Consider the following 56,981-nt stretch of genomic DNA (forward strand, 5'->3'; position numbering starts at 1 on the left):
ACCTGCCGGCGCAGGATGTGGAAGTAGTTCGCCGGCGTCGTGACGTTGGCGACCTGCATGTTGTCTTCCGCGCAAAGCTGCAGGAAACGCTCGAGGCGGGCCGAGGAATGTTCCGGACCCTGACCTTCATAGCCGTGCGGCAGCAGGCAGACGAGGCCCGACATGCGCAGCCACTTGCGTTCGCCCGACGAGATGAACTGGTCGAAAACCACCTGCGCGCCGTTGGCGAAATCACCGAACTGCGCTTCCCAGAGCGTCAGCGCATTCGGACGGGCGAGCGAATAGCCGTATTCGAAACCGAGCACGGCCTCTTCCGAAAGCATCGAATTGATGACTTCGTAGCGCCCTTGCGTCGGCGAAAGATTGGCGAGCGGGATGTAGCGCTCTTCAGTTTCCTGATCGTAGAGAACCGAGTGGCGCTGCGAGAAGGTACCGCGTTCGCAATCCTGGCCGGACAGGCGGATCTTGCTGCCTTCGACGCAGAGCGCACCGAAGGAGAGTGCTTCGGCCATCGCCCAGTCGATACCCTCGCCGGTGGCGATCATGTTGGCGCGGTTTTCCATGAAGCGCTGGATCGTCCGGTGCGCATTGAAGCCCGCCGGGATCTCCGAGAGCTTGCGGCCGATCTCCTTCAGCGTCTTCATCGGCACAGCGGTCTTGCCGCGGCGCTGCTCGTCGGCATTGTCGGCCGTACGCAGGCCCGACCACTCGCCGTCCAGCCAGTCGGCCTTGTTCGGCTTGTAGTGCTGGCCGGCCTCGAACTCCTGTTCGAGATGGGCGCGCCAATCGGCCTTCATCTTCTCGACTTCGCCGTCGGTGAGCAGGCCCTCGGCGACGAGCCGGGCCGCATAGAGCTGCAGCACCGTCTTGTGGGCGCGGATCACCTTGTACATCTTCGGCTGCGTGAAGGACGGTTCGTCGCCTTCATTGTGGCCGTAGCGGCGGTAGCAGAACAGGTCGAGCACCACAGGCTTGTGGAACTTCATGCGGAATTCGGTGGCGATCTTGGCGCCATAAACGACCGCTTCCGGATCGTCGCCGTTGACGTGCAGGATCGGCGCCTCGATCATCTTGGCGACGTCGGACGGATAGGGCGACGAGCGCGAGAAGGCCGGGTTCGTGGTGAAGCCGATCTGGTTATTGATGATCACATGCATGGTGCCGGCGACGCGGTGGCCGCGCAGACCGGAAAGGCCGAGGATTTCGGCAATGACACCCTGGCCGGCAAAAGCCGCGTCGCCATGGATCAGCAGCGGCAGAACCTTGGCACGTTCGGAAAGCGGGATTATGTCGCCGTCCCAGACGGTGGCGTTCATATCCTGCTTGGCGCGGGCCTTGCCCATGACGACGGGATCGACGATTTCGAGATGCGAGGGGTTCGCCGTCAGCGAAACGTGGATCTTGTTGCCGTCGAATTCGCGGTCGGAGGAGGCACCGAGATGGTACTTGACGTCACCCGAGCCCTCGACCTCGTCGGGAGCGGCCGAGCCGCCCTTGAACTCGTGGAAGATCGCCCGGTGCGGCTTGCCCATGACCTGGGAGAGCACGTTCAGGCGGCCGCGATGCGCCATGCCGAACACGGCTTCCTTGAGGCCGAGGTGGCCGCCACGCTTGAGGATCTGTTCCAGCGCCGGGATCAACGATTCGCCGCCGTCGAGGCCGAAACGCTTCGTGCCCTTGAACTTGACGTCGAGGAACTGCTCGTAGCCTTCGGCTTCGACGAGCTTGGCAAGGATCGCCTTCTTGCCTTCCGGCGTAAACGCCACACCCTTGTCCGGTCCCTCGATGCGCTCCTGGATCCAGGCCTTCTCTTCAGGGTTGGAGATATGCATGAATTCGACGCCGAGCGTCGAGCAATAGGTGCGCTCGAGGATTTCGATCATCTCGCGGATGGTCGCGTATTCCAGGCCGAGCACGTTGTCGATGAAGATCTTGCGGTCGTAATCGGCGGCCGTGAAGCCGTAATTCTCCGCCGACAGCTCGCGATAGTCGTCGACGGGAGCGGCAATGCCGAGCGGGTCGAGCTTGGCGTGCAGGTGGCCGCGCATGCGGTAGGCGCGGATCATCATGATGGCGCGCACGGAATCGCGCGTCGCCTGCAGGACCTCTGTGCTGTCGGCGGGCTTGCCCTGAGCTTCAGCCTTGGCTTTGACCTTGGTCTCGATGACCTTCTCGACGATGCCCCAGTCGCCATCGAGAGCCGACACCAGATCGCCGCTTGCCTGAAGCGGCCAGTTCTTCTTGCGCCAGGAAGCCCCCTTGGCCGCCCTCTTCACATCGCTGGGATCCTCCTCCAGCGCCTTGAAGAAGGCACGCCACTGGTCGTCGACCGATGCCGGATCCTCTTCGTACCGCGCGTAGAGCTGCTCGATATAGGCAGCGTTGGCGCCATCCAGAAACGAGGTGACCTGAAACTGCTCGTTGGCTTCTTGCCGTGCCATGGTGATATGCGGACGCTTCCGTCCGCCTCCTGACTTTGATGAATTTGCCGGCTTGATGGCCGGCTGCCGCATTTCGATTGCCGCCTGTCCGCGGCGCATCTGCTGTTCTCGTGCCGTCGAGGCCGGGCGGAAGGCGCAGATGCCGTTCCTCCGCCCGGTCTATATTTAGGTGGCTTAGCCCTTGAGGACTTCAACCAGCGTCTTGCCGAGGCGGGCCGGAGAGGGCGACACCTTGATGCCTGCCGATTCCATCGCCGCGATCTTTGATTCCGCATCGCCCTTGCCGCCGGAAACCACAGCGCCGGCATGGCCCATGGTGCGGCCCTTCGGCGCCGTACGGCCGGCAATGAAGCCAGCCATCGGCTTCTTGCGGCCCTTCTTGGCTTCGTCCTTGAGGAACTGCGCTGCGTCTTCTTCAGCCGCACCACCGATTTCGCCGATCATGATGATCGACTGGGTGGCTTCGTCGGCCAGGAACATTTCCAGGACGTCGATGAACTCGGTGCCCTTGACCGGGTCGCCGCCAATGCCGACGGCCGTCGTCTGACCCAGACCTTCGTTGGAGGTCTGGAAAACGGCTTCATAGGTCAGCGTGCCCGAGCGGGAAACGATACCGACCGAACCCTTGCGGAAGATCGAGCCCGGCATGATGCCGATCTTGCATTCTTCCGGCGTCAGGATACCCGGGCAGTTGGGGCCGAGCAGGCGCGACTTGGAGCGGTCGAGGCGAGCCTTAACCCGCACCATGTCCATGACCGGGATGCCTTCGGTGATGCAGGTGATGAACGGGATCTCGGCGTCGATCGCCTCGATGATGGCGTCGGCAGCGCCGGCCGGCGGAACATAGATGACGGTCGCGTTGGCGCCGGTCTTTTCCTTGCCTTCGGCAACGGTTGCGAAGATCGGCAGGCTTTCGCCCTTTGCGCCGGTCCAGGTTTCGCCGCCCTTCTTCGGATGGATGCCGCCGACCATCTGGGTGCCGTAGTAAGCGAGCGCCTGTTCGGTGTGGAACGTGCCGGTCTTGCCGGTTAGGCCCTGAACGAGAACCTTGGTGTCTTTGTTGACGAGAATGGACATGCGAGGCCTTTGTTTAGGAGAGGTTGGAAGACGTGGAGGACGCGCGACGATAGACGCCGCTGACGACCTCCTGCCAAGTATCGCTGCCTGCAGGCGAAAAGCTGACGCCCATCCGGTAGCAGTCTTCATTTTCAAACGTGAATACGGTGCGCTGGCTGCCGCGCGGCGAAGTCTTCATCAGCACAAGTTCACTGCCGTTCCACTCGCCGGACGCCGGTACGGGCGGCGCAAAACCTGCGGTGTCGAACTGGTAGAGTTTGTAGGTCTGGTCCGAAGCATCGAAGCCGAAAACATTTCGCGCCTCGAACGAAACAGCACCATCGCGAGTCTGGCGATAGCGCTGCTCGAGGAAGAAACCGCCGAACAATACCTCGCCGGAAAACTCAGCACTGGCGTTGCCTTCACTCGTCCACGCCGACGCCGCGACACGCTCGTCCCCTTCCCACACGCCGGCGAAGGCGTTGAGGCGGAAATGAGCAGCGGAGGGCGTGGACTGGAAGGCCATGATCGTTCTCAGCCGTTGATCGCCGCGACGATCTTCTTGGCCGCATCGTCCAAGTCGTCGGCCGCCGTGATCGCCAGACCCGACTCGTTCAGGATCTTCTTGCCGAGCTCGACATTGGTGCCTTCAAGGCGCACGACGAGCGGAACCTTGAGGCCGACTTCCTTGACCGCGGCAATCACGCCCTCGGCAATGACATCGCACTTCATGATGCCGCCGAAGATGTTGACGAGAATGCCTTCGACCTTGGGGTCTGCGGTAATGATCTTGAAAGCCGCAGCAACCTTCTCCTTGCCGGCGCCACCGCCAACGTCGCAGAAGTTGGCCGGCTCCTTGCCGTAAAGCTTGATGATGTCCATCGTCGCCATGGCGAGGCCTGCGCCGTTGACCATGCAGCCGATATTGCCGTCGAGCGCGACATAGGCGAGGTCCCACTTCGAAGCCTCGATTTCCTTGGCGTCTTCTTCGGTCTCGTCGCGCAGCGTCTTGACGTCGTCGTGACGGAAAAGGGCGTTGCCGTCGAAAGACATCTTGGCATCGAGGACGCGCAGGTGGCCATCCTTCATGACGATCAGCGGATTGACCTCCAGGAGGGCCATGTCCTTTTCGCCAAAGGCCTTGTAGAGCGCCGGGAAAAGCGACTTCGCATCCTCGGCGGCAGCGCCGTCGAGCTGAAGAGCCTTGGAGATCGCAGCAACGTCGGCAGCCGTCACGCCGGCTTCCGGATCGATGGCGATCGTCTGGATCTTCTCGGGCGTGTCGTGGGCGACGGCCTCGATGTCCATGCCGCCTTCGGTCGATACGACGAAGGCAACGCGGCCAACCGAGCGGTCGACAAGGATCGAGCAATAGAGTTCGCGGGCGATGTCGGCGCCGTCTTCGATGTAAAGGCGGTTGACCTGCTTGCCGGCTTCGCCGGTCTGGGCGGTCACCAGCGTGTTTCCGAGCATTTCCTTGGCGTGGGAAACGACTTCCTCGATCGACTTGGCGAGGCGAACGCCGCCCTTGGCATCAGGGCCGAGCTCCTTGAACTTGCCTTTGCCGCGACCACCGGCATGGATCTGGCTCTTGACCACGTAAAGCGGACCGGGAAGCGACTTGGCGGCGGCCTCGGCTTCTTCAACCTTGAGAATAGCCACACCTTCGGCAACCGGCGCGCCATAGCCCTTCAGCAGAGCCTTGGCCTGATATTCATGAATGTTCATGGGTGTATCCCTGTTTCGATTACTTCAGCCCGTCGACTACTTGAGGGCCGGCGCGATGTTGATGCAGGCTTCGCAGAGACCGGCGACGGCGCCGACGGACTTGTCGAAGGCTTCCTTCTCGGTCTTGTTGAGATCGATCTCGATGATGCGTTCGACGCCGCCGGCGCCGATGACGGTGGGAACGCCGACATACATGTCCTTGACGCCGTACTGACCGGTGAGGTGGGCAGCGCAGGGCAGAACACGCTTCTTGTCCTTGAGGTAGGATTCGGCCATCTCGATCGCCGAGGCAGCCGGCGCGTAATAGGCCGAGCCGGTCTTCAGCAGGCCGACGATTTCGGCGCCGCCGTCACGGGTGCGCTGGATGATCTCTTCGAGGCGCTCCTTGGTGACCCAGCCCATGGTGACGAGATCGGTGAGCGGAATGCCGCCGACCGTCGAGTAGCGGGCGAGCGGTACCATCGTGTCGCCGTGGCCGCCGAGAACGAAGGCCGTGACGTCCTGGACGGACACATTGAATTCCTTGGCGAGGAAGAGGCGGAAGCGCGAGGAGTCAAGAACGCCGGCCATGCCGACGACCTTGTTGGCGGGAAGGCCGGAAAACTTCTGCAGCGCCCAGACCATGGCGTCGAGCGGGTTGGTTATGCAGATCACGAAGGCGTTCGGCGCATACTTCTTGATGCCGGCGCCAACCTGCTCCATGACCTTGAGGTTGATGCCGAGAAGATCGTCGCGGCTCATGCCGGGCTTGCGGGCGACGCCTGCGGTGACGATGCACACGTCAGCGCCTTCGATCGCGGAATAGTCGCTGGCACCGGTCAGATTGACGTCGAAGCCTTCGACCGGCGACGACTGGGAAATATCGAGGCCTTTGCCCTGGGGAATGCCGTCCGCGATGTCGAAGAGAACGATGTCGCCCAGTTCCTTCAGGCCGGCGAGGTGCGCCAGCGTGCCACCAATCATGCCAGAACCAATGAGTGCGATCTTGTTACGCGCCATTTTCGCTGTTTCCTTTGCGATCAAATTCGTCGAACGGACGCGCAAGGCACCGCCCAATGACGCAATCGCATAGACCCAAAGCCAAAAAATGGCAATTCATTATTTTTGATGCAGCGTTTTCAATCGTTTAGATACAAAAATTCTTACGTAAACGTAAGGCATTCTGTCACCGAATTGTTACTCTGCGGCGCGTTTCTCATGGTGCAGTGCAAGATATTCCGCACTGCGCATCTCGAACAGGCGCGATGCCGTGCGGTCGAATTCGAAGCCCTCGGTGCCCCGGCGCTGCAATAGCAGTTCCTCCGGCATGGCCGCCGCGGAAATGTAAAGTCGCACGGCATGATCGTAGAACGTATCGACCAGAATGATGAACCGTTTGATCTGGTTCCGCTTTTCCGGCCCGAGCAACGGAATGTGATCGAGGAAGACCGTATCGAAGCGTTCGGCGATGGCCAGGAAGTCGACCGCCCCGAGCGGTTTGTCGCAAAGATCGGCGAAAGAGAACCGCGCCATGCGGTCGACGGCGAGCGGCACATGGATGTGGCGCCCCTTCATCGGAATATCCAGCGGCTGCGCCTTGCGCCCATGCAGCGCCTGTGTCCAGGACGCGTCCATCGCCATGTCGTTATGCTCGTTGATCGGCACCAGATAGACCGGCTGACTGCTCAGCTTCTCCATCCGGTAGTCGGTCGGCGAATCCAGGGTGACGACATCGACATGCTGCTTGAGCAAGGCGACGAAGGGCAGGAAGAGGCCGCGATTGAGACCATCCGTGTAGAGATTGTCGGGCTCGACGTTCGAGGTCGCGACCAGCACGCATCCGCGCGCGAAGAGCTCGGAGAACAGCCGCGACAGGATCATCGCATCGGCGATGTCGGTGACCGTGAACTCGTCGAAGCAGAGAAGCTCGGCTTCGTCGTAAAGCGCTGCGGCGACCGGCGGCATCGGATCGGCCTGCTTTGTCTCGCCGTTCTTGAGCTTCAGCCGGTGTGCCGCGATGCGGTTGTGCACATCCGCCATGAATTCGTGGAAATGCGCCCGCCGTTTCTTCCTGCACGGCGCCATTGCGAAGAACATGTCCATCAGCATGGTCTTGCCGCGCCCGACGCTGCCGTGGATGTAAAGCCCCTTGATGCCGTCGGCGGACTTCTTCTTGGCGGCAAACAGCCAGCCAAGCGCACTCGATTTTGCCGCCGGCCGCCGCTGCTTCAGCCCGGCAAGCACCCGATCGAGGCTCTTTGCCACGTCCAACTGGGCGGAATCAACCTGGAGCGCGCCCGATGCGGTCAGCGCTTTAAGCTGTTCGCAGACGCTGAGCGCATAATCCGGCATTGGTTGCATGAGGGCATGTCCGCCTGTCAGTCATCGCAGGAGACCTGCTGGAACATTTAGCGGCTGAGACTAATCGACTGGCCCGTGCTCGTCTGCCCCTCAAAGCGGTTGTCGGCCGTCTTGTAGACGCTGCCGAGCTGGTTGCCGGAGCGGTCCTTGAGCAGCACCTGCTTGCCGGCGACCTCCCAGGAACCCATCGCCGTCAGCTCGCCGACGCAACCACGTGTTCCGCCGCGCGAACCGCTGCCGAGATTGGTGAGCGTCAGGAACATGTCGCAACTGCCGTTGACACGCCAGCTTCCGACCATCGATTCCTTGGTGATATCGAGCGCATTTGCCGCCATTGCGCCAGGCTGAGCGCCCGGCATCGGCGCCGTCGTCGTCGGCGCGGCCGGAAACTGCGAACTGCCGGTCGGCGGTGGAAGCTGCCCACCCTGCACCGAGGGAACCGGCTGCGCCGTCAACGGCGCCGGCCCGGCACTGGCGTTGGAGCTGTAATCATATGCCGTACGCTGACAACCGGCTAGCGACAGAACCACCACCAGACCTGTCATCGCATATCGCAACTGCATCATCATACTCCTGAATTCGGCTATCGCCGTAGAGAAACGGGCGTGAGACAAGTCCGATTATCGTAATTCGATTTGGTTAATCAAGTCGTGCTGCATAAATTGCCCGTGACAACAACTAACCGAAAAACGATACAGTTCAACTGTCCCGCTGCAAAACTTCCTGCACATAGAATTTGTCAGCAAGGTGTTGCGCGCGTTCATCTCTGTCAGGATCGCTGTCGAACTCGCGCAATGTCTCGGAATAGCGCTCCGGTGCATCCTGCAGAAGGATTGCACCGAGCCGACCTGATATAGATGACGGCTTCGGGATCGAAGCCGTCGATTCCGCCATCGGCATGCACGCTGATCAAACCCGGCGCTCGACCATCATCTTCTTGATTTCGGCGATCGCCTTGGCCGGGTTGAGGCCCTTCGGGCAGGTCTGCGCGCAGTTCATGATCGTGTGGCAGCGATAGAGGCGGAATGGATCCTCGAGATTGTCGAGGCGCTCGCCGGTCGCCTCGTCTCTGGAATCGATCAGCCAGCGATAGGCCTGCAGCAGAACGGCCGGACCGAGATAGCGGTCGCCGTTCCACCAGTAGCTCGGACAGGAGGTCGAGCAGCAGGCGCAGAGGATGCACTCATAGAGGCCGTCCAGCTTCTGCCGGTCCTCATGGCTCTGCTTCCATTCCTTGGCCGGCGCCGGCGACACTGTCTTCAGCCATGGCTCGATCGAACGATGCTGGGCATAGAAGTTGGTGAGGTCCGGAACCAGATCCTTGACGACGGGCAGATGCGGCAGCGGATAGATCTTCACCGCACCTTTGATATCGTCGAGACCCTTGGTGCAGGCGAGCGTGTTGGTGCCGTCGATGTTCATCGCGCAGGAGCCGCAGATGCCCTCGCGACAGGAGCGGCGCAGCGTCAGCGTCGGGTCGATCTTGTTCTTGATGTAGAGAAGACCGTCGAGCACCATCGGCCCGCAATCGTCGACATCGATGTAGAAGGTGTCGATCGACGGGTTCTGACCGTCATCCGGGCTCCAGCGATAGACGCGGAATTCGCGGGTGTTCTTGGCACCCGCCGGCTTCGGCCAGACCTTGCCTTCGCGCATCTGAGAATTCTTGGGGAGAGCGAGTTCAACCATGTCCGGTTCCTCTTGAGATCAGTACACGCGAGCCTTCGGCTCGATCTTGTGCGGATCGATGCCTTCGGCGATCAGCTCGGTGTGGACCGGCCGGTAGTCGAGTTTCACGTCGCCTGCTTCGTTCACCCAGGCGAGTGTGTGCTTGCGCCAGTTGACATCGTCGCGGCCCGCGAATGCACCCTCGGTAAAGTCTTCGCGTGCATGCGAACCGCGGCTCTCCTTGCGGGCCTCGGCACCGTAGATCGTCGTGATGGCGTTGGCCATCAGGTTCTGCAGCTCAAGCGTTTCCACGAGGTCCGAGTTCCAGATCATCGAGCGGTCGGTGACCTTGATGTCCTTCATCTCGCCCCAGATTGCCGAGATGCGCTGGCAGCCCGATTCCAGCGATTCCTGCGTGCGGAAGACGGCGGCGTCTTCCTGCATGGCGCGCTGCATCTTCTCGCGCAGTTCCGCCGTCGGCGTGCCGCCGCTGGCATGACGCAAACCGTCGAAGCGGTCCATGATCTTGTCGCAGGCTGCGACATTGAGATGCGGGATCGGCGCTGCGCGGTCGATGACCTCGCCGGCACGGATCGCAGCAGCGCGGCCGAAGACCACGAGGTCGATCAGCGAGTTGGAGCCGAGACGGTTGGCGCCGTGCACCGAGGCGCAGCCGGCTTCACCCACAGCCATCAGGCCTGGGATGATCCGTTCCGGATTGGCACTGTCGGCGTTCAGCACTTCGCCCCAATAATTCGTCGGAATGCCGCCCATATTGTAGTGAACGGTCGGCAGAACCGGGATCGGTTCGCGCGTGACGTCGACGCCGGCGAAGATCTTGGCGCTCTCGGAAATCCCCGGCAGGCGTTCATGCAGAACGGCCGGATCGAGGTGGTCGAGATGCAGGAAGATGTGGTCCTTGTTCTTGCCGACACCGCGGCCTTCGCGGATCTCCAGCGTCATGCAGCGCGAAACGACGTCGCGCGAGGCAAGGTCCTTGGCCGAAGGCGCGTAGCGCTCCATGAAGCGCTCGCCCTCGGAGTTGACGAGGTAACCGCCTTCGCCGCGCGCGCCTTCGGTGATCAGACAGCCCGAACCGTAGATGCCGGTCGGGTGAAACTGGACGAATTCCATGTCCTGCAGCGGCAGGCCGGCACGCGCCACCATGCCGCCGCCGTCGCCGGTGCAGGTATGGGCTGACGTTGCCGAGAAATAGGCGCGGCCGTAGCCACCGGTCGCCAGCACCACCATCTTGGCGGCGAAGCGATGGATCGTGCCGTCATCGAGGCACCAGGCGACGACGCCGGTGCAGCGGCTGCCGTCTTCCGACATGATCAGGTCGAGCGCGAAGTACTCGATGAAGAATTCGGCATTGTTGCGCAGCGACTGGCCGTAGAGCGTATGCAGAATGGCGTGGCCGGTACGGTCGGCAACGGCGCAGGTGCGCTGTACCGGCGGGCCTTCACCGTAATTCTGCATGTGGCCGCCGAACGGGCGCTGATAGATCTTGCCTTCCTCGTTGCGCGAGAACGGCACGCCGTAATGCTCGAGCTCATAGACCGCCTTCGGCGCTTCCATGGTGAGATACTGCATGGCGTCGACGTCGCCGAGCCAGTCGGAACCCTTGACGGTGTCGTAGAGGTGCCACTGCCAGCTATCCGGCGTCATGTTGCGCAGCGAGGCGGCGATACCGCCCTGGGCCGCGACCGTATGCGAGCGGGTCGGGAAGACCTTGGTGATACAGGCCGTGCGGAAACCCTGCTCGGCCATGCCGAGCGTGGCGCGCAGCCCGGCACCACCGGCGCCGACGACGATCACGTCGTAGGAGTGGTCGACATACTTGTAGGCCTTGCCATTCTGGGCGGGTGAAGTCGGTGCCATGTCAGCTTATCCTACGAATGCGATTTTCAGAATGGCGAAGAGACAGAGGCCGGCGATCAGGATCGCAAAGAACGTGTTCAGCATCAGGAGAACGATCTTGCCGAACTCGCCATGCACGTAATCCTCGATGATGACCTGCATGCCGAGCTTCATGTGGATGACGCCCGAGATCACCATCAGCCCCATGACGACCGCGACGAACGGGTTCGACAAGGCGCGAACCACATCCGCATAGGGCGCGCCAGCATAGGCGAGCATGAAGATGACGAAGAACAGGATGAGCGGAACATTGGCGACGGCCGTCAGCCGCTGACGCCAGAAATGGTCCGTGCCGTCCTTGGCGGAGCCGAGCCCGCGAACCTTGCCGAGGGGGGTGCGCATATCCATGAGAGGACCTTCAGAAGCGAATGAGGAAGCCGATCACCCAGACCAGCACGGTCAGACAGAGCGACCCGATGATGTTGGCGATGGCGAGCTTGGTCGAGAACTCTTTCCCGAAGCCATAGCCGAGATCCCACATGAAGTGGCGGAAGCCGCCGAGCATGTGGTGTAGCAGCGCCCATGTATAGCCGAGAAGCACGAGCTTGCCGAGAAGGCTGCCGAGCACCCAATTGGCCCAGTCATAGGAGCCCTGGCCGCTTGCCGCCGCGATCAGCCACCAGGCGACGAGCAGCGTGCCGACATAGAGCGCGCCACCGGTAATGCGGTGAACGATGGACATGACCATGGTGGGAATAGGCTTGTAGATTTGCAGATGCGGCGATAGGGGCCGGTTATTTGTCACGTTCGCCATCAGAACCTCGCGGCGGCTTCTCTGCGCTCCCGGATTTCGGAGCATGCTCAGTCAACCACACGAATGACAAAATTCTCTGTGTGCGTTGCATCAATTGCGACGTTTAATCACCGGGAACGCCGACGACAAGCACAATCGCTGTCTGCTTTTAATTTAATCGATTCGCGTTACCGGGAAGTTCGCAGGCTAAAGAAACTGGTCTTTTCCGCTCAAATTTTGTGCCGGTTGGCCGACCTGAATGGACAAGCTTCGGCTTTTGGCGCAATCTGGCGTTAACGATTTGTTAGGGATCGGAATTCCGGAGGCCGGCCACCCATGTTTCGCAGTCTGTCCGCAGTCGCCCTGATTGCCCTGTCCGCGCTTGCTGCACTTCCCGCCGAAGCCGGCGACCGCCGCAACGATCATCGTTTTCCCGGCCATCGTCACGCTTTCCACGGCGGATTGCTCCTCGGCGAACGTATCGGCTGGCGCGATCGCGGCATCCGTTTCGACAACGCCTATCGATACCGGAACCGCAAAGAACGGATGCCGTTCCTGAAACAGTTTTCATCGCCGGCGACCAATCGCGTCGCCCGCAACAATCTCATCGTCGTCGTACCCCAGGCGCAGGGCGGCGGCGACACTTATGCGGGCACTTCTTACGTCTATCAGGCCGATGGCGGAACCTATGTCGGCGGCGACGGCTATGGGTTCTATCCCCCCGCGCGGCCTGAGCAACTGGCGCCGAAGGCGAAGGTCATCGATATCGCCGTGCAGGACGATCCCTGCGCCTACGAGGCCAATGTCTGCGTCATCCGGCCTTAGAGCATGATGCCGAAAGTGCGGAATTCTGTAGGAAATTCCGAGGCCGCTCTTCGCCTACCTTACCGGTTACATCGTTGATCACAATAGGTCGCAAAGCATCCGCCACCTTTACCCTTGGCAAGGCATAGCCCTCTTCGACGAAATGTAGACCGTCCTGCTTCAAGCACTTCCGGGTCCGGCTTCGCTGACAAGAGTATGAAGGTGACGAATACAGGCGGCTCAAATTTGCCCGGCCTCACCCTTTCGCGACGCGGCTACGTCAATACGGATGGCGCACATCGGCGGAAGAGTCTTGTCCTCAAACGTTGCCCGCCGTGGCGTTCCGCTATCAGGCATCCACGCATCCCAGGCTCTGTTCATTTCCTCGAATGAGGCAAGGTCCCTGAGCCAAATGTTGACGAGAATGATCTCTGACTTGTCGGTACCTTCGCGTAGCAGCATGTCATTGATGCGCTCCAGTATTTCGTTGGTTTGCGCCGTCACGCTCGCTCCCCTCGTGAGGTTTGCGACCTGGCCGGGCAGATAGGCGGCATCTGCGAGGAGAGTTTCGTCAACTTTGGCTTGCCCCATCATCGTATTCGCAGACTTCCATGAATGCTTGAGATTGGGTCGTCGACCCTTCATCCGATCACTGTGGGGCTTCGCTCGCCACTTCGGTAGGGGGAATTAAATTGACCCGATATAATGGAAGCTGAACGCTCCCAGAGCCTTTCCCGGTCAGAATGCTGCAAGCTGAGCAGGAAAGGCTCTAGCTCGACAATATGGCCGTATGCCGCGAAATGAAGTCTACAAGATAGCGCGCACCTTCGGCCGTCTCGGATTGAGCATACAGACCGATTTCGATGCGCACCGGACCGGGCAGGTCCGCCGATCTGTCAAGTGTCCGGCAGCCCTCCGGTTTCGTGTTGAGCATCATTGGCGCGATACCGATACCGACGCGAACCGCGGTCGCCATGGCCACCAGCGTCGATGCGACGCACGCCGTCTTCCACTTGACGTTCCGCTGGGACAGGGCGGCAAGCGTCGGGAGCGTCCAGGGACACTCCTCCTCGAACATAATGATGGGAAGCGGCTTTTCCGCATCCGCCACGAAGTCGGATCTGACCGTCCACATCAAATATTCGGTCCAGATCAGGGTCGGTTTTCGCGCGAGGCAGGTGATGTCGCAAACCACGAGATCCAGCTTCCCGTCTTCAAACAGGCTGGCGAGGCGGCGATTCGGCTCGACAATGATGTCGATATCGACCTTCGGGTTCTGCGCCCTAAAGTCACTAAGAATGTCGATCAGGTGGCCGGCTGCGAAGTCCTCAACGACGCCGAGGCGAATGCGGTCCTCGATCATCTTGCCTGTCAGCCTTTTCTCGACCTCGTCGCTGAGGGCGACCATTTCGCGGGCATAAGCCAGCATGATCTGCCCATGGCTCGTGAGCTCAAGGCCTTTTGACGAACGCGAAAACAGCGTAACGCCGACAAGCTCCTCCAGCTTGCGGATCTGCATGCTCACAGCCGCCTGCGTTCTGTTCAGCTTGACGGCTGCTCCATTGACGGTGCCGATCTCCGCGACGGTCAGAAATGCACGAAGCAGATAGGAATCAAGATCAAGCATCAGAAGCCGCATTCCAAAGTTTGGGGCGCTCGAGTGCTGAGAGCCTCTCTGCCTATAAGCGGATATTGGACGAACCATGTTCTTCCGGCAACTGGCGATCCTTAGCCGGGGCGAAGTGCAAGCTGCGCCCCGTCAATGCCGGCTTATCGCGCGAAGAGAACGCATGCCTCGGGCGGAATGGAAACGCTGATCTCCTGCCCGCGAGCAAAGGCTATGTCTGGACGGTTCGGGCAAGCCGAGATTATGCGGTCGCCACTGACGAGATCCAGAACGATATGCCTGAAGGCGCCGAGTGTCACAACGTCGGCAACGCGTCCCGGCATGGCCCCGGCACCCGGAGCGCCGGACGATATCTCGACGCTTTCCGGCCTCACGCAAATCTCGGCGGCACCTGAAAGGCTTCCCGTGGACGCGACCGGAAACTCCCAGCCGGATTCGGAGCGAAATTTGCCGGCCGTTCCGCCCGCGGCCGAAATCGAGCCATGAATCCAATTCGTCCGCCCCATGAAATCCGCGACGAAACGCGAGTCTGGACGCCAATACACATCATCTGGCCTGCCGGATTGCATGATGGCTCCACGGTTCATCACGAATATGCGCTCTCCCAGGCTCATCGCCTCCTCCTGGTCGTGGGTTACCACGATCGCGGTCGAGCCGACCGCGGCGAGCACATCCTTCAATTCGGTGCGCAGCTCATGTCGAAGTTTGGCGTCGAGGGCCGACAGGGGCTCATCCAGAAGAACAAGGCTCGGATGGGTGGCGAGCGCCCGCGCAAGGGCAACACGCTGCTGCTGGCCACCGCTCAACTGGTGCGGCCGCCGCTGTCCGAAACCGACAAGCCGGACGAGCTCAAGCATCTCGGCAATGCGGCGAGGTATTTGCCCCGACGGATGGTTGCGATGGCGAAGCCCGTAGCCGATGTTCTGTTCGACGGTCATATGCGGGAAAAGAGCGTAGTGCTGGAACAGCAGCCCGACATTGCGCTCATAGGGTTTCAATCCGGCCATGGGCTCGCCGTCGATCAGGATCGAGCCTTTGTCGGGCCGCTCGAATCCGGCGATGAGCCGAAGAATGGTGGTCTTGCCGCAGCCGCTCGGTCCAAGCAGTGCGATTGTTTCACCTGGGTTCACCGAGAAGGAGATATTGCCGAGGGCGACCGTTTCGCCGAAGCGCTTGCTGACCCCTTGAAATTCCACGGCAGAAATCATCGTATTGTCCTCATGAACGAAACAAACCCTGACCGACGACAGTGTCGAAGCCGACGACACGGTCCAGCACAACGATCAGCAACGCGGTGACGGCAATCAGGACCACGGCCGCCGCAGCGATCGTCAGATCGAAAGCCGCGCGCATGTTGCTGACCAGCGTAACAGGCAAGGTCGTTGCGGACGGATCGCTCAGAAAGAGACTGATCGATACGTCATCTATCGAAATTGCGAAGGCGAAGATCGCGCCGGTGACGACGCCGGTCCGCATGAGCGGTAGTGTAATGGTCCAGAAGGCCTGGCGCTCGGTGGCGCCGAGAACCATTGCGGCTTCCGTCAATCGTTGGTCGCTGCCAAGAAGGCTGGCGAGGCTGGTCCTTATGCAATAGGGCAACGTCACGATCACGTGGCCGAGGAGCAGGCGCGCCATACCATTTGTGATACCGGCCTTGGAAAGGAAAAGCAGCAGGCCGAATCCAATGACGACCGGCGGAACGATGAGTGGCGAGAGAAAGGCCGAAGTCAGCGCGGCCTTTCCTGGAAAATTGCCACGGGCGAGGCCGACGGCCGCCGCAGTTCCGATCGTGACGGACAGAACCGTCGTGAGTATCGCCAAGATGAGGCTGGTGCGTAGGCTGGTAAGGATATCCGCCTGAGAGACGAGCCGTTCGAACCAGTGAAGCGACAAGGCAGGTGGCGGCAGTGGACCGAGGTAGGTCCTGGCGTCGAAAGCCATGAGGCATGTTATCACCAACGGGATGGCGAGGAACGCCAATCCAAGGCCGATGACACCGTAAGCGAGGGAACCGGCGATCCGGTCTCCGGTTCGCGCTGCAAGAGATTGTCTGCTCATCGGGAAACCTTCCAGGCCTGCGCAAACGTTATGACAGCGACGACCGCCAAGGCCGCGGCAAGCATGACGAGTGAGATCGCCGCGCCGCTCGGATAGTTGGCGATATCGCTGAACCGGGTGTAGATGACGTTCGATATGAAAAGCACCCGGCCCCTCCCGAGCACCATGGGAATGACGAAGGCGCTGATCGCGAAAGTCAGCGAGACAAGCGTGCTTGAGATCAGAGCCGGGAAGCTCAGGGGAAGTGTGATCGACAAATGGGCTTTCCATCCCGGCGCGCCGAGCGACTGGGCTGCATCGAGCAGACGCGGATCGATCGATTGCATCGCGCCAATCAGCGTTAGCGTTGCGACCGGTATGATCGAGTGAACCAGGCCCGCAGTAACGACGATATTGATATATTCGCGGCTGTTGGGCGAAAGGCCAAGTGTCAAGAGGAGGGGTCGGAAGATGCCGACCGACCCGAAGGTCAGTTCGATCGCGTATGTCTTGATCAGGACGCTGGATAGAACAAGCGTAATCAAAAAGCCGAGGGTGAGCGCGCGCATCCGCGGGGAAATGCGCCGCACGATAAAGTAGGCCAGCGGGAATGCCACAAGCTGGCCGATGATCGCGGCAACTCCACCGATCCAGAAGGTCGTCAGCAGGACACTCGCAAACGCCTGGTTTGCAAGCTCGTAATAGTTTTGGACCGTTGCCGCGGCATTTTCAACGGAACCGACGCGCCCCGGCGTAAACTCCTTTAAGCTTTCGATTGCCAGATTGATGAGCGGCGACAGAAAACCGAATGCGAACACCAGGAGGGCTGGCCCGAGCGTCAGGGCCGCATCTCGGCGATCAGGCATCGAAATGGCAACGGGTTGCCGCCTTACTGTGGTCATGGTGGAACAGCCTTTTCCTCGCCCTTACGGGACATGAGAAAGGGAGGTTATCGAAGCCCGCTGGCGCCTTCGATAACCTGCCGCGAGGTGCCTTAGAGCAACGGGGCGATATCCTGTTCCCAGCGCTTGGACCAGGCGTCCTGCTGTTCGAGAACGACATTGTAGTCCGGCACATAGACGAAGCTCGAAAACTCGTCCGACGTAAAGGACAGATGCTTCAGATTGTCGGGCGTGACCGCCTTGCTGTTCAACGGCGCTTCGCCAGCCACCTTGGCATAGAGCGAGTTCATGTCCGGGCTGATTGCGAAGTTGACGAAATCGAGCGTCGCCTTGGTGTTCGGTCTATTCTTCAGTAAGCCGAAACCGCTCTGGTAGAGGAAGGCCTTGAAGTTACTGTCCTTGGTGAAACGAGTAACCGGGAAGTTCTTCGCCACGGCCGCCCAGCCGGGCTCAGCGAAGAAGCCGACGGAGGTCTCACCCGACGTCAGCGAATTGGTGAAATCGATATCGGTGATGGCGACGCGGCCGATATTGCCGGATTTCGCCAATTCCGTCATGAGCTTCCATCCAGGTTCCATATTCGTTTCACTGCCGCCAGCGTGAAGGGCGAGCGCGACAATCTGGAGCATCATGCTCTGTGTCGGGCCCGGCCAACAGATCGCACCCTTAAGATCGGGGCTGAGCAGATCATCGATGGTCTTCACAGCGATAGGGGCCGTGTCGGTTCGCGCACCGAAATACATGCCGCCAACTGCGCGTGGGACCGCTTTGATATTGCCCTTGCCGTCACGAATGATGATTTTCTCGGGAATATTCGCAAGGTTGGGAACATCGGCAGGATTGATGGTCTCGAGCCAATCCTCCTTCACCATGCTGTTGAATGAGCCTTCCCAGCCGGCGACGTAGTCGTAGTCGACATTCGGCCAGACGGCCTTGATCTTTGGCAGGATAGCGCCCGCGCCGCCCTGATGAAGAACCCAGTTGAATGTCGCCGCATTCTGGTCGGCGGCAATCTGCTTCATGGCTTCGACGACCTCGCCGCCCCATTCGACGGCGGTGAGATTGCCGCTGCCGGCTGCGGCGGATCTCGCAAACCCGGTCATCGTGCCGGCAATCCCCGCGGCAGCGGCGGATCCGAGGAAGCGGCGGCGTGTCATATCGTGCAACATGGTAGGTTCCCTTTGTTGTCGGCCCTCTGCTGGACCGTTCGCATCGGAGACTGCTTGGAGGTTACCAACCGCGGTAGTGGGAAAATTCTCGCCGGGTTATAAAGTTTTCTGAACGTCCGGATGAACGCACTACCCGCTTCGCGGAGCCTCGGCAGGCCTGGTCTATCAAGAATCGTTATATCCCCTCTCGAATTTTCGCGGTTCCAAGAGAAGCGGGCGGCGCTGATGATGATGGCAGCATCAATACCGCGGGAGCCTGCCTTGACCATTGACCGGGATTTTCTGGAAGACTTGAGAAAGCGCTTCGGCAGCGCTGCAGGCGGGGAGATGGAAGATCCGCACTTCCGCGCCGTGGCGGCGAGCGTATTCAAGGACGGCGACAGCCGCAAATGGCCCTTCGCCGATCCTGCGACCTTTCTGGACGCCCGTTTCATCGAGAACGGCTTGCGGCCCGAGGTGCTTGAGGCGCTTGACGTGGCCCTGATCGGCGTGCCGATGGATCTCGGCGTCACCAATCGTGCCGGCGCGCGGCTGGGGCCGCGGGCCGTCCGGGCTGTCGAGCGCGTGGGCCCCTACGAACATGTTCTGCGTGTCGCGCCGATGGGAGGGCTAAAGGTCGCCGACGTCGGCGACGTGCCGATGCGCAGCCGGTTCGGCCTGGCCGAGTGCCATGCCGACATCGAGGCCTGCTACCGGATGATCGCGGCAACCGGGGTTATCCCGCTGTCGGTCGGCGGCGACCATTCGATCTCCGGCGCCATTCTCAAGGGTCTGGCGGCCAGTCAGCCGGTAGGCATGATCCACATCGACGCTCATTGCGACACCGCTGGTCCCTATGAGGGCTCCAAGTTCCACCACGGCGCGCCCTTCCGCGAGGCGGTTCTGGCGGGCGTGCTCGATCCGAAGCGTACGATCCAGATCGGCATCCGCGGCGGCGGCGAATATCTCTGGGAGTTCTCCTTTGCCTCCGGCATGACCGTCATCCACGCCGAAGAGGTGGCGGAGATGGGCCTCAAGGCTGTGATCGCAAAGGCTCTGGAGGTTGTCGGCGCCGGTCCGACCTACCTTAGTTTCGACGTGGATAGCCTCGATCCGGCCTTCGCTCCGGGAACCGGCACGCCAGAAGTCGGCGGGCTTCAGCCGAGGGAGGTCCTGACCCTGCTGCGTGGCTTCAAGGGCATCAACCTCATCGGCGGCGACGTCGTGGAAATCGCGCCGCAATACGACAATACCACCAACACCGCGCAGATCGCCGCGCAGGTCCTGTTCGAACTCCTGTGCCTCGCGATGTTCAGTCCCGCGGTCAGGACAAACGTGACCTGAGAACCAGCTCCACACCGGCAGCGTGCCTCGCGCCCGCTGCCATCCATCACCTGTCGCACAACACGTCTCAAAAAGGGGAACGACATGACTGCTCTTATGAAATTGCGCTACACCGCCACCGCGGCAATTGCCGTGTTCGGCATCCTGGCAGGAGCCGCACAGGCCGACGAACTTGCCGATATCAAGGCCGCAGGCGAGATCAACATCGGCATCTTCTCCGATTTCCCACCCTTCTCTTCGGCAAGCGCCGATATGAGCATCAAGGGCTATGACGTCGACGTCGCCCAGAAGATCGCCGACGGGCTCGGCGTGAAACTCAATCTCGTGAGCGTTACCGGCCAGAACAGGATCGCCTACCTGAACGACGACCGCGTCGACCTGCTGATGAGCGTCGGCTATTCGAAGGAGCGCGCCGAGGTTATCGATTATGCCGCCCCGTACGCCCCCTACTACATCGCCGTCATCGGTCCGGCAGCCCTGAAGGTGAGCGGCAAGGAAGACCTCGCCGACAAGACCGTTGCCGTCAATCGTGGGACGCTCGAAGACACGTCGCTGACGGCAGCTGCGCCCGGATCGGCTGCGATCCAGCGTTTCGAGAACTACAATTCGGTCATCCAGGCCTTCATATCCGGCCAGACCCAGCTGATGGTGGTCGGCAACGATGTCGGCGCGCAGGTTCTGGCGCGACAGGACGAACTGAAGCCGGAGCAGAAATTCCAGCTCCTCAGCTCCCCCTCGCACATCGCGCTCCGCAAGGGCGAGGAAGGCCTGAAGAAGGCTGTCAATGACAGCGTCGCCGCAATGATCGCCGATGGTTCGCTCGACGCAAGCTCGAAGAGCTGGCTGAAAGCGCCGCTCAACCCTGAAAACCTGAAGGACTGACGAAGACGGCCTCCCACTCACCAGAGCATGATGCCGAAAACTGTAAGCGATTGCGGTGGCATCATGCTCCAATTCTTTGGTTGAGAGGCGGATCGAGATTTCGGGCCGACCCGGCCCAGATCATCCGGCTCCAAAGGACAAAAGATGAGATACAGCCTCGATTTCAATTGGCTTTGGGACGGAATGGGAGCTCTGGCTTATGGCGCAGGCACAACGCTTGCACTGACTGCCTCCACATCGGTCCTCGGGATCGTTCTCAGCGTTCTCGGCGCGGCCGCGCGCCGGGGACCTTATCCATGGTTGCGCAAGGTCGTCGGCCTGTATGTGGAAATCATGCGCAATACGCCATTCCTGGTGCAGCTGTTCTTCATCTTCTTTGGCTTGCCTAGCCTCGGCATTCGCCTCGATCCGATCTCTGCCGCAGTTCTTGCCATGACTCTCAATATGGCGGCCTACACGATCGAGGTGGTCGGGGCCGGGCTCGACGCCATACCGAGAGGCCAGAAGGAGGCGGCGCAGGCACTCGGCCTCAGGCCCCGGCTGGTGTTCTTCAAGATCATCCTGCCGCAAGCGATCGCCATCATTTTTCCGGCGCTGACGAGCCAGATCATCATCATGATGCTGGAATCGGCGGTGGTTTCACAAATATCCGTCCGCGAGCTGGCACAGGAGGCCGATCTGCTTCAGTCGCGCACCTTCCGCTCCTTCGAGACCTATCTGGTGGCGACGTTGATCTACCTTTCAATGTCCGCCGCACTTCGCCGGCTCCTTTTCGCCGGGAAACGTCGTTTTCTGGGAGCCAGTCTGGCATGATTGAGTTCACCTTCTGGGACATTTTGCGCAATCTTGTCTTCGCGACACGCTGGACCCTTATGCTTTCGCTCGCAGCCTTTGCCGGCGGCGCCATCGTTGGCCTGGCGATCCTGTCTGCACGGATATCGAAAACACGCTGGCCGCGCAGCTTCGCGTCCGGCTACATTGCCCTGTTTCAGGGAACGCCGCTCCTCATGCAGCTCTTTCTGATGTTCTTCGGCCTGCCGATGCTCGGCTTCCGGATCGAGTCATGGACCGCCGCCGTCTGCGGCCTGACGTTCTATGCCAGCGCTTATCTTGCGGAAATCTGGCGGAGCGGCGTCGAGGCGGTGCCGCGCGGGCAATGGGACGCTGCAGCCAGCCTGGGCTTGCATCGTCTCCTCGAACTTCGGCTTGTCATCCTGCCGCAGGCCTTCCGGATCACCCGCGCGCCGACTGTCGGGTTCTTGGTCCAGTTGATCAAGAGCACCGCACTGGCCTCGATCCTCGGCTTCGAAGAACTATTGAAAACCGCGAACGCCATCAACAACGCGACCTTCGAGCCTTTCAAGGTCTACGGTCTCGTCGCGGTGATCTTCTTCGCCCTGTGCTATCCGCTTACGCAATACGCCAGAATTCTGGAGAAGAAAGCTGCGTTTGGCTGAGCGGTGCCGAGTTGCTCCGCATTCCTCGCAACGGAGTGTCCAAAGGGCCGATGCCGGTTGAAAAGCCGGTGCGCCGCGCAGCGGCGACGCGGCTCAGGCGCTGCCCCCTTCAATCACACAGAACTCGCTTTATCCAGCAGTCAGAACTTCCTGAGAGATCGCTTCAATGACCGACACACAAATCCGTATTCTCGATGCCCGGGCAACGGGCGAGCTCCTACCTTTCGGCGCGCTGGTCGCGACCCTGCGACAAGCATTTGCCGAAGGCTGTGTTGTGCCGGTACGGCATCACCACACGATCGCCAATAGCGGCGAGCCGGATGCGACGCTGCTTCTAATGCCTGCCTGGCATGAAACGCACCGGTCGGAGCGCTACCTTGGCATCAAGATCGTCACCGTCTTTCCCGGCAACACGGTACGCGGCAATCCTGGTTTGACCTCGACTTACATGCTCTATGATGGTCGGACCGGGATGCAGCTTGCGCTCCTTGACGGAAACACGATCACAACGCGCCGCACGGTAGCGGCATCGGCCCTTGCCGCGGACTATCTTGCCCGACAGGACGCGCGCCGCCTGCTGGTGATCGGCGCAGGCCGCGTCGCGAGCCTCATACCCGATGCCTACCGCGCCGTCCGGCCGATCGCGCATGTGGATATCTGGGATATCGATCCCGCCAATGCGGAACGGCTGGCGCAGAGCCTCCGGCAGCAGCGGCTCCAGGCCACCGCCGTCACGGATCTGGAAGCCGCGGCGCGGCAAGCCGATATCGTCAGCGCGGCGACGCTGGCGACAGCACCGCTTATCCGGGGCGAATGGCTGCGGCCGGGCACCCATGTCGATCTGATCGGCGGCTTCACCCCGGCGATGCGCGAGGCGGATGACGAGGCGCTTCGGCGCTCCTCGGTCTATATCGACACTCACGAAGCCCTTCACGAAGCGGGCGATCTGGTTCAGCCGATCAGGGCCGGCGTCATTGCTGCAGGTGCGGTGCGTGCGACACTTGACGAGCTGTGCCGCCGGGATGTTCCAGCGCGGACGTCCAACGATGAGATCACTCTCTACAAGGCAGTCGGAACGGCGTTGGCTGATCTTGCCGCCGCGACGATGGTGTATGAAGCCGCTTTGATCGCCGGCTGACGTCTTCTGGTCCGGCCAATCGCGAATGATCGGAACGGAAGATTCTCGATTTTTCTAAGAAGGACTGATCACCCTCAAGATACGGGCTCCCGGTTTCGACGCTCTCGGCCTGTCCAGGCATTCCATCGCCAGTGCTGCACCCGACCAATGTCCGAGGCCGACCATGTCGGTTCGGTGGGCTCGGGAAGCAATGGGCCGGCGCTGATATTCGTGCGGCATAACGCTTTGTGTGCCATAGTCGGGTGAGCCCCTTGTGCAATCCGATATAGACCCGCAGTGATTACAAATCCGCCGCGCATCGAAATCCAGCAACTGGCCCATTTCGTGCTGGCCTGTCAGAGCCCGACGCTGGCGGAGACCGCGCGCGAGCTTGGGATTGCACCTTCGGCGCTGACATCCAGTCTGCGTACTTTGGAAAATGAGCTTCAACTCAAGCTCTTCATTCGCAAAAGCGGTCACCTCAGTCCTTTACCGGCAGCCTTCTGGCTGTTTCAGCAGGCAACGGCCATCCTGCATCGCGAAAGGTTCGTGCGTCGGATGCGGAATGGGGACACGGACCATCGTCGCATCGATATTCGTCTCGATCTCAGTTTCTCCATCGGCCGGTTTTCGAAGGCGATCGGACGTACCGTCGAAGATATGGAACGCGAGCGGCCCGACCTGCTGATCGACGTGATGTTTGCAGACGGGCGAGGAAAATCCCTTGTTGATGACGAGGCTGCGGACATCCCGGGCAACGCGGGTTCGATGGAAATCGAAGTCGGCTATATGACCGGCGTGCCATCTGCGAACCTGCCTGCGATGACGCCCTTTTACGATGAGGGTTGGTTTTCTGTCGGAACGGCGGAGGCCGCGGTTGATCTTCGCTCCCCCAATCAGAAATTTGTCGTTTTGAAAATGCGTCAGGCACTTCGCGATGCCGTTATCCGATATGCGGACGAGCATGGCATCCGCGACCGCATAATCCTGATGGATGAGGAGCCGGCAGACCTTCACCGGCTGCTCAACGAGTTTCCGCAGATGCGGTTCCTGATGCCGCGCAGTATGGTCGCCGACCGGCTCGGACTTGCGCGCCTGCATCTGGAGCCCCTCGATCCACCGTTGTCGAGCACCTTGGGCGTGCGCGCAAACGGGCCGGATCAGGAGGTCGTGTCCGCCATGCTTTGTAGCCTCAAGAAAAATCTGGAGGCAATGGAGGCCAATATCGTCTTTCGACCGCAGTTGACGGCACGTCAATTGTACTACTTCAACCTTGCGCATCTCAGCGGAGGTATTTCGGCGGCGGCGCGCGCGGCGCATGTCACGCAACCGTCCGTTTCGACCCAGATTCAGAAAATCGAGGCAGTTGTCGGGCAACCTCTGTTCGAACGGCGGCGCAACGGTGCCGAGAGCACGAAGGCCGGCAAGGCATTGCTTCCCTTCACCCTGGAGATCGAAGAGCGCATCGATGGCCTCCTTCGGGCCAGTCTGGATATTGCCGCCCACACACAGGCGACCATCTCGATCGGCATGCTGCCGAGTTCGGGGCATGACAGCGTCATGACGGACAAGGTGGCGCAGGCACTGACGGCTACCCGCCTTGGCCATCCCGAATACCGGCTGAGAATCATCGAAGGTTCCAACGCTGTGCTTCACGATCAGGTGCGCGCGGGAGAGCTCAATCTGGCCATTGTCGGTGCCGTCCAGACGCAGATGACCCGGATCCATCTCGGACCGAGCGAGCGCCTCTCGGTCGTTGCCAATCCGGCCTTGAACCTTGCCGGCCGAACGGAAATTCCACTGGCCGAAGTTTGCGGATTTCCGCTGGTTCTCGGAATCAAGCATCTCAGTATCCATCAGGCGTTCATGGCAGCCGCCAGTGCGCGGCATCTGCGTGTCGAGCCGGTCATGGACGTCGGTTCTCTGCCATTGGCCATCGCCATGGTCCGCCGTTTGCCGGTCTGTACGGTCCTGCCGGTGTCCTCGGTCCAGCAGGATATCGGCAGCGGGCGCCTCACCGCTGCGCCGATTACGGAAGACGTGATCGCCGGAAACCTCTCAGTGATTTTCTCCGGCGAAAGGACGCTGTCCGAGGCCGAACGGACGATGATCCAGTCACTCGTTGCCGTCTTCGGCCGACAGGCGTGATCTAAAAAACATATCGTGCCGAATCGTGCTCATGCGCGGAGCATTCTGATTTTCCTATCCCCCAATTCGTGATTTTCGAGCTACCCAGTCTCCGGCCTGCGGCTGATACTTGCCGCATCACAACAGCCCTCGGAAATGACTTTCACAGGATTACCGGATGAATGATCACCCTGATCCGCTTGAAAACGCGGCCATGACATCCGGGGCGGCCAGCGCAATGCCACGCGGCGAAAGCGATCAGTCGTGTCGAGGCATTCTTCAGGAACTCGACCGACGCGGTCGGCTGCTGGTGATTTCGGAGGAAGTCGACCCGATCCACGACGTATCGGCCATTCTTTCCATCGTCGATGAAAAGGCGGCGGTACGGCTCGACCGCATCAAGGGTCACGACATGCCGATCTTCGGCAACATCCTGTCGGATCTCGATCGTGTCGCCCTGGCGCTTGATGTCGCGAAAATCGATATCCAGCAGAAGCTGCTATCCTCGATCGCGTCTCCGGTGCCGCCAGTCTTCGTGGACGATGCGCCGGTACAGCAACAGCTCTTCCAGGACGACATCCTGACCCGGCTTCCAGTCCCGACGTTCTTTTCCAAGGAGACCGGTCCCTACATTACTGCGGGTCTGATCGTGGCGCGCGACCCTGAAACAGGCTTGGGCAACGCGTCCTATGCCCGCATCAAGGTGCTTGGTCCGAACGAAGCGATGATCGGTATTGCACCGAACCATCATCTCGCCATCATGGCTCGCAAGGCAGGCGCCAAAGGCGAGCCGCTGCCCTTCGCCGTCGTCCTCGGCGCGCATCCGGCCATTCAGCTTGCCGCCTGCTTCTATCTGGGGCTCGGTGACGATGAAATGCACTGCGCCGGATCGTTGCTCGGCGAGCCGGTGCGGCTTGTCCGCTGCAAGTCGATCGATCTTGCGGTGCCTGCAGAGGCGGAGATCGTGCTCGAAGGTCATATTCATATCGACGAGCCGATCCTCGAAGGATTGGTCTCCGAATATCACGGCATGTACGAGGATTACGGCTCCGGGGTGCGCGTCAGATTTGAATGCATGACTTGCCGCTCCGACGCGATGTTGCAGGTGATCGAGCCCGGTTACCACATGGAGCACCTCTATCTCGGCGCGGTGCCGATCGCTGCAAGCCTCAAGGCCGTCATCCGGCGGTCCGTTTTCAATGTCGGCGAGGTTGCCGTCACCGCGTCAGGTAGCGGACGGAACAACGTGGTCGTGCAGATCGATGCGCCCCGCCCGGGACAGGCACGCCGCATCATGTCGATCTGCTGGGGTGCGGTCAGCATCGTCAAGAACATCACCATCGTCGACAGCGATGTCGACCCCTGGGATCTCGGTGCCGTCGAATTGGCAAAGATGACGCGCATGCGCGCGGAGCGCGACATTCTCATCGTCACGGACCTTCCGGCAGACCGGTCCGAGCCTCAGGAAGACGGCGGCGTGATCGCCAAGGTCGGTTATGACGCCACGATGAAGGCGGGCGATCGGAAGGAAGGGTTCGACAAGGCGCTTCCGCCGCTGGAGTCCTACGAGCGGATGCGTCAGCTGCTGTCGCGTGTCAAGCCGGAGATGAACGTTTGAGGCGCTTGATCATCGGCATATCAGGGGCTTCCGGTGCAATCTACGGCCTGCGTGCGCTGGAGATGCTGCGGGATTTCGACGATGTCGAAACGCATCTTGTCATATCGCCCGCGGCGATCCGCACGGCACTGGCCGAAGGGACGGGAAAGACTGCGGACGAAATCCGTGGCCTCGCCGACCGGGTCTACAGCCACGGGGATATCGGCGCCTCGATCGCCTCCGGCTCCTTCCGCTGCGACGGCATGCTGGTTGCACCATGCTCGATCAAGACGCTGAGCGGGATCGCGCATTGTTATGCAGACGATCTGATCGTGCGCGCCGCCGATGTCTGCCTGAAGGAACGCCGCCGGCTGGTGCTGATGGTGCGGGAAACGCCGTTGCATGCGGGCCATATCGCGCTGATGGACCAGGCGACACGCAGCGGCGCCGTCATCATGCCACCGGTGCCGAGCTTTTACACGCTGCCGAAATCAATCGCCGAAATGGTCGACCAGACCGTGGGGCGTGCGCTGGATCAATTCGGGCTTCATCATCCGACGGTCCGGCGCTGGACGGAGGATCATAACGACTGAGCCATGAAGAGCAGCGCTGAAAGCTGCCGGGCCATGATGTCAACCGCATGCAAACAACGACGCACAATCACTCCCCCAGGGGAACTCAAAAAAAGGAGATAGAGTGATGTTGTCAGACAATCGTTCCAGAAGGCTGCAGAGCCTGTTCATGCGTGGCGCCGCCGCCTTGCTGTTGTCGCTGACGATGGCGGCACCCATGTTGCTCGCCGCATCTTACGCGATCGCGCAGACGGAAAAACCCGTCAGCGGCGGCACGATGACCATTATCAACGGTTCGGACATCAAGAGCTGGGATCCGGCGATCACCGCCGGCACCTATCCCGGCGGTCCGATGGATGTGCTCGACGCCGTCTACGGCTTTATCGTCTACGTCAACGATAAGGGCGTCGTGACCGGTGGCATGGCCGAAAGCCTGACCAGCACCGACGCGGTGACCTGGACCTTGAAGCTTCGCAAGGACATGAAGTTCACGGACGGTGCGCCCTATGACGCGGAAGCCGTCAAATACAATTGGGACCGCGCCGCCGATCCGGCCACGCTTTCGCCGGCGCAGCCGTTCATCTCTTCCTGGAACAAGGCGATCACCGTCGTCGATCCACAGACGCTGACGATCAAGCTGTCCTCCCCGAACGCCAATTTCGCAGCCCAGGTCGCCGAGCTGTGCCCCTTCATCGCCTCGCCGGCAGCATTGAAGGCCGCCAAGGAAAAGACCGATATCAAGCCGGTGGGCGCCGGCGCCTTTACGCTGACCGAATGGAACCAGGGCATATCGATGACCATGGCCCGCAATCCCGGTTATTGGGATCAGCCGCGCCCCTATCTGGATACGATCAAGTTCGCAATCATTCCCGAAACCAACAGCCGCATCGCCACCGTCGTGCAGGGTGGCGCAACGATGATGGCCGGTTATCCCTATCAGTTCGGCTCGAACGCAACGGCGCCGGGGGTTGCGACCCGCGAGATCCCGATCCGCGGCATCAACCGCGCCTATCTCAACCAGGCCAAGGGTATCTTCACCGATGTTCGCGCCCGCGAAGCCTTCTATTCCGCCATCGACCGCGCACGGCTGATGCAGGCCTTCACGCAGATGCCCGGATACAAGGCACCCAGCAATTACTTTGGAGAGAATTCGCCCTATTTCGACAGCGTTTCATCGTTGCCCGCCTATGATCCGAAGAAGGCGCAGGAACTGTTCGATGCTCTGAAGGCGGACGGCAAGCCATTCTCGATCAAGATCGTCACCTATACCAACTCGGACCTGAAGCGTCTTGCCGCCTACATCCAGCAGGTGCTGACCGGCTATGAAGGCGCCTCGGCTGAGATCGTCGAGGTCGACCAGGCCTCGCTGATCCAGCGATGCAAGACGCAGCTCGATTTCGACATCTGCGTCGAGGGCGGGGTGCTGGTGTCGAACGGTGCCGAGCCGAACATTTCCAACCTGCTGAGCTCCGGCGGTGCTTTCAACTGGGGACAGTACAAGAGTGCCGAGATGGATGCTGCACTGAAGGAGGCCAGCTCCACTCTCGATCCGGCCGCTGTCAAAGCCGCCTATGTCAAGGTTCAGAAGCTCGTTGCAACCGAGATGCCGCTCTACATCTTCGGGGAACAGACGCGCTCGCTGCTGCTGCGCGACAATACTGGCGGCGTCGTTCCCTCGAATGGCGGCATCCTGCAAAAGCAGTTCCTCTACGTTTGCACGGATGCCTGCCAGAAATAGCGGGCTCCAGATCACGACGCACAAGCTCGTCCGGAAGATCCGGGCGGGCTGGGAAGGGGCCGGTCGTTGGGCTGGACGACCGTACACGCCAGAGACGTTAAGACGACGGAATGGGCCCTGCGACGCGGGGCGATCGGAAAAGGTGGATGACGATGATCGGCAATCGCAAGAAGGTGAAGTTTCGGGACCTGGTTTCCCGCAAGCAGGTGTTCACGCCCTGCGTCTGGGATTGCTACTCCGCCAAGGCGGCGGAAATGGCCGGCTTCGAGGCGATCCTGCTCAGCGGCGCATCGCTGGGATTCAGCATGTCCGGCGTGCCGGATCTCGGCCTGCACAATCAGGAGGAACTGGTCTACGCGACCGACCGCATCGCCGACTATTCGCCTTTGCCGCTGGTCATCGATGCCGATGACGGCTTCGGCGATGTCGTCCAGACCTTCCGCACCTGTTATCGTCTCGCCAAAGCCGGTGCCGGAGCGATCCTGATCGAGGATACGCCCAATGAACGCGGCTATGCGCGGTTCGGCCGTGCCATGGAGGCGGCGACGCTGGCCGGCAAGGTCGATGGCAACGTGCCGCATGAGGTCGTCTCGCAGGAGCTGTGGCTCGCCAAGATCAAGGCCTCGATCGAAGCTTGCGAAGGCACCGATTGCGTGGTTATCGCACGCACCGAATCCAAGCTCGAGAAAGGGCTGGACGACGCTATCGAACGCTGCGTGCGCGCCGCAGCACTCGGTGCTGAAATGACCTATGTGCATGGGCTGCGCACGTTGGAGGAATGTCAGAAGGTGGCAAAGGAATTGCCCGGCTGGAAGATGTTCGGCGATGTCGCGACAGTCAACGGCGTGCCCTTCGTGCGGCTCGAGGAAATCGAGGCGCTCGGCTTCAACCTGGTGACCATGCATTATCTCGAGAAGGGATCGATGTATGGCATGATGGATTACGGGCGGCATGTCTTCAAGGACCGCAGCACGCGTTACGCGGACGAGCACAGCATGGGCGGCATGACGCCTGCCGAGCAGAAGGCCGCACTGGAGCGGGACAGCGGCTGGCTCGATGCCGAGGACAGATGGAAGGCACTCTGATCCCGGAGGCCCGCCGCTCTGCCGTCTCGTTTTGCGAAATCCGGATGCCGGCCCAGTCCGGCATTGGATGTTCCACCTGCCAATCGGAGACCGATCGTTGCGAATTGCCAAGCTCTCCTATCTGAAAGCGGTCGGCGTCCGGCTTCTGGCCGGCATTCCGGTCTTCCTGCTGGTGACGTTCTCCGCGACGGCGCTGTCGAGCCTGATGCCGGGGTCGGCGGCGCAGCTGATCCTTGGAGAGAACGCGACGCAGGCGCAGATCGATGCGCTGAACAGCCGTTACGGCTACGATCTGCCGGTCTGGGAACGTTATCTCGGCTGGCTCGGACGGCTTCTTCAGGGAGATCTCGGGCAGACCATGTTCAGCCAGCAGTCCGTGGCAAAACTCCTGGTCGACCGGGCGGCAGTGACGTTCGAGATTGCACTGCTTGCCATGTTCGTCTCGCTCCTGATCGGCGTGCCGCTCGCCATGTATACCGCCAGCCGGCCGGGCGGCATCGTCGATACGGTGCTGCGGGCGGTGTCCTCGGTCATGCTGTCGATCCCGACCTTCGTCATCGTGGTTCTGCTCGGCTTCGTCTTCGCAATCGTGCTGCGCTGGCTGCCGGCGACCGGCTGGGTTTCCTTCAGCGACGACCCGATCGGCAATCTCTACTACGTCGCCTTGCCGGTGATGTGCCTCAGCGTGCACCAGGCAGCCTATTTCTACAGGGTGAGCCGCAGCGAATTCGTTGCGGTCCTCCAGGAGGATTATGTCCTCGTTGCCAGGGCCAAGGGTCTGCCGACGCGCTATATCCTGATGCGCCACGTGCTGCGCCCTGCCTCTCCCCAGGTGCTGACGGTGATGGGCCTGTCGATGACCTATCTGCTCGGCGGTTCCTTCATCGTCGAGAGCTATTTCGCGGTGCCCGGCATCGGCTGGACCGTTCTCAATGCGGTGAGCAGCCACGACCTGCCCGTCATGCAGGCCATTCTGTCGCTGACGGTGGTGATCTTCGTCGTCATCTTTATCCTGGTCGATCTCGGTTATGCGCTTATCGATCCGCGGGTGGACGTGTCATGAGCCGCCTTGAGCCAACACAAACGGACCTCGTGCCCGGCGAAGCGGTCGCGTTGGCGGAGGCGTTGAATGCCGCGATGCCGAAGACCGCGCGCTTCCGCATGCCGAGCGGCCATCCAATGGAATGGTTCGCCTTCGTGTTCCTGGCGGTTCTCATCGTCTCCTCGGTTTTCGTGGAGTTCATTCCGGGTCTCGTCCGGGCAAGCTTCCCCTACGGCGATTTCTCGCAAGGTCCGGAATGGAGCCTGAACGGCCTGTTCGGAACCGATGCGCTCGGGCGCAGCATCCTGTCCCGCGTGCTCTACGGTGCGCGAACGACGCTCGCCATCGTCTCGGTCGCGACGCTGATCTCGCTGGTGATCGGCATGATCCTCGGAATGCTGGCCGGCTTCTATCGCGGCCCGGTCGAGCGGATCGTCGATCTCTATGCCAATTCCATGGCGTCGCTTCCGCCGATCCTCGTCATCCTGGCGCTGATATCGGTGACCGGAAATTCGGTTTTCACGATGATGCTGGCGCTTGGCCTGCTCGATATCGGAACCTATGCACGCATCGCCAAAGGCGGCGTGATTGCCCAGAACGACCGTGACTACGTGTTGGCGGCACGCGCCATGGGCGCGTCGGACATGCGGCTTCTGCTGCGCGAGATCCTGCCCAATCTCGTTCCGGCGCTGACGGCCATCGTTCCGCCGCTGATGGCGGGGCTGATCATCACGGAGGGATCGTTGAGCTTTCTCGGTTACGGCATTCCGGCGCCGGCGCCGAGCTGGGGCGGGATGATCGCCAGCTCGACCGACCTGCTCAGCCGCTTTCCACTGCTGATCTTCGGACCGATCGTCGCCATTGTGCTGACGGTCTATTCGCTCAATACGGTCGGGGATTGTCTGGCCCGTCGCATGAACCATCGCGGCAGGGAACTCTGATATGAATGAGGCAGCGAACACTACCCCGGTCCTCGATTGTCACGAACTCTCCTGTCATTTCAGGTCTCCGTTCGGGCCGATCCGCGTGCTGCATGACGTGAGCTTCAGCATCCCGCCGCGCACGACGCTCGGCATCGTCGGAGAATCCGGAGCGGGCAAATCCATGCTGGTCAAGACGATCATGGGGATTGCGCCGGAGGGCATGAAAACCAGCGGCCGCATCCTTGCCGACGGGATCGATCTGTCGACGCTCAACGAGGCGAAACGCCGTGCCCTTCTCGGCCGCAAGTTCGGGATGGTTTTCCAGAACCCGATGACATCCCTCAATCCGTTCGTGCGGGTGGGGCGGCAGATCGAAGAGGCGAGCCGCTTCCATTTGCGGCTTGGAAAAGCGCAGGCGAAGGCACTCGCGATCGAACTGCTGGCAAGCGTCGGCATTCCCGATGCCGCGGAATGTTACGGGCATTATCCGCATCAGTTTTCGGGCGGCATGAAGCAGCGGATCATGATCGCCACGGCACTTGCCTGCCAGCCGGATCTCTTGATCGCCGACGAGGCGACGACTGCGCTCGACGTGACGGTTCAGAAGGAAATTCTCGATCTGCTGCAGATTATCCAGTAGCAGCGGCAGATGTCGATGATCCTGGTGACGCACAATCTGGGCATCGTCGCAGGACGCACCGACGACATCCTCGTGCTCTATGGCGGGCATGTCGTGGAATACGGCCCGACGAACACCGTCTTTTCCCATCCGCGCCATCGCTATACCGAGGCTCTGCTTTCGGCGATGCCGCGCATGGACCAGCCGGCTCATACGAAACTGCACACGATCCCTGGCCGTCCGCCTGATCTTGCCAACCCCGCGCCCGGATGCCCGTTTGCACCGCGCTGTCCCTCCGCCGAGGCCCGCTGCCATGCCTCGATGCCGCCGATGACCACCAGTGCGGACGGCAAGCACCGCTTCGCCTGCTATGTGCCCGTTCAAACCGGCGATGCAGCCGACACCGCGGTCGAAAGGAGGGCATTGTCATGAATGACGAGGCTTCCGGCCAGGCCATCGATGCAGGTGCCGCAACGCATGCCTTCGATGCTTTCCTGCGCGACGACGCGCTTTTGAAAGTTCGCAATCTCTCGGTCAGATACCGGCGCGGCGGCAAGATCTTTGTTGCGGTCGACGGCGTCTCCTTCGACGTGGCTCCTGGGGAAACGCTCGGTCTCGTCGGAGAGTCGGGCAGCGGCAAGACGACCATCGGCCGTGCCCTTCTGAAGCTTCTGCCGAAGGCGGACACGCGTGTCGACGGCCACGTTGAATATGACGGCCTGAATGTTGCCGATCTGTCGGCTTCCGATCTTCGCGCCATCCGGAGCAAACTGCAGATGATCTTCCAGGACCCGATTTCTTCCTTCAATCCCCGCCGCAAGGTGCAGGATATCGTCGGAGAAGGCCTCGAGATCCAGGGCATCCGCAAAGCGGAAAGGCTGGAAAGGGTCGATCGTGCGCTCAACGATGTCGGCATGAGCCGGACGATGGTGGAGGGCCGCAGGCCGCATCAGTTTTCCGGCGGCCAATGCCAACGCATTGCGATCGCGCGGGCGCTTGCCGTTGGGCCGGAGTTGATCGTTTGCGACGAGCCGGTTGCATCTCTCGACGTTTCGGTGCAGGCGCATGTGATCAATCTTCTGCAGGATATCCGCCAGAAGCGAAACCTGGCGCTGATTTTCATTTCCCACGATCTCGCCGTCGTGCGCAATGTCAGCGACAGAGTCGCCGTCCTCTACATGGGCAAGATCGTCGAGATCGGAACCGGCGATGCCATCTATCAGCGTCCGGCGCATCCTTATACCCGCATGCTGCTGGAAGCAGTCCCGGTTCCCGATGCCAGCCGGAAGATCGTGCCGAGCGCAACGCCGACGCAGGCCTTGTCGCGCAGCGCGCCGCCATCCGGATGCCGGTTCCGCAGGCGTTGCCCACGCGCTCAGGCGGTCTGTGCTGCGCAGGAACCGAAGCTTGCGGCGATGCCCTACGGCCAATTCGCAGCCTGCCATTTCCCTCACGACGAACCGGCGCCCGGAATGAAGACGGCGGAACAAGCGTGATGGAAAAAGCCCCTGATGCATTCGAAGAAAAACCCGTGGCAAGCGGCAACGCGCGCTCAGAACAGGATACCGGAGCTGCGAGGCGCACTGTTTTCTGTGCCAATGTATTCGATGCCATGGTCCGGCTCTACGGTGAGCCCGGCATCGCGTCCTTGTGCCTCGAAGCCCAGACACGTCATGCGGTGGACGTGCCGTCACTGCTGTTCTTCGCTCTTGCGGATAGTGACGGACACGGCGCGGATGACTGCGAGATGCGGCGGCTTCTGGACCGTGCCGGCGAATGGCGCTCGCTCTTCGTCCTGCCGTTGCGACATCTTCGGCTAACCCTGCGTCAAGGCCGCAGGAACACGGCAGAGATTGAATTTTACGAGCAGATCAAGGCAGCGGAGCTGGAGGCGGAACGGTTGCAGGTCCGGCGTCTGGCCGACGACTTTCTCCCGCTCGAAGGGCCGGGCGGGCTGGCAGCCCGTTATCTCGAAACGATTGCCATGCCGGAACCCAAGGCAGGGGCGTTGATCGGGCGGCTTCAAGGCGCCACCAAAGCCGTGTGCCACGGCTTTCCCCGTCACGCGGACTGAGGGTCTGAAGACATCATGAGCGATTTCGGCGCCGTCATGACAGGAACCATCGTCACCGAAGAAGGTGTCGCGGAAAACTACGTCGCCGTCACTGGTGGCATTACCGCTGCGATGGAGACAGGCCGCGCTCCCGGCGCGCGACGTGTTCGATTTCGGCACTTACTTTCTCACACCCATCGAGCTTCAAGGACATCGAGATGAACGCCATAATTTTAGACGGTGACAGCCTGACGATCAAAGATACCGTTCGTATCGCGCGCCAGGGCGCCAAGGTAGCGCTCGCCGATGCAGCGCGCGCCGAAATCATCAAGGTGAGAAACTATATCGAGGAAAACTGGCTGACCGAAAACGCGCCGCCAACCTACGGCTTCAACACCGGCGTCGGCAAGCTCAAGGATTATGCCATCAACCAGGCCGATAACGATCGCTTCCAGCGCAATATCGTGCTCTCGCATTGCTCCGGCATCGGAGAACCGGCGTCGGAAGAAATCGTCCGCGCCATGATGGCCGTCCGTATCAACGCCTTCTGCCTCGGTGTTTCCGGTCTGCGGATCGAGGTGGTCGATCGTCTCGTTGAGATGTTGAACCTCGGGGTTCACCCTGTGGTGCCGATCCAGGGGTCGGTCGGCGCGTCTGGCGATCTGGCGCCGCTCGCACACATGGTTTCGGTGCTGATCGGCTATGAGGAGGCGGAAGCCTATTACCAGGGCGAACGCATGCCTGCGCCGCAGGCTCTGGAAAAAGCCGGCATCTCGCCAATTGCTTTCGATCTCAAGGCGAAGGACTGCCTTGCCCTCATCAACGGCAACAGCCTCTGCGCGGCCATGGCGGTTCTCAACCTCCATGACGCCGAGATGCTGATGAAGACAGCCGATGCGGCCGGTGCGCTCAGTCTGGAGGCGATCCGCGGCGAGCAGGCAGCGTTCGATCCCCGCATTCATCTCGTGCGCAAGCAGCCCGGGCAGATCGCTACTGCGGAAAATATCCGTCGCATTATCGAGGGTAGCCGCCGCACGACCGAGGCGGCGCGAGCGGTACGCCTCGAGGACGATATCCTGCATCCGAAACACACCGCCCGGGTCCAGGATCAGTATTCCTTCCGTTGCCTGCCGCAGGTGCATGGAAGCTGCCGCGACCAGTTGGAGCACGCCAAGGAACTGATCACGCGCGAGCTCAACGCCGCGACCGACAATCCGCTCGTCTTCTGGAACGAACTCGGCGCGCTGGAATTCCTGTCCGGCGGCAACTTTCATTGCGAACCCATCGCTTTCGCCATGGACATCCTGACGATCGCTTTGGTGGAAATCGGCAATATTTCCGAGCGACGCCTGTTCTCGCTCTGCGACACGACATTGAACTACGGCCTGCCGCCGAACCTTGCCGGCAAGCCAATCGGCCTGAATTACGGCTATGGCATCATCTCGACGGCTGCGGCGTCCGTCGCATCGGAAAACAAGACGCTGGCTTTCCCCGCCGTTGCCGATACCATCCCGACCAAGAGCAGCCAGGAAGATCATGTTTCGATGGCGACATGGGCATGCCGCAAGACGCGTCAGGTGGTCGACAACATGCCGAAGATCCTTGGTGTCGAATGCCTGCTTGCGGCCCGCGCCATCTTCCTGACCGAAGAGGCACTCGGCGGCTACAAGCTCGGAACCGGCAGCCAGGCGCTCTATGATGCGCTTTGCGAGGCGATCCCATTCCAGCAGGAGGACAGCTACATGCCCAAGCAGACCACACCGGCTCTCGAGATCGTGCGGTCCGGCGCATTTCTGGAGGCCATCGAGAACAAGATCGGCGCGCTGAAATAGGCGGGCCGGCTGATTTGGGCTGCGGCCGCATCATGAAGCGCCGGCGTTTCATCGCCGCCGGCAAATCCCCTGACCGGAGAGAACAATGTTCGATGACCTGACAATGCCGCCAGCCGACAAGATCCTGTCGTTGATACCGATTTTCCGGCAGGATAGTCGTCCGAACAAGATCGATCTCGGCGTCGGGGTCTACCGGGACGCCTCCGGTACAACACCGATCCCGCGGGCGGTGAGGGAGGCAGAAAAGCGAATCCATACCGCGCAGACGACCAAGGCCTATGTCGGCCCGGCCGGAGATCCTGTTTTCTGCGATCTCATCGGCAGGCTTGTCTTCGGCGAGGCCGCGCCGTGGGAGCGAATTCGCGGTATCCAGACGCCGGGCGGAGCGGGCGCCTTGACGGTGCTCGCCGGCCTGATCTGCCTGGCGCGCCCGGGTGCTGCGGTCCATGTGCCCGACCCGACCTGGGTGAACCATGTGTCGATCCTCGAAGACATCGGGCTTCGGATTGTCACTTACCCGTACCTCGATAACCGAACAGGCGAGATGGATTTCGACGCCCTGCTCGATCATTTCTCACGGTCGAAGCGGGGCGACGTCGTGTTGCTGCACGGCTGCTGCCACAATCCGACAGGCGCGGACCCCAGCCGTTCGCAATGGCAGGCGCTGGCGGAGATCATCGCCGAACGCGGTCTCGTTCCGCTGGTCGATATCGCTTATCAGGGGTTTGGCGACGGTCTCGAGGACGACGCCTTCGTCGTGCGGCTGCTCGCTGGCATGGTTCCGGAAATGCTCGTCTCCGCGTCATGCTCGAAGAATTTCGGAATCTATCGCGAGCGTACAGGTGCTGCATTCATTCTCGCCGCCGACGCGGATCGGGCGGATGCAACCAAGGCGCAACTCACGGTGCGAGCCCGTATCGTCTATTCGATGCCGCCGGATCATGGCGCGGCTATCGTTCGCACCGTCTTGGAAGACCCGGCACTTTCGGCCGACTGGCGCGCCGAACTGGACGGTATGCGCTCCAACATTCTGTCGCTGCGCCAGGGGCTTGCTGCCTCGTTCCGGCGTCTCACCAATGGCAGCGACTACGATTTCCTCGCCAAGAACAAAGGCATGTTTTCGCTGATCGGTATGACACCCGGGGAAGCTGTGATGCTGCGCGAGCGCCACGCCATCTATATCGTTGAGGACGGACGCATCAATGTCGCCGGGTTGCAGGCCAGCCAGATCGACACCTTTGCGGAAGCCGTTCTGGCAGTTCGCGGAATCAGCTGATCAGCACCCGTTTGAGGCGTTAACAGGGAGTTCGGTATCTACGCCGTGTGAAACAGCAAACAAGAATGACGTTTGGGCAAAGGCTGTGACCTGCCTTGTGCCGGAAATTATCTGGGCGGATGGCGTTGAATAGCCTGCTGCTGCCACGGGCCGGTGTCGCCCGCCGCCTCCGCCCGCATCCGACCCGTCTTGCGCCGCTCTTCTCCCCGCAAACCGTCCAGAAATTGCCCAGCCGAATTTGCCACGCGCTCTTGCCTGAACAGTGGCCGCATTCGCGCTTTCACATCTCGTAATGCTAAAGGTCAGCGACTTGTAGATGCATTCGGGTAAATGCGATTAAGCTTTCGATGTGGTGGGCGACAGCTCGGCGAGTTTCCTCGACGTCGCCCCGGTCGATCGCCTCGATGATAACGAGGTGTTCCGTGGAGTCCGGCTTCAGGCGATCTTTCAGGCGGTCGATTTCGAAGAGACGCGTGGTCGCCCGAAGCTCCCGCAATACCTTGGCCATTACCGCGTTGCCGCAATGATCGATGATCATATTGTGGAGATTGTCGTCGGAGAACCAGTGCGCGTCCGTGTGATACGCCGTCGCGTCCAGAAGGTCGTGAATTTCCTGCCGGACGCTCATCAAAAGTCGTCGCGGAATAGCGTTGATCGACAGTACGGCTGCGTCAGGTTCGATCAACAACCTCAGTTTCAAGCTTTGAAGATACTCGCCGACATCCACCTGTCGCACGACGTAGTTTCGGCCATCGCCCTTGCGAACCAGACCTTCGCCCTCCAACCTCTGCAGCGCTTCCCGCAGCGGCGTCCTCGAAATCCCGAGTGTTTCGGCAAGCCTTGCCTCAACGATGACATGCCCGCCTTTCAGCCGGCGATGCCGGATCATGTCGGACACGGCCTTGTAGGTCAGCGATGCAAGATTATGCTGCCCTTTCTCCGCAATTTTCCGACCCGGGGCCTCTAAGGCGTCTGTCACCGTTTGCCATTTCCTTGTTCTTTAAGGCGTTGGCCGCTCGACGCGGCATCGTGCTTTCCTTACGCGATCACTTGTTACATATGATAGCCGATTTGGAAAAGGACTGGAACGAGTGCAGATGGACGATGGTCTGAATGAAGTTGGCGACTCCAGCCTTGCTGACGAAACCTACCGTTCCCTGTTGGCCGATATTCTATCAGCCAGGCTCGCCGGGGGGTCGGTCGTCCAGCAACGCCGCCTGGCGACCAAACATGCTGTTTCGCGTTCTCCCATGCGCCACGCGCTGGGACGTCTCGAAGGAGAGGGACTACTTGTCAGAAACGAAAAAGGCGTTCTCTCGGTCAGGGTCATCAGTCTCAAGGACTACCTTGACAGTCTCACCATGAGGATGCTGCTCGAACCAACTGCCGCCGCGCTCGCCAGCCCCCATGTTTCGCGACTTGAACTGGACTCTTTGACAAGGATGCTTGACGAGATCGAGGCCGACCCCGAACCTGACCCTGAGGTGGTCTGGGCGTTTGACGACGCGCTTCACAACTATATCGCAAGCGAGAGCCGCAACCCCTTTATGGCAACCACGATCGGGGAGATGCGACGCTACACAACGATCTTCGAGCGACAGCTGCCTGTCGTGCGCGCGAAGCCGGGCGTGCGAGAACATCGAGCGATCCTGCTTGCCTTGGCCGCTAACGACGCCGAGGCGGCTCGCCGAGCCATGACCGATCATCTCGAAGTCGTCCGCCAGGGCGTCCTTGCGAACTACTGAATCGATGAATTGAGAATGCACTTGCATCCACGATGAACTTTTGTATAAAAGTGGGATCCCACTTGAATGCAGGGTCGGGATCCAACGATAAAGAACCGAACTCCAGAGGCTCTCCATGCTCCGTTCACACTTCTCTCGCAGCGTTCTTGCCGCGTCCTTCCTGTCGATCACAGCGTCTTTTGCCTTCGCTCAATCCTGCGAACCCAAAGTGGCGGCAGGCGAGTTGATCAAGCCCGGCACGCTCGTCATGTCGACCAATCCAACGCTTCCTCCGCTCCAGTTCATCGACTCCACGGGCGATCTGAAGGGCATGCGCATCGACCTCGGCAAAGAGATCGCCAAGCGCCTTTGCCTTGAACCCGAATATGTCCGGATCGAATTCTCCGCGATGGTTCCGGGCCTGCAGGCTGGCCGTTGGGACATGATCAATACAGGCATTTTCTTCACCGAAGAGCGCGCCAAGATCATGCAGATGATCCCCTATGAAGATCAGGCCATCAGCGTCTCCGTGGCACCAGATTCGAAGAAAAACGTCGCCGCAAAAGATGATCTGGCCGGCATGACGATCGGTGTCGAAATCGGTGGTTTCGAGGAAACAAAGACACGCCTTCTCGACAAGGAACTGCGTGACGCGGGCAAAGAAGGCTTGACCATCCAGACGTTCGATAATTTCGCCCTCGCCTACCAGGCTCTGCGGGCAGGCCAGGTGCAGGGTGTCGTGTCGATCGACGCCGTCGCCAAGGAGTACGATTCTCGCGGGGACTTCAAACGGGCAATCAGCGGCCTCTACCCCGCTCCGGTCTCCGTCGCATTCAAAAGCCCGGCTTTGGCTGATGCCGTGTCTGCGACGTTGAAAGACATGAAGGCGGATGGATCGCTGAAGGCGCTCTTTGACAAATACGGTCTGCCGATGGTCGCGGGTGACTATTCGGTCAAGGGCCCCGGTCGCTGAACTGATTTCAAAGATCGTTTAGAGATGAGGCGGGGCGCGACCACGTCGCGCCAAACCTCTTGCAGAAAGTCGTCTTCATGTCGCTTTGGAACTGGTCTGGCTTTTTCGGTTATCTGTTCAACCCCTTTATACTTGGCGGGGTGTTCACGACCGTTTGGCTCACCGTCGTCTCGTTGATTGCGGGGCTTATTCTGGGCTTTGCTCTTGCATTGATGCGGCGATCGTCGCGGCGGGTGCCAACCTACATTGCCAAGGCGTATATCTGGCTTTTTCGCGGGACGCCGCTTCTTGTACAGTTGATTGCGATCTACACGGCGCTTCCGCTGTTCGGCATCAAATTCACCGTCATAGAGGCAGCGTTGCTCGGATTGGCTCTCAACGAGGCGGCTTATCTCGCGGAGATCATTCGTGCCGGAATCGAAGCCGTGCCGGAAGGCCAGACCCGGGCAGCACGCGCGCTCGGCATGACTGAGCGTCAGATCATGCGCTACATCGTGATGCCGCAAGCCTTCAAAGTTATCGTTCCGCCTCTCGGCAATTCGGTGAACGGTCTCTTGAAAACGACCTCTGTCACCTCCGTCATCTCGGTCGAAGAACTCCTTCGCCGGACCCAGGTTCTCATCCAGGAGCGGTTCATGGTGCTCGAACTGTTTGCGGTCGCGGCGATTTATTACCTCCTCCTCACAACACTCTGGGACTCCTTCCAGAGCCATATCGAAAAGCGTCTCGGTCAAGCCGGATCTCGGCTTTCCATGAACGAGAAGCGCTAGAACCAGGATTTTCAAATGCAGAAGACGTTCCGCGGTGTCTACACCGTGATGATTACTCCGTTGGATGCCAGCGGCGCGGTCGATCTGAATGGGCTGGCTGCCTTTACCGACTGGCAGGTCAAAGAAGGTATCCATGGTCTTATCCCTCTTGGATCGACAGGTGAGTTTCTGTCACTCAGCGAGGAAGAGCGCGATGGTGTGGCGAGGACCGTCATCGAAACTGTCGCGGGACGAGTGCCTGTTTTGATCGGCACGGGAGCGGAAGATACGCGGGAGTCCATTCGCCTTAGCGTCAAGGCCGAGGCAATGGGGGCTGACGGCGTCATGATTATTCCGCCGTTCTATTCCACCCCAACGGATGACGAACTCGTTCACCACTACAAGAGCATTGCGTCTGCCGTGGCCATCCCGATTATGGTCTACAACAATCCCGCGACCGCAAACGTCGATCTGACGCCGGAGTTGGTCAAGCGCATCGCCGAAATCGACGGCTGCGACTATATCAAGGAGTCCACCCTCGAAGTGACGCGCGTGCGCGATATCATCCGACTGGCCGGCGACGATATGACTGTGTTCGGGGGCATACTCGGGTTCGAGTCTTTCGTTATGGGTGCGCAGGGTTGGGTGGCAGTGGCTTCAAATGTTGCGCCAGGACCGATGGCGCGGATCTTCGAACTTGTCGCAAATGAGAAAAAGTTCGATGAGGCAAGAGAGCTTTACCTCAAATGGCTGCCTGTCATTCAGGCGGTCGGGGGCCAGGCCTATGTCGCAGGAACGAAGTCACTGCTGACCCACATGGGATTTGGCGCAGGCCTGCTGCGTCCGCCGCGCCTGCCGTTGCCGCCCGCGCAGGATGCCGCCATGAAGAGGCTGGTGGCCGATTTCGGTCTGACGTTCAGCGTCTGAGGAATTCCATGATGCCCGTCGCTTCCATAAACCAGAGTTTGAGACCCGACGATGCGCGGGTCAGGCTCTCGGTCGACGGTCTGCAGATATTTGCCGATAAGGGCATGTCTGTTGCCGCCGCCATCGAAGCGACGGGGCGGCATGAATTTTCCCGAGGCATCAAAGGCGAGGGCCGTGGCCTCTTCTGCGGAATGGGTGCCTGTCACGACTGTCTCGTGACGATCGACGGAAAAGTCAGCCAGCGGGCCTGCATGACCATTGTCGACGATGACATGCAAGTTCTGCGCCCTGCTGCGCGGCCAGATCTTGCCACTGGTCAGATTGCCGATCTCTGCAGTGTGCCGCATTCCTTGACGACAAGGACGATGGACGTTCTCATTGTCGGAGCGGGGCCTGCGGGGCTTGCCGCCGCGGAGGTCCTTGCTGCGGCCGGCGCCAAGGTGACTGTCATTGATGAACGACCGTCTGCCGGCGGGCAGTATTTCAAACAGCCCTCGACACGGAACGCCGCCGAGCGATTGAGTGGCGACGAGCAGGCGTTATCCGGCGCAGCGCTTATAGGGGAAGTGCGCGATCACGGCGTGACATTTCTAAGTGCTACGGTGGTGTGGGGTGCCGCACGTGACGACGACGGTTCGCTTACTATCGCCTGCTATGGGTCCGGCGATGCGTTTTACTGCAAGCCGAAAATACTCATCATCGCGACGGGGGCCTACGAACGCCCAACGCCGGTCAGGGGTTGGACACTTCCTGGTGCGATGACAACAGGGGCCGCCCAGACGTTGCTGAGGAGCTACGGAACCGTTCCCGGCCGAAGGATCGTTATTGCCGGAAACGGCCCCTTGAATATGCAGGTCGCAAACGAACTTCGAAAGGCAGGAGCCTCCATAGTCGCTTTGCTGGAAGCAGCACCACCACCGTGGTCTCGCCCTGCAGCAGCCTTCGGCCTTCTGACAACTGATCCCGCTCTCGCCCGTCACGGATTGCAGCAGATATCGACGCTTAGATCCGCGGGCGTCAAGATAGGCTGGAATAGCGTACTCACCTCGATCAATGGTTCGCAGCGGGTGGAGAGAGTCACGTTCGCCGGACCAGGCGGCGAGGCCAATCTCGATGCCGACACGGTCCTTATCGGCGGCAATTTCGCAGCCTCCAATGAGCTGTCGCGGCTACTCGGGTGCGGCCATGAGGTCGTCGGCGGCGATCTGCGGGCAGTGCGGGATCTCGACGGTCAGACAACGCTTGCAAATGTGCATGTTGTCGGTGAAGCGGCGCGTTTCGGCGGCGCGCATGTTGCGATGGCAGAAGGACAGATCGCCGCCGCGGCGATTGCGCGAAAACTGGGCCTCCTTGTCCAAACTGACGAAAGCGTGGTGAAAAGACTTGCCCGCCATAGACGGTTTCAAGAAGCCCTTTGGCAGGTCTTTGCGCCGAAGGACGATGCAAAGACAAAGACGGCAATTCTGCCAGATGATGCATTGACCTGCCGTTGCGAAGGCGTGACTTACGGTGTCTTGAGGACGCTCAGCGCAGATAGTGCGCAGGACGTTTCGACATTAAAGCGCCTGTCGCGTGCAGGCATGGGGCGGTGTCAGAGCCGCTACTGCGGCAAAGCGATCGCTGGCGTCGTCAAAGAACGGCACCTCACTGGCGAAACAAGCGGTTTTCTGGCTCCGCAAATGCCACTTCGACCTATTCCGCTGGCGGCGCTTGCGGTCGAAAAGCCGGAATGGGGCGGCCACAAGCGCGCACTTTTGCCGGAAAAATCCCCGGTGGCGAATCCTCAAGCTTTGCCGGTGGCGGAAACGTCCACGCTGGTGATCGGCGCAGGCATTGCAGGCCTTTCGACGGCGCTCTTCCTTGCCAGGGAAGGCGAGGACGTTGTGGTGGTCGAGCGCACTTTTGCGAATTCGCTGGCGTCTGGAGGGAATGCAGGAAGCCTTCATGCCCAGCTGCTTTCCTTCGACCATGGCGCCCGTGCCGAAGGTGGCGGCGGAGCGGCCGCACAAACACTTCCCCTCCAGCGCGATTCAATCGCTCTTTGGGCGGCGCTGCAAAGCGAACTCGGACAGGATTTCGAGATGAAGGTCACAGGCGGCCTCATGGTGGCCGAAACCGATGACCACATGCGTTTTCTGGCGGAAAAGGTCGGGGTGGAGTGCGCGGCCGGGATCGATTGCCGCTTGATCGGGCAAGAGGAACTGCGCTCCCTGGAGCCTGCCCTGTCTTCTCACTTCGTCGGCGCTGCCTACTGCTCCCAGGAGGGCAAGATCAATCCTCTCGTCGCGACGCAATATATATTGGAGGCGGCACGGCGAGACGGCGCTCAACTCTTCGAAAATTGCGAGGTCACCGGAATAAGGACCTCGGACGACGGGTTCGAGGTCAAGACATCGAGGGGCATGTTGCGGGCAAAACGGATCGTCAATGCAGCCGGAGCCTTCGCTTCAAGGATCGGCGCGATGCTCGGTGTCCATGTGCCGGTATTCGGTGCTCCGCTGCAGATGGTGGTTACCGAGGCCGCAGCACCTTTGATCTCGTGTCTCGTCGCCCATGCCGACCGCCATTTGACACTCAAGCAGGCGGCAAACGGGAACTTCATCATCGGCGGCGGCTGGACCGCAGGCCTCGATCCCGTCCATCAACATCCACGCCCGCTACTGTCGAGCCTTGAGGGGAACCTTTGGGTTGCCCAGCACGTCGTTCCCGCTCTGCGCAAACTTCACGTCATCCGAAGCTGGGCGGCGATGAACATCAACATCGACGGTGCGCCGATCCTCGGCGAACATCCGTCAATGCCTGGGTTCTTCAACGCCGTCACTTCAAACGGCTATACGCTCGGCCCGATCGTCGGCCAGTTAACATCTCGGCTCGTTCTCGGTCGCGAGACCGATAGAGCCTTGCAACCCTTTTCCATCGCGCGTTTCCAGAAAGGCCGGGCATGATTGAGATCACGGGCGTTACCAAATATTACGGTCAGTTCGCTGTCCTTAAGAACTGCTCGGTGAACGTCGAGCGCGGTGAGGTCGTGGTTGTCTGCGGTCCCTCGGGGTCGGGCAAATCGACGTTGATCAAATGCGTCAACGGGCTCGAGCAGTTTCAGGAAGGTTCGATCCGGGTGCATGGTATCGAAGTCGGTGACCCGAAGACCGACCTGCCAAACCTTCGCACACGGGTAGGCATGGTCTTTCAGAACTTCGAATTGTTTCCGCATCTGACGATCATCGGCAATATCATGCTGGCGCAGAAGATTGTCATTGGCCGCAGCGACACGGCAGCCCAGGCGAAGGCCATGGCGCTTCTTGATCGCGTCGGGCTGACGGACCACGCGAAAAAATATCCAGGCCAACTCTCCGGCGGGCAGCAGCAGCGCGTGGCGATCGCGCGGGCGCTCGCGATGGATCCGCTCGCCATGCTCTTCGACGAGCCGACATCCGCGCTTGATCCAGAGATGATTTCCGAAGTGCTCGACGTCATGACCGGATTGGCAAAGGACGGCATGACGATGATGGTCGTCACCCATGAGATGGGATTTGCCCGCCGGGTGGCGACACGCGTCATTTTCATCGATCAGGGCGAGATCGTCGAGGATCGTCCGAGCGAGGAGTTTTTCGCGGGAAAACACAATCCGCGAACCGAAGCTTTCCTTGGCAAAATCCTGCAACACTGAAGGTCAGGCTTGTGAGCGACTACGATCTCATCATTCAGAACGGCACGGTGGCGACTGCTGCGGATGTTTTCCAGGCGGATATCGGCATTAAAGACGGTAAGATTGTCCAGATCGGGCAGAGCCTGTCGGGTGCTGCCCGCACGATCGACGCCTCGGGCAAATATGTCCTTCCAGGCGGCATCGACAGCCATGTCCATATCTCCCAGCCTTCGGGCGAAGGGATCGAGATGGCGGACGACTTCGAGAGCGGAACGCTGTCGGCGGTGTTCGGCGGCAATACGACCATCATGCCGTTCTGCCTTCAGGAAAAGGGCAAATCGCTGCGAGAGGTGCTAACGGCCTATCATGCGCTCGCAGAGGGCCAGTGTTATACCGACGTCAGTTTTCATCTGATCATATCCGACCCGAGCGACGCCGTGCTGGGCCAGGAGTTGCCAGCGCTTGTGACCGACGGCTATCCGTCGCTGAAGGTCTTCATGACCTATGAGAGCCTGCGCCTCGATGACGCGCAGATCCTAAAGACGCTCGATGTCGCGCGACGGACAGGCGCCACCGTCATGGTCCATTGTGAAAACGAGGACGCAATCAGGTTCCTGATCGAAAAACACGAGCTGGCCGGAGACGTTGCCCCACGCGCTCATGCCTCCACCCGTCCGGTCGCTGTCGAACGTGAAGCCACGCACCGCGCCCTGACGCTCGCCGAAATCGTAGACGTTCCTGTTGTCATTGTGCATGTCTCGAACGGCGAGGCGATGGAAGAGATCGCTCGCGCAAGGACGAGAGGCGTCAAGGTCGTCGGGGAAACCTGCCCGCAATATCTGACGCTCACCGCCAAGGACCTCGACGGCATGGATTGGGAGGGCGCGAAACTTGTCTGCTCTCCGCCGCCGCGGGATGAAGATGCCCAGAAAGAATGCTGGCGCGGCATCGAGACCGGGGCATTCGAACTCTTTTCATCTGATCATTGTCCATTCCGCTACGACGACCAGCACGGAAAGCTTAATCCCAAAGGCCGCACGAATTTCAGGCACATTCCCAATGGCATTCCAGGCATCGAAACCCGCCTTCCCATCCTATTTTCGCAAGGGTTCATGGCCGGACGCATCGATCTGCCGCGCTTTGTCGCCCTGACATCAACGAACCATGCAAAGACCTATGGCCTCTATCCACAAAAGGGAACGATTGCCGTGGGGGCGGATGCGGACATCGCGATCTGGGATCCAGCCATCCAGCGGACCATCCGTCATGCGGAACTGCATGATGGCGCAGACTATTCGCCCTACGAGGGGATCGAGATCACCGGCTGGCCGATAACGACAATTGTCGCTGGAAAGCCTGTCGTCGAAAACGGCGTCCTGGTGGGTACCAAGGGCCACGGGCAATATCGGAAAGCCGCGGCGAGACAAATCAAAAAGCAGTCAAATCTAACAAGAGCGACATCATGAAACTGAAAATCACAGCAGGCCCATTCATCTTCGACGCTGTCCTGGAAACTGCCAGAGCGCCCAAAACCTGTGAAGCATTCATCAAGCAGATGCCGTTCGATGGTAAAATCGTGCACGTTCGCTGGTCTGGCGAGGGCGTTTGGATCCCGCTTGGCGACCATGATTTCGGCGTCGGTTATGAGAACCATACAAGCCATCCGGCCCCCGGTCATATCATCCTCTACCCGGGAGGCATCAGCGAAACGGAAATCCTGCTTGCCTACGGAGGCGTCGATTTTTCATCGAAAATGGGCCAACTGGCTGGCAATCATTTCATCACAATCACATCCAATCTCGACCAACTCGCCGAAATAGGCCGCCTCACGCTGTGGGAAGGCGCGCAATCCATTCGATTTGAGGCCGTATGCTAAAGCATGTCGCGCAAAACTGTGCAGCGGTTTTGCGACAGCGACATGCGTAAAAACAAAGACCTAAAGCGCCACGAGCGAATCTGAAAGATCGCGACGCGCTTTAGGCGCAATAGCGCGAGGCGACAGGGTTGACGCCGGCGTGCCAGCAGCGCCTAACGCAGCGGTTGGCACGTTTCCTGCATTCTAGTTTTCGAGATTTTCTTCGAGATTTCCAATGGTGGACGAGGCCCGAAATGTCTTTTGATTTTGACTTCGAACTCGCGAAAAGAGCGGCGCAAGAACTGCCTCCGTCGCAGAAGCAGCCCAAAACGCGTAAGATGTCTCTTCTGCAGAGGCTCATGGCTTCGCCGCCAATTCCTCCTCGCCCGTCTCTCAGCATTCTGCGCCCATATAGAGGTGGTGATGCGCAATGACGCTGTGATACCCCTGTCGAGCAGGTAAGGCGGTGCTGTGCCGACGGCTCTATTCCCGTCGAAGCGTCGTCATTTCTACGGATGCGGTGCGTGCCACATTGACGAACTGTGTCGCCGGGATAGTCCAGCGCGGACGCCCAACGACGAGATCACTCTCTACAAGGCAGTCGGAACGGCGTTGGCTGATCTTGCCGCCGCGACGATGGTGTATGAAGCCGCTTTGATCGCCGGCTGACGTCTTCTGGTCCGGGCGATCGCGAATGATCGGAACGCGCCTGTTGCCCCGTTCCAATAGGCCGGCAGCCTCTGCTCCCAACGACTTCAATAGCGCGCATCTTCAAGGCCACAGAAAGGGTCTACCGGGTTGGTGCCGAGGAAGGGCTTGCGACCGAGCATACAATCAACGACGGCTTCCTGGACGCTGTCCATGGTGGAGTACGCATTGATATAGGCCGGTACGCGCGGCGCATCGTAAAGGTGATAGGGATGCCCAAATGAGATCATTACGGAGGGAATATTCGTCCAGGGTCGGTACATGGCCTTGAAAAGGCCTCCACCACCCATCCTATGCCAGTCGACGAATATCCGGCCTCGTACGAGCAGCGACTCATCGCCTAGCGCGTAGAGGACGAGGTCGAAGTCGTCGGGGGTTGGCACGATGTCCGGTCGGTCGATCGTGACTTCGAAACCTTCCTTCCGCAACAGCGCGGGTAGCAAGAATTTCAGTGGCTGCGGCATGAGCGGATGAATGATGCCGCCGTCAACCAGCAGCACACGCTTTGTCTTCGCCGGATCGAGCGGAAAGATACCATTGACGTCCTTCACAAGCGTGGGCGAGCGGCCGATGTATTCCCTTGATGCAGCGACATTGTCTGGATGCGCAAGCAGGCGGCGCGCTTCAGCGGCATCGGGGAGGACATCTGACGGTTGAAAAAGTTTGAGATGCGCCTTGAGCGCCAGCACGCGAAGAACCGCTTCCTCAAGTCGTTCCGGAGTAATTTTCCCATCTTCGACGGCAGCCTTGACCGCCGCCATATCCTCCTCAGGTTCATCGCTGAAGAGGATCATGTCGCAGCCATTTGCGATGATATCAGGCAGCGTATCGAGGTGGTGGCCCCAGGCGGACAGCCCTCCCATGGGTGTCGCGTCAGAGACGATGATACCATTGAAGCCGAGTTCGTCGCGGAGAAGATCAACGTTCAGCAACCGAGAAACCGAGGCCGGTCGGAAAGCTTCAAGCCCGGCATCTGGTATCTTCGATCGAATATAGGCCGGAAGGGAAATGTGCCCACTCATTATTGCCAACACGCCTTCGGTGATCAGCGTTCTATAGAGCCGACCGAAGGTTTCCTTCCACTCGTCCATGGAAAGCGGATTGGTGGTCGTGACGAGGTGCTGATCGCGGTCGTCATATCCCTCGCCCGGCCAGTGTTTTGCGGTGGCGGCAACTCCATTTCGTTGGAGACCGTGAACATGGGCAACCGCGTGGCGCTCAATCTTGTTGACATCGGAGCCGTATGACCGTGTACCGACAATCGGTGATCGGAACGCGGTATTTATGTCGATGACTGGCGTGAAGGACCAGCGCACCCCCATCGCGCGGCCCTCGCGCGCCAAGATTTCTGAACTTCTCTCGGTCGCCTGAACGTCGTCGACGGCGGCAAGGCCAAGTTGACCCAGCACCGGAGTGCCGAAAGCGAAGGAATGACGGCTGCCTTCGAGGTCTGCGCTGATGATGGGCGGGACTTTGCTCTTGGCCACGAGGTCAGAGATGACCCGCCGCTCGAACTCGAGGTCAGCCGTGAAGAAGCGGGTTACGCCGCCCGGCCTGAGTGAAGCAATGCGTTTGAATTCCTCCTCATCCGTCCCGATCATGATCAAGGTGAAGAGTTGGCCGATCTTGTCATCAAGATCGAGCGAGGCATAGGTGTCGTGGAGCCAGGATATCGCAGCGTCGTCGAGGTTGAACGGCGCTTTGCGAAGCTCGTCGTAAATCGTCATAAGTTCCCCCCGTTGATCAACGCTCTGCGGATAGCCCGTGTGAATATGCACGCTATCCCGTCATAAGCCAGTTCGGTGATGTCAGGTTAAGTTCGTCGGGAACATTTTGGATATCTCGTGCCGCGTCGAAATACAGCCGATAAGCCAAAAAGGGCCTGCAGCAAAGAACGAGAGTAGGTGCGGAACGGGATCGAGGTTGATGCTTCAGACAGAACTCTGTGGCAACGCCACCAGAGGCAGTTCTTCGCCTTACCTTACCGGTCATGTCATCCCTTGATCACAAAAGATCGCAAAGCATCCGCAACCTTTGCACCTAGCAAGGCATAGCCCTCTTCGACGAAATGTAGGCCGTCTTGCTTTAAGAGCACTTCCGGTCCGGCTTCGCTGACAGTGGTATGAAGATCGTTGATTGTCACGCCGAAGCGGCGAGCGACCGAGATGCCGACAGCATTGTAGGCGGAGACGTCGCGTTCATAGCGACGCGAACTGCGCACGGCCTGATGCCGTTCCTCGATAATAGGCGTGACCGTCGCCCAGATCAGCTCCGCTGTTGTTTCGGCCCTGACCCTTTCGAAGATGCCGGTGATATTGGCCTGGTAGGCATCGAGCGGCACCAGAGCCTCGGCCGGCCCCTCGTCATGGCGAAGGTCGTGCAGCCCGCAATTGAGATGCACGACGTCCGGCCGTTTTGAAATCACCCATCGATCGAGGTTATTCCATATGACGCCTGACGACTGGCAGTTTTCTTCTGGACCCCAGACGTTGGCTTGACCTTCGAAAGCCTTGATGACGTACGGTTGATAATGCAGGCGGATGGAGTCGCCTATCAGGAGAACGGTCTTCATTGGAGCCTGAGTTTAGTTGCTTCGCTTCGACCTGATAGTCCGGGGATTTGTTGCCGTTGTGACAACCTCTTAGATCTGGTGCGCGTCATTTGGCCGCCCGTGCTGGCGCAATCCGGCCGCTTTAGTTTCCTCCCGAATGGCCTGGTGACATCAGGCTCTCATTTTTGATCTGGGAAGCGAAGCGCCACACCGTAGTCTTCTTGATTTCGCTGTCCTCCAGCGCCCGCGTTACCGGCACCTCATAAACCGCGCAGAATTCCAGTCGCTCTCTCGGCAGGTAACTACGTCCGGGGTCTCCGACCAGCACCCACTTGCCGTCGGCTGCCAACTTCGCGAACCAGGGAACGAGCGCATCGGCGAAAGCGCGGTCGTAGAAGACGTCGCCGGCAAGCACGATATCCGCATCGACGGCCTGCCCGATCAGATCGGCGCCGGTAAATCCGAGTGAAACGCGATTGGCCTCGGCATTCAGCCGGACTGCCGTCTCCGCCCAGGGATCGATATCGGCGGCGATGACCTCCCGGGCACCGGCCATCACAGCCGCAATGCCGACAAGGCCCGAACCGCTGGCGAAATCCAGCACCCGCTTGCCGCGCACCGTCTCGGGATGATCGAGAATGTAGCGCGCCAGCCCCTGCCCGCCCGCCCAGGCAAAAGCCCAGAAGGGCGGCGGCAGGCCGATCGCTTGCAGCTCCTCCTCCGTCTTCAGCCAGAGCTCATGCGCCTCGCTTGCCAGATAGAGCGAAATCTCCGGCACATGCGGCGGCGGCATCAGGCTGGTATTGGCGCGGATGAAAGCTTGCGGATCAGTCTTCAACGCGGCGGATTGTCCAGTCCGCCCATGCGGCAGACTTCGAGATATTCCTCCTCGGTGACCGGCTGCACCGAAAGCCGCATCGAGGTGACGAGCGCCATCTTGGCGAGCTTCTCGCTCGCTTTGACATCCTTCAGCGTCACCGGCTTCGGCACGTCCATGACGGCGCGGATATCGACGCAATCCCACTTCGGATCGCCCTTGGCGGAAGAATCGGGATGCGACAGGGCGCAGACTTCGACGATGCCGACGATCTCCAGCCCGTCATTGGAATGATAGAAGAACCCTTTGTCGCCGATCTGCATCGCCCGCATATTATTGCGCGCCAGATAGTTGCGGACGCCGGTCCATTCCGTGCCCTTTTCGCCGGCAGCCTTCTGCTGCTCCCAGGACCAGGAAGCGGGTTCGGATTTATAGAGCCAGTGCGCCATGCTCACGCCTCCGGTTTGTTGAAGACCCAGTTGTAGGCCTTGACGTCGACGCTTTCGAATAGTCCGGCCTTGGCATAGGGATCGGCATCGGCAAGCGCTCGCGCCGCCTCTTTCGATTCCGCTTCGACGATGATCAGGCTGCCGCAGGGCTTGCCGTCGTCATCGAGAAACGGGCCGGCGATCTTCAGCGTGCCCTCGGCGTTCAGCTTGTTCAGATGCTCGATATGCGTCGGACGCGTATCCATGCGCACGTTCAGATGTCCCGGTTTGTCCTTGCAGAGAAGGGCGAAAAGCATGTCTGTCTCCTATTCGGTGGTGATCGGACGCGTCATCAGCTGCTCTATCGCCTCTGATATATCGAGCCTGCCGTCGATGATGGCTGAAACGGCATCGGTAATCGGCATGCTGACCTTCAATTCCGCCGCAAGCCGCGAGGCGACGGAGGCGGCAAACGCACCTTCCACCAGCGCACCATGCAGGGGATCGGTCTTGTCGCCGCGCCCGAGCGCTATGCCGAAGCGCAGGTTTCGCGATTGATGACTTGTCGCTGTCAGCACCAGATCGCCGAGGCCGGAAAGCCCGCGTACCGTATCCGCCTGCCCGCCCTTGGCGACGACGAAACGCGACATTTCCGCAAGCCCGCGCGCAATCAGCGCCGCACGCGCGGAATCGCCGATACCACAGCCCTCGACGATGCCGCAGGCGATCGCCAGCACATTCTTCAGCGCGCCGCCAAGCTGCACGCCGATCCGGTCGTTGGAGGCGTAGAGCCGAAAGGTTCGGCCTGATATGGCCTGAGCGAGCCGCTCCGCGGTCTCCATGTCGGCTGCCGCGATCGCCATCGCCGTCGGCAAGCCCTTGGCAATATCGGCGGCAAACCCCGGACCGGAGAGCACGGCGATCGGATGGTCCGGCAGTTCCCGCTCCAACATGTCGGTCAGTAGATTGCCCGTCGTCCGTTCGATACCCTTGGCACAGGTAACGACGACAGCATCCTTGGAAAGATAAGGTCCATATTGCCGCGCCGCATCGGCCTGCGCCTGCGACGGCATCGCAAAAAGCACGATGGAAGCGCCGACGACCGCATCCGCCTCGGCGGAAAATTCCAGCGTGTCGGGCAGAAGAATGCCGGGCAGCACCGCATCATGCAGCCGTTCGGCTTTCAGATCGGCAATCAGTGACGGATCACGCCCGACGAGCGTCACGGCACTTCGTCCCGCAAGCGCGATCACGGCGGCAAGCGCCGTGCCGAAAGCCCCCGATCCGACGACGGCGATGTTTTCGCTCATGCCTTGGCCCCTCGTTTTCCGAAGCCGATCAGCGTTTCCGCATTGGAATCGAGCGGCCAGCGCGAACGCGGCTGCACGTCGAGCGTATCCGGTGCGGCACCGCTCGCCATCCGTTCCAGTCCCGCCCAGGCGATCATCACGGCATTGTCGGTGCAGAGGTGCAGCGGCGGCGCGACGAAGCGGAAGCCGTTCTTGTCGCACAGCGCCTGCAGCGTGCCGCGCAGTTCGAGATTGGCGGCGACACCGCCGGCAACGACCAGCGCCGGCTTTTCGCCAGTAGCAGAGAATGTCGTCGGAAATTCCGTCTTGAACCGCTGCAGGCCGCGGCCGATACGGTCCTTCAGCGTCCGCGAAACCGCCTTCTGGAACGAGGCGCAGATATCCGCCACGTCCTGATCGCTGAGCGGCGCGATATCCTGCGCCGCCTGCCGCACCGCTGTCTTCAGGCCGGAGAAGGAGAAATCGAGCCTCGTCTCGCCGACCAGCGGCCGAGGAAAATCGAACCGATCGGGATTGCCGTCCCGCGCCATCCGCTCCACCGCCGGTCCGCCGGGATAGGGCAGGCCGAGCAACTTTGCCGTCTTGTCGAAGGCTTCCCCGAGCGCATCGTCGATCGTCGTGCCCCAGCGCTCATACCGTCCGACGCCGCGCACCAGGATGAGCTGGGTATGGCCGCCGGAGACGAGCAGCATCAGATAGGGAAAGGACAGCCCGTCCGTCAGCCGCGCCGTCAGCGCATGGCCTTCGAGATGGTTGACCGCATAGAGCGGCTTGCCGGCGGCTCTGGCGATCGCCTTGCCGGTCATCAACCCCACGAGCAACCCGCCGATCAGCCCCGGCCCCGACGTGGCGGCGATGGCGTCGACATCGTTGAGCGACACATTGGCGCGCTTCAGCGCCTCCTCGATCAGCTCGTCCAGCGCCTCGACATGGGCGCGTGCGGCAATCTCTGGCACCACGCCGCCATAGGCGCTATGCTCGTCGAGCTGGGAAAGCACGACATCCGACAGCACGTTGGAATGCCCCTCAGCATCGCGCTCGACGACCGCGGCGGCGGTCTCGTCGCAGCTCGTTTCGATGCCAAGGATGCGTAGAAAGGGAACCATGAAGCCTGTTCGTTGATTGCGATGGGATGGAAACCCGTTTACGAGAACTCCGGTAACAACGGAATAGAGCGGATGCAAACAAAACCTTTCCGGATCGGCACGCGAGGCAGCCCGCTGGCGCTTGCCCAGGCGCATGAGGCTCGCGACAGGCTGATGGCGGCGCATCATCTGCCCGAGGAAATGTTCGAGATCGTCGTGCTGACGACCAAGGGCGACCGCATCACCGACCGGTCGCTGGCCGAGATCGGCGGCAAGGGCCTGTTCACCGAGGAGCTTGAACAGAAGCTTACCGCCGGCGAGCTCGATTTCGCCGTGCATTCCGCCAAGGACATGGCGACGAAGCTGCCCGAGGGACTTTATCTCTCCGCCTATCTGCCGCGTGAAGATATCCGCGACGCCGTCATCGGCCGCACCGCGCGCAAACTGATCGACCTGCCGCATGGCGCCACCGTCGGTTCCTCATCGCTGCGCCGCCAGGCGCTGATCCGCCGCATGCGGCCCGACATCAACATCATCACCTTCCGCGGCCTCGTCGAAACCCGCCTGCGCAAGCTCGAAGCGGGCGAGGTGGATGCGACCCTGCTGGCGCTTGCCGGCCTGAAACGCCTCGGCAAGGTCGACGTGCTGACCGATATCCTTGATCCCGACACCTTCCCGCCAGCGCCGGCGCAGGGGGCGATCTGCATCGAAAGCCGCATCGGCGATGCCAGGGTCGACGATCTGCTGGCGCCGGTCAACGATGGCCCGACCTTCGACACCGTCTCCTGCGAACGCGCCTTCCTCGCCGCACTCGACGGCTCCTGCCGCACGCCGATCGGCGGTTATGCCGTCTGCGAAGGCGACCTGATCCGGTTCTCCGGCCTCATCATCACCCCCGACGGTCGCAGCCAGCATGCGGTGACGACCGATGGCCACCGCCGCGATGCGGCAGCACTCGGGACCCGCGCCGGCCAGGACGTGCGTGCAAGGGCCGGCAGCGCCTTTTTCGACGACTGGCACTGAACCGGCCATGCGTGTGCTCGTCACCCGCCCCGCGCATTCGGCGACGAGAACCGCACAACGTTTGCGCGATATGGGCCACGAGCCGCTGCTGCTGCCGCTGCGTCAGCCGCTGCACGACAGCGCCGCCGCCCTAGCCGCGCTTGCAACCACCAGCGGCGCAATTGCGGTGACCAGCGCCGAAGCCATCAGGGTCCTCTCCGCGCTCGGGGAGCAACTTCACCCGCATCTTGCCCGCCCGCTTTTTGCGGTGGGCGAAACGACGGCCGAAGAAGCGCGCAGCCTCGGCTTCCGATCGGTCGCCTCATCCCAGGGCAACGGCCGCGATCTCGCCGATCTCGTCGTGCCGGAGAAACCGGGCACGCTGCTCTACCTTGCTGGCACCCCGCGCGCCGAGACTTTTGAAGGAAGGTTGCACGAGCTCGGCATCCATTTTTCCGTCGCCGAATGTTATCGTATGCAACCGGTCGTACCCAGCCCGGCCGAGATCGAATCGATTTTCTCCGGCCCTCACGCTCAGGCTATTCTCTTCTATTCCCGGCAGACGGCCGAGGATTTTTTTCGCGCGCCGGAACTGCAATCGGCCGTGCCGGAACACAGCGGAATCCGCCTTCTCTGCCTGAGCGAGGCGGTGGCGCAAGCCATCCCGACGGCTCTGAAAAAAAACGTCGAGATTTCACCGATGGCGGATGAGAAAAGTCTTCTGTCGCTGCTTTGACGGCTCTAACCGCCCAAATTTGATCTAACCTCTTCCCTTAACTGGCATCACTGTCTAGTTTCGTTGCAATGCAGAATAAAGAGGACCTCATGGTATCGGGAAACCCGCCACGCCATTCGAAGAGCGCCGACGAGCCGGTCACGATCGACCTCGATGCACAGGAATTCGCCGCTGCAGCCGATACCGAAAAACCGGTAGACAATGAAACCGCCGACGCCGACAGCACCGCTGCCGCCGATGTCGGCCTGCCGCCAGAAACCGAGACTGCGTCGCATGCCGAAGATGAAGAGAAGCCTGTGATGGACGCGCCGGAGGAGGAACCGGCAGCTCCAGAACCTTCCTTCACCCCTCCTCCCGAACAGCCTGCGCCGAAGAGCGCCGGCACCTCTGGTTTCATTG

General features: G+C 60.6%; 53 protein-coding genes and 3 pseudogenes (2 of these 56 only partly in view). 30 read left to right on the forward strand and 26 right to left on the reverse strand.

The window, feature by feature from the left end:
• From AB8B31_RS20150 to sdhC, 11 genes are all read right to left on the reverse strand, one after another.
• On the reverse strand, positions 1-2,441 hold the 5' portion of the coding sequence (locus AB8B31_RS20150) for a 2-oxoglutarate dehydrogenase E1 component (RefSeq protein WP_028733520.1). The gene continues 544 nt to the left of window position 1, outside the view; the window shows 2,441 of its 2,985 coding nt (coding positions 1-2,441); its start codon is at positions 2,439-2,441; its stop codon lies beyond the left edge, outside the window.
• A 174-nt stretch (positions 2,442-2,615) separates the two neighbouring features.
• On the reverse strand, positions 2,616-3,518 hold the full coding sequence (gene sucD / locus AB8B31_RS20155; protein ID WP_011653811.1) for a succinate--CoA ligase subunit alpha: 903 nt from the start codon (positions 3,516-3,518) through the stop codon (positions 2,616-2,618).
• Positions 3,519-3,531: 13 nt separating this feature from the next.
• Positions 3,532-4,023 (reverse strand): DUF1579 family protein, encoded by a 492-nt coding sequence (locus AB8B31_RS20160; protein WP_028733521.1) that lies wholly within the window; start codon positions 4,021-4,023, stop codon positions 3,532-3,534.
• An 8-nt stretch (positions 4,024-4,031) separates the two neighbouring features.
• Entirely contained in the window at positions 4,032-5,225 is a 1,194-nt protein-coding gene (gene sucC / locus AB8B31_RS20165) for an ADP-forming succinate--CoA ligase subunit beta (RefSeq protein WP_018243886.1), read from the reverse strand.
• 36 nt (positions 5,226-5,261) lie between these two features.
• Positions 5,262-6,224: a malate dehydrogenase gene (gene mdh, locus AB8B31_RS20170; RefSeq protein ID WP_018482680.1), complete on the reverse strand. Its 963-nt coding sequence runs from the start codon at positions 6,222-6,224 to the stop codon at positions 5,262-5,264.
• Positions 6,225-6,401: 177 nt separating this feature from the next.
• Positions 6,402-7,565: a cell division protein ZapE gene (gene zapE / locus AB8B31_RS20175; RefSeq protein WP_018243888.1), complete on the reverse strand. Its 1,164-nt coding sequence runs from the start codon at positions 7,563-7,565 to the stop codon at positions 6,402-6,404.
• A 47-nt stretch (positions 7,566-7,612) separates the two neighbouring features.
• Positions 7,613-8,128 carry a protease inhibitor Inh/omp19 family protein gene (locus tag AB8B31_RS20180; RefSeq protein ID WP_003543526.1) on the reverse strand — a complete coding sequence of 172 codons (516 nt, stop codon included), beginning with the start codon at positions 8,126-8,128 and terminating at the stop codon, positions 7,613-7,615.
• Positions 8,129-8,474: 346 nt separating this feature from the next.
• On the reverse strand, positions 8,475-9,254 hold the full coding sequence (locus AB8B31_RS20185; RefSeq protein WP_003567268.1) for a succinate dehydrogenase iron-sulfur subunit: 780 nt from the start codon (positions 9,252-9,254) through the stop codon (positions 8,475-8,477).
• An 18-nt stretch (positions 9,255-9,272) separates the two neighbouring features.
• Positions 9,273-11,114: a succinate dehydrogenase flavoprotein subunit gene (gene sdhA / locus AB8B31_RS20190; RefSeq protein ID WP_018243892.1), complete on the reverse strand. Its 1,842-nt coding sequence runs from the start codon at positions 11,112-11,114 to the stop codon at positions 9,273-9,275.
• 6 nt (positions 11,115-11,120) lie between these two features.
• A complete protein-coding gene (gene sdhD / locus AB8B31_RS20195) occupies positions 11,121-11,501 on the reverse strand; it encodes a succinate dehydrogenase, hydrophobic membrane anchor protein (protein ID WP_018448193.1) in 381 nt (126 codons plus the stop codon).
• Between the two features lie 10 nt (positions 11,502-11,511).
• Positions 11,512-11,907, reverse strand: a complete 396-nt coding sequence (gene sdhC / locus AB8B31_RS20200) for a succinate dehydrogenase, cytochrome b556 subunit (protein WP_012559217.1) — start codon at positions 11,905-11,907, stop codon at positions 11,512-11,514.
• A gap of 315 nt (positions 11,908-12,222) precedes the next feature.
• Here sdhC and AB8B31_RS20205 point away from each other — a divergent pair, with 315 nt between their 5' ends.
• Positions 12,223-12,711 (forward strand): hypothetical protein, encoded by a 489-nt coding sequence (locus AB8B31_RS20205; RefSeq protein WP_018448194.1) that lies wholly within the window; start codon positions 12,223-12,225, stop codon positions 12,709-12,711.
• 219 nt (positions 12,712-12,930) lie between these two features.
• Here the strand turns inward: AB8B31_RS20205 and AB8B31_RS20210 are convergent, their stop codons facing one another.
• The 6 genes from AB8B31_RS20210 to AB8B31_RS20235 all read right to left on the reverse strand — a co-directional run bounded on the left by AB8B31_RS20210 (position 12,931) and on the right by AB8B31_RS20235 (position 18,425).
• On the reverse strand, positions 12,931-13,284 hold the full coding sequence (locus AB8B31_RS20210) for a RidA family protein (protein WP_018448195.1): 354 nt from the start codon (positions 13,282-13,284) through the stop codon (positions 12,931-12,933).
• A gap of 175 nt (positions 13,285-13,459) precedes the next feature.
• The gene (locus AB8B31_RS20215; protein WP_018448196.1) at positions 13,460-14,329 is read right to left on the reverse strand and encodes a LysR family transcriptional regulator; all 870 of its coding nucleotides are present in this window, start codon (positions 14,327-14,329) and stop codon (positions 13,460-13,462) included.
• 131 nt (positions 14,330-14,460) lie between these two features.
• Complete coding sequence (locus AB8B31_RS20220; RefSeq protein ID WP_018448197.1) at positions 14,461-15,525, reverse strand: ABC transporter ATP-binding protein; 1,065 nt, start codon at positions 15,523-15,525, stop codon at positions 14,461-14,463.
• A gap of 10 nt (positions 15,526-15,535) precedes the next feature.
• Positions 15,536-16,375: an ABC transporter permease gene (locus AB8B31_RS20225; RefSeq protein ID WP_018448198.1), complete on the reverse strand. Its 840-nt coding sequence runs from the start codon at positions 16,373-16,375 to the stop codon at positions 15,536-15,538.
• Positions 16,372-17,256, reverse strand: a complete 885-nt coding sequence (locus AB8B31_RS20230; RefSeq protein ID WP_018448199.1) for an ABC transporter permease — start codon at positions 17,254-17,256, stop codon at positions 16,372-16,374. Before AB8B31_RS20230 ends, AB8B31_RS20225 begins: the two co-directional genes overlap by 4 nt.
• A 92-nt stretch (positions 17,257-17,348) precedes the next feature.
• On the reverse strand, positions 17,349-18,425 hold the full coding sequence (locus tag AB8B31_RS20235; protein WP_018448200.1) for an extracellular solute-binding protein: 1,077 nt from the start codon (positions 18,423-18,425) through the stop codon (positions 17,349-17,351).
• A gap of 261 nt (positions 18,426-18,686) precedes the next feature.
• Here AB8B31_RS20235 and speB point away from each other — a divergent pair, with 261 nt between their 5' ends.
• The 17 genes and pseudogenes from speB (at position 18,687) to AB8B31_RS20320 (ending at position 38,068) form a co-directional block, all read left to right on the forward strand.
• Positions 18,687-19,748: an agmatinase gene (gene speB / locus AB8B31_RS20240; RefSeq protein WP_018448201.1), complete on the forward strand. Its 1,062-nt coding sequence runs from the start codon at positions 18,687-18,689 to the stop codon at positions 19,746-19,748.
• 84 nt (positions 19,749-19,832) lie between these two features.
• Entirely contained in the window at positions 19,833-20,630 is a 798-nt protein-coding gene (locus tag AB8B31_RS20245) for a transporter substrate-binding domain-containing protein (RefSeq protein WP_018243903.1), read from the forward strand.
• Between the two features lie 144 nt (positions 20,631-20,774).
• The gene (locus AB8B31_RS20250) at positions 20,775-21,443 is read left to right on the forward strand and encodes an amino acid ABC transporter permease (protein ID WP_028733522.1); all 669 of its coding nucleotides are present in this window, start codon (positions 20,775-20,777) and stop codon (positions 21,441-21,443) included.
• Positions 21,440-22,087, forward strand: coding sequence for an amino acid ABC transporter permease (locus AB8B31_RS20255; RefSeq protein WP_018243905.1), 648 nt, complete (start codon positions 21,440-21,442; stop codon positions 22,085-22,087). The genes AB8B31_RS20250 and AB8B31_RS20255 overlap by 4 nt, the downstream gene beginning before the upstream one ends.
• A gap of 166 nt (positions 22,088-22,253) precedes the next feature.
• Positions 22,254-23,225 carry an ornithine cyclodeaminase family protein gene (locus AB8B31_RS20260; protein WP_128408901.1) on the forward strand — a complete coding sequence of 324 codons (972 nt, stop codon included), beginning with the start codon at positions 22,254-22,256 and terminating at the stop codon, positions 23,223-23,225.
• Positions 23,226-23,501: 276 nt separating this feature from the next.
• A complete protein-coding gene (locus AB8B31_RS20265; RefSeq protein ID WP_028733524.1) occupies positions 23,502-25,352 on the forward strand; it encodes a LysR family transcriptional regulator in 1,851 nt (616 codons plus the stop codon).
• A gap of 157 nt (positions 25,353-25,509) precedes the next feature.
• Positions 25,510-26,949 (forward strand): UbiD family decarboxylase, encoded by a 1,440-nt coding sequence (locus AB8B31_RS20270; protein ID WP_028733525.1) that lies wholly within the window; start codon positions 25,510-25,512, stop codon positions 26,947-26,949.
• A complete protein-coding gene (locus AB8B31_RS20275) occupies positions 26,946-27,521 on the forward strand; it encodes a UbiX family flavin prenyltransferase (RefSeq protein WP_018243909.1) in 576 nt (191 codons plus the stop codon). Before AB8B31_RS20270 ends, AB8B31_RS20275 begins: the two co-directional genes overlap by 4 nt.
• Positions 27,522-27,627: 106 nt before the next feature.
• The gene (locus tag AB8B31_RS20280) at positions 27,628-29,238 is read left to right on the forward strand and encodes an ABC transporter substrate-binding protein (RefSeq protein ID WP_028733526.1); all 1,611 of its coding nucleotides are present in this window, start codon (positions 27,628-27,630) and stop codon (positions 29,236-29,238) included.
• 146 nt (positions 29,239-29,384) lie between these two features.
• Positions 29,385-30,323 (forward strand): isocitrate lyase/PEP mutase family protein, encoded by a 939-nt coding sequence (locus tag AB8B31_RS20285; RefSeq protein ID WP_028733527.1) that lies wholly within the window; start codon positions 29,385-29,387, stop codon positions 30,321-30,323.
• Between the two features lie 67 nt (positions 30,324-30,390).
• On the forward strand, positions 30,391-31,386 hold the full coding sequence (locus AB8B31_RS20290; protein WP_032998498.1) for an ABC transporter permease: 996 nt from the start codon (positions 30,391-30,393) through the stop codon (positions 31,384-31,386).
• Complete coding sequence (locus tag AB8B31_RS20295) at positions 31,383-32,306, forward strand: ABC transporter permease (RefSeq protein ID WP_028733528.1); 924 nt, start codon at positions 31,383-31,385, stop codon at positions 32,304-32,306. The genes AB8B31_RS20290 and AB8B31_RS20295 overlap by 4 nt, the downstream gene beginning before the upstream one ends.
• Before the next feature lies 1 nt (position 32,307).
• Positions 32,308-33,339 (forward strand): annotated as a pseudogene (locus AB8B31_RS20300) (ABC transporter ATP-binding protein).
• Entirely contained in the window at positions 33,336-34,403 is a 1,068-nt protein-coding gene (locus AB8B31_RS20305; RefSeq protein WP_028733530.1) for an ABC transporter ATP-binding protein, read from the forward strand. The pseudogene AB8B31_RS20300 and the gene AB8B31_RS20305 overlap by 4 nt, the downstream one beginning before the upstream one ends.
• The gene (locus AB8B31_RS20310; protein ID WP_028733531.1) at positions 34,403-34,981 is read left to right on the forward strand and encodes a TIGR02444 family protein; all 579 of its coding nucleotides are present in this window, start codon (positions 34,403-34,405) and stop codon (positions 34,979-34,981) included. Before AB8B31_RS20305 ends, AB8B31_RS20310 begins: the two co-directional genes overlap by 1 nt.
• A 197-nt stretch (positions 34,982-35,178) precedes the next feature.
• Positions 35,179-36,792 carry an HAL/PAL/TAL family ammonia-lyase gene (locus AB8B31_RS20315; RefSeq protein WP_018448212.1) on the forward strand — a complete coding sequence of 538 codons (1,614 nt, stop codon included), beginning with the start codon at positions 35,179-35,181 and terminating at the stop codon, positions 36,790-36,792.
• Positions 36,793-36,877: 85 nt separating this feature from the next.
• A complete protein-coding gene (locus AB8B31_RS20320; protein ID WP_018448213.1) occupies positions 36,878-38,068 on the forward strand; it encodes an amino acid aminotransferase in 1,191 nt (396 codons plus the stop codon).
• Positions 38,069-38,196: 128 nt separating this feature from the next.
• On the opposite strand, the pseudogene AB8B31_RS20325 reads toward AB8B31_RS20320, so the two are convergent.
• Both AB8B31_RS20325 and AB8B31_RS20330 read right to left on the reverse strand, forming a co-directional pair.
• Positions 38,197-38,352, reverse strand: a pseudogene (locus AB8B31_RS20325) (IS701 family transposase); the annotation flags it as partial.
• Positions 38,353-38,363: 11 nt separating this feature from the next.
• Entirely contained in the window at positions 38,364-39,047 is a 684-nt protein-coding gene (locus AB8B31_RS20330) for a GntR family transcriptional regulator (RefSeq protein WP_018243919.1), read from the reverse strand.
• Between the two features lie 112 nt (positions 39,048-39,159).
• On the opposite strand from AB8B31_RS20330, the gene AB8B31_RS20335 reads away from it, so the two are divergent.
• From AB8B31_RS20335 to AB8B31_RS20375, 9 genes and pseudogenes are all read left to right on the forward strand, one after another.
• Positions 39,160-39,813 carry a GntR family transcriptional regulator gene (locus AB8B31_RS20335; RefSeq protein WP_018243920.1) on the forward strand — a complete coding sequence of 218 codons (654 nt, stop codon included), beginning with the start codon at positions 39,160-39,162 and terminating at the stop codon, positions 39,811-39,813.
• 115 nt (positions 39,814-39,928) lie between these two features.
• Entirely contained in the window at positions 39,929-40,765 is an 837-nt protein-coding gene (locus AB8B31_RS20340; RefSeq protein ID WP_018243921.1) for an ABC transporter substrate-binding protein, read from the forward strand.
• A 77-nt stretch (positions 40,766-40,842) separates the two neighbouring features.
• Positions 40,843-41,535 carry an amino acid ABC transporter permease gene (locus AB8B31_RS20345; protein WP_439007494.1) on the forward strand — a complete coding sequence of 231 codons (693 nt, stop codon included), beginning with the start codon at positions 40,843-40,845 and terminating at the stop codon, positions 41,533-41,535.
• Positions 41,536-41,550: 15 nt separating this feature from the next.
• Positions 41,551-42,441, forward strand: coding sequence for a 4-hydroxy-tetrahydrodipicolinate synthase (dapA, locus tag AB8B31_RS20350; RefSeq protein WP_439007496.1), 891 nt, complete (start codon positions 41,551-41,553; stop codon positions 42,439-42,441).
• Positions 42,442-42,452: 11 nt separating this feature from the next.
• On the forward strand, positions 42,453-45,386 hold the full coding sequence (locus AB8B31_RS20355; protein WP_032998499.1) for an FAD-dependent oxidoreductase: 2,934 nt from the start codon (positions 42,453-42,455) through the stop codon (positions 45,384-45,386).
• The gene (locus tag AB8B31_RS20360) at positions 45,383-46,111 is read left to right on the forward strand and encodes an amino acid ABC transporter ATP-binding protein (RefSeq protein WP_018448217.1); all 729 of its coding nucleotides are present in this window, start codon (positions 45,383-45,385) and stop codon (positions 46,109-46,111) included. Before AB8B31_RS20355 ends, AB8B31_RS20360 begins: the two co-directional genes overlap by 4 nt.
• Positions 46,112-46,122: 11 nt before the next feature.
• Positions 46,123-47,556, forward strand: coding sequence for a dihydropyrimidinase (gene hydA / locus AB8B31_RS20365; protein WP_028733534.1), 1,434 nt, complete (start codon positions 46,123-46,125; stop codon positions 47,554-47,556).
• Entirely contained in the window at positions 47,553-47,966 is a 414-nt protein-coding gene (locus AB8B31_RS20370; RefSeq protein WP_018448219.1) for a DUF3830 family protein, read from the forward strand. Before hydA ends, AB8B31_RS20370 begins: the two co-directional genes overlap by 4 nt.
• Before the next feature lie 472 nt (positions 47,967-48,438).
• Positions 48,439-48,614: pseudogene (locus AB8B31_RS20375) on the forward strand (ornithine cyclodeaminase family protein); the annotation flags it as partial.
• Between the two features lie 86 nt (positions 48,615-48,700).
• Here AB8B31_RS20375 and AB8B31_RS20380 read toward each other — a convergent pair.
• From AB8B31_RS20380 to tsaD, 7 genes are all read right to left on the reverse strand, one after another.
• Positions 48,701-50,380: a glycoside hydrolase family 3 protein gene (locus AB8B31_RS20380; protein ID WP_018448220.1), complete on the reverse strand. Its 1,680-nt coding sequence runs from the start codon at positions 50,378-50,380 to the stop codon at positions 48,701-48,703.
• A gap of 266 nt (positions 50,381-50,646) precedes the next feature.
• On the reverse strand, positions 50,647-51,225 hold the full coding sequence (locus AB8B31_RS20385; protein WP_028733535.1) for an SGNH/GDSL hydrolase family protein: 579 nt from the start codon (positions 51,223-51,225) through the stop codon (positions 50,647-50,649).
• Between the two features lie 121 nt (positions 51,226-51,346).
• Positions 51,347-52,042, reverse strand: coding sequence for a class I SAM-dependent methyltransferase (locus tag AB8B31_RS20390; protein ID WP_050578536.1), 696 nt, complete (start codon positions 52,040-52,042; stop codon positions 51,347-51,349).
• Complete coding sequence (locus tag AB8B31_RS20395) at positions 52,039-52,470, reverse strand: EVE domain-containing protein (RefSeq protein WP_003543603.1); 432 nt, start codon at positions 52,468-52,470, stop codon at positions 52,039-52,041. The genes AB8B31_RS20390 and AB8B31_RS20395 overlap by 4 nt, the downstream gene beginning before the upstream one ends.
• 2 nt (positions 52,471-52,472) lie before the next feature.
• Entirely contained in the window at positions 52,473-52,766 is a 294-nt protein-coding gene (locus AB8B31_RS20400) for a YciI-like protein (RefSeq protein WP_003543605.1), read from the reverse strand.
• Positions 52,767-52,775: 9 nt separating this feature from the next.
• Entirely contained in the window at positions 52,776-53,759 is a 984-nt protein-coding gene (locus tag AB8B31_RS20405) for an NAD(P)H-dependent glycerol-3-phosphate dehydrogenase (protein ID WP_028733536.1), read from the reverse strand.
• Positions 53,756-54,865 carry a tRNA (adenosine(37)-N6)-threonylcarbamoyltransferase complex transferase subunit TsaD gene (gene tsaD, locus AB8B31_RS20410; RefSeq protein ID WP_028733537.1) on the reverse strand — a complete coding sequence of 370 codons (1,110 nt, stop codon included), beginning with the start codon at positions 54,863-54,865 and terminating at the stop codon, positions 53,756-53,758. Before tsaD ends, AB8B31_RS20405 begins: the two co-directional genes overlap by 4 nt.
• 72 nt (positions 54,866-54,937) lie before the next feature.
• On the opposite strand from tsaD, the gene hemC reads away from it, so the two are divergent.
• The 3 genes from hemC to AB8B31_RS20425 form a co-directional block, all read left to right on the forward strand.
• Positions 54,938-55,867, forward strand: a complete 930-nt coding sequence (gene hemC, locus AB8B31_RS20415; RefSeq protein WP_439007498.1) for a hydroxymethylbilane synthase — start codon at positions 54,938-54,940, stop codon at positions 55,865-55,867.
• Between the two features lie 7 nt (positions 55,868-55,874).
• Positions 55,875-56,582, forward strand: coding sequence for a uroporphyrinogen-III synthase (locus tag AB8B31_RS20420; RefSeq protein WP_028733538.1), 708 nt, complete (start codon positions 55,875-55,877; stop codon positions 56,580-56,582).
• A 68-nt stretch (positions 56,583-56,650) separates the two neighbouring features.
• A protein-coding gene (locus tag AB8B31_RS20425) for a COG4223 family protein (RefSeq protein WP_028733539.1) crosses the window boundary here: on the forward strand, positions 56,651-56,981 show its 5' portion. It continues 941 nt past the right edge of the window; the window shows 331 of its 1,272 coding nt (coding positions 1-331); its start codon is at positions 56,651-56,653; its stop codon lies off the right edge, out of view.

This window comes from Rhizobium sp. 62_C5_N11_2, from assembly GCF_051811185.1.
Lineage (GTDB): Bacteria > Pseudomonadota > Alphaproteobacteria > Rhizobiales > Rhizobiaceae > Rhizobium > Rhizobium leguminosarum.

What these genes read in the sequence shown, in the direction of transcription:
- AB8B31_RS20160 (WP_028733521.1), bottom strand. Translation starts at nt 4,023, where the DNA reads ATGGCCTTCCAGTCCACGCCCTCCGCTGCTCATTTCCGCCTCAACGCC.
- AB8B31_RS20185 (WP_003567268.1), bottom strand. Translation starts at nt 9,254, where the DNA reads ATGGTTGAACTCGCTCTCCCCAAGAATTCTCAGATGCGCGAAGGCAAG.
- AB8B31_RS20360 (WP_018448217.1), top strand. Translation starts at nt 45,383, where the DNA reads ATGATTGAGATCACGGGCGTTACCAAATATTACGGTCAGTTCGCTGTC.
- AB8B31_RS20320 (WP_018448213.1), top strand. Translation starts at nt 36,878, where the DNA reads ATGTTCGATGACCTGACAATGCCGCCAGCCGACAAGATCCTGTCGTTG.
- AB8B31_RS20280 (WP_028733526.1), top strand. Translation starts at nt 27,628, where the DNA reads ATGTTGTCAGACAATCGTTCCAGAAGGCTGCAGAGCCTGTTCATGCGT.
- AB8B31_RS20380 (WP_018448220.1), bottom strand. Translation starts at nt 50,380, where the DNA reads ATGACGATTTACGACGAGCTTCGCAAAGCGCCGTTCAACCTCGACGAC.
- sdhC (WP_012559217.1), bottom strand. Translation starts at nt 11,907, where the DNA reads ATGGCGAACGTGACAAATAACCGGCCCCTATCGCCGCATCTGCAAATC.
- AB8B31_RS20215 (WP_018448196.1), bottom strand. Translation starts at nt 14,329, where the DNA reads ATGCGGCTTCTGATGCTTGATCTTGATTCCTATCTGCTTCGTGCATTT.
- AB8B31_RS20270 (WP_028733525.1), top strand. Translation starts at nt 25,510, where the DNA reads ATGAATGATCACCCTGATCCGCTTGAAAACGCGGCCATGACATCCGGG.
- sdhA (WP_018243892.1), bottom strand. Translation starts at nt 11,114, where the DNA reads ATGGCACCGACTTCACCCGCCCAGAATGGCAAGGCCTACAAGTATGTC.
- AB8B31_RS20260 (WP_128408901.1), top strand. Translation starts at nt 22,254, where the DNA reads ATGACCGACACACAAATCCGTATTCTCGATGCCCGGGCAACGGGCGAG.
- AB8B31_RS20285 (WP_028733527.1), top strand. Translation starts at nt 29,385, where the DNA reads ATGACGATGATCGGCAATCGCAAGAAGGTGAAGTTTCGGGACCTGGTT.
- sucD (WP_011653811.1), bottom strand. Translation starts at nt 3,518, where the DNA reads ATGTCCATTCTCGTCAACAAAGACACCAAGGTTCTCGTTCAGGGCCTA.
- AB8B31_RS20395 (WP_003543603.1), bottom strand. Translation starts at nt 52,470, where the DNA reads ATGGCGCACTGGCTCTATAAATCCGAACCCGCTTCCTGGTCCTGGGAG.
- AB8B31_RS20235 (WP_018448200.1), bottom strand. Translation starts at nt 18,425, where the DNA reads ATGTTGCACGATATGACACGCCGCCGCTTCCTCGGATCCGCCGCTGCC.
- AB8B31_RS20220 (WP_018448197.1), bottom strand. Translation starts at nt 15,525, where the DNA reads ATGATTTCTGCCGTGGAATTTCAAGGGGTCAGCAAGCGCTTCGGCGAA.
- AB8B31_RS20345 (WP_439007494.1), top strand. Translation starts at nt 40,843, where the DNA reads ATGTCGCTTTGGAACTGGTCTGGCTTTTTCGGTTATCTGTTCAACCCC.
- AB8B31_RS20420 (WP_028733538.1), top strand. Translation starts at nt 55,875, where the DNA reads ATGCGTGTGCTCGTCACCCGCCCCGCGCATTCGGCGACGAGAACCGCA.
- AB8B31_RS20225 (WP_018448198.1), bottom strand. Translation starts at nt 16,375, where the DNA reads ATGAGCAGACAATCTCTTGCAGCGCGAACCGGAGACCGGATCGCCGGT.
- AB8B31_RS20400 (WP_003543605.1), bottom strand. Translation starts at nt 52,766, where the DNA reads ATGCTTTTCGCCCTTCTCTGCAAGGACAAACCGGGACATCTGAACGTG.
- AB8B31_RS20180 (WP_003543526.1), bottom strand. Translation starts at nt 8,128, where the DNA reads ATGCAGTTGCGATATGCGATGACAGGTCTGGTGGTGGTTCTGTCGCTA.
- tsaD (WP_028733537.1), bottom strand. Translation starts at nt 54,865, where the DNA reads ATGGTTCCCTTTCTACGCATCCTTGGCATCGAAACGAGCTGCGACGAG.
- AB8B31_RS20205 (WP_018448194.1), top strand. Translation starts at nt 12,223, where the DNA reads ATGTTTCGCAGTCTGTCCGCAGTCGCCCTGATTGCCCTGTCCGCGCTT.
- AB8B31_RS20255 (WP_018243905.1), top strand. Translation starts at nt 21,440, where the DNA reads ATGATTGAGTTCACCTTCTGGGACATTTTGCGCAATCTTGTCTTCGCG.
- AB8B31_RS20230 (WP_018448199.1), bottom strand. Translation starts at nt 17,256, where the DNA reads ATGACCACAGTAAGGCGGCAACCCGTTGCCATTTCGATGCCTGATCGC.
- AB8B31_RS20310 (WP_028733531.1), top strand. Translation starts at nt 34,403, where the DNA reads ATGGAAAAAGCCCCTGATGCATTCGAAGAAAAACCCGTGGCAAGCGGC.
- AB8B31_RS20295 (WP_028733528.1), top strand. Translation starts at nt 31,383, where the DNA reads ATGAGCCGCCTTGAGCCAACACAAACGGACCTCGTGCCCGGCGAAGCG.
- AB8B31_RS20245 (WP_018243903.1), top strand. Translation starts at nt 19,833, where the DNA reads ATGACTGCTCTTATGAAATTGCGCTACACCGCCACCGCGGCAATTGCC.
- mdh (WP_018482680.1), bottom strand. Translation starts at nt 6,224, where the DNA reads ATGGCGCGTAACAAGATCGCACTCATTGGTTCTGGCATGATTGGTGGC.
- AB8B31_RS20305 (WP_028733530.1), top strand. Translation starts at nt 33,336, where the DNA reads ATGAATGACGAGGCTTCCGGCCAGGCCATCGATGCAGGTGCCGCAACG.
- dapA (WP_439007496.1), top strand. Translation starts at nt 41,551, where the DNA reads ATGCAGAAGACGTTCCGCGGTGTCTACACCGTGATGATTACTCCGTTG.
- AB8B31_RS20355 (WP_032998499.1), top strand. Translation starts at nt 42,453, where the DNA reads ATGCCCGTCGCTTCCATAAACCAGAGTTTGAGACCCGACGATGCGCGG.
- hemC (WP_439007498.1), top strand. Translation starts at nt 54,938, where the DNA reads ATGCAAACAAAACCTTTCCGGATCGGCACGCGAGGCAGCCCGCTGGCG.
- AB8B31_RS20385 (WP_028733535.1), bottom strand. Translation starts at nt 51,225, where the DNA reads ATGAAGACCGTTCTCCTGATAGGCGACTCCATCCGCCTGCATTATCAA.
- sucC (WP_018243886.1), bottom strand. Translation starts at nt 5,225, where the DNA reads ATGAACATTCATGAATATCAGGCCAAGGCTCTGCTGAAGGGCTATGGC.
- AB8B31_RS20210 (WP_018448195.1), bottom strand. Translation starts at nt 13,284, where the DNA reads ATGATGGGGCAAGCCAAAGTTGACGAAACTCTCCTCGCAGATGCCGCC.
- AB8B31_RS20370 (WP_018448219.1), top strand. Translation starts at nt 47,553, where the DNA reads ATGAAACTGAAAATCACAGCAGGCCCATTCATCTTCGACGCTGTCCTG.
- AB8B31_RS20405 (WP_028733536.1), bottom strand. Translation starts at nt 53,759, where the DNA reads ATGAGCGAAAACATCGCCGTCGTCGGATCGGGGGCTTTCGGCACGGCG.
- sdhD (WP_018448193.1), bottom strand. Translation starts at nt 11,501, where the DNA reads ATGGATATGCGCACCCCCCTCGGCAAGGTTCGCGGGCTCGGCTCCGCC.
- AB8B31_RS20290 (WP_032998498.1), top strand. Translation starts at nt 30,391, where the DNA reads ATGTTCCACCTGCCAATCGGAGACCGATCGTTGCGAATTGCCAAGCTC.
- AB8B31_RS20340 (WP_018243921.1), top strand. Translation starts at nt 39,929, where the DNA reads ATGCTCCGTTCACACTTCTCTCGCAGCGTTCTTGCCGCGTCCTTCCTG.
- AB8B31_RS20315 (WP_018448212.1), top strand. Translation starts at nt 35,179, where the DNA reads ATGAACGCCATAATTTTAGACGGTGACAGCCTGACGATCAAAGATACC.
- zapE (WP_018243888.1), bottom strand. Translation starts at nt 7,565, where the DNA reads ATGCAACCAATGCCGGATTATGCGCTCAGCGTCTGCGAACAGCTTAAA.
- AB8B31_RS20250 (WP_028733522.1), top strand. Translation starts at nt 20,775, where the DNA reads ATGAGATACAGCCTCGATTTCAATTGGCTTTGGGACGGAATGGGAGCT.